At 48.3% G+C, this 57671-nt stretch carries 54 protein-coding genes and 1 riboswitch (2 of these 55 running past the window's edge); of the genes, 28 read left to right on the top strand and 26 right to left on the bottom strand.

Annotated elements, in window-relative coordinates:
- Both ptsG and ACYP03_RS16150 read left to right on the top strand, forming a co-directional pair.
- Window positions 1-792, top strand: partial view of a glucose-specific PTS transporter subunit IIBC gene (gene ptsG, locus ACYP03_RS16155; RefSeq protein ID WP_459780998.1) — the 3' portion only. 651 nt of this gene lie to the left of the window's left edge; 792 of the gene's 1443 nt are visible here — the last part of the coding sequence; the start codon falls outside the window, past its left edge; the stop codon is at window positions 790-792.
- 64 nt (window positions 793-856) lie between these two features.
- On the top strand, window positions 857-1774 hold the full coding sequence (locus ACYP03_RS16150) for a PIG-L family deacetylase (protein ID WP_248142066.1): 918 nt from the start codon (window positions 857-859) through the stop codon (window positions 1772-1774).
- 84 nt (window positions 1775-1858) lie between these two features.
- On the opposite strand, the gene ACYP03_RS16145 is transcribed toward ACYP03_RS16150, so the two are convergent.
- Window positions 1859-4174 carry an FdhF/YdeP family oxidoreductase gene (locus ACYP03_RS16145; RefSeq protein WP_459780995.1) on the bottom strand — a complete coding sequence of 772 codons (2316 nt, stop codon included), beginning with the start codon at window positions 4172-4174 and terminating at the stop codon, window positions 1859-1861.
- 461 nt (window positions 4175-4635) lie between these two features.
- Between ACYP03_RS16145 and ACYP03_RS16140 the strand changes: the two genes are divergently transcribed.
- From ACYP03_RS16140 to ACYP03_RS16125, 4 genes are all read left to right on the top strand, one after another.
- Window positions 4636-5373 (top strand): response regulator, encoded by a 738-nt coding sequence (locus ACYP03_RS16140; RefSeq protein WP_459780993.1) that lies wholly within the window; start codon window positions 4636-4638, stop codon window positions 5371-5373.
- A gap of 24 nt (window positions 5374-5397) precedes the next feature.
- Entirely contained in the window at window positions 5398-6837 is a 1440-nt protein-coding gene (locus ACYP03_RS16135; protein ID WP_330960371.1) for an ATP-binding protein, read from the top strand.
- Between the two features lie 123 nt (window positions 6838-6960).
- Window positions 6961-8196, top strand: coding sequence for an ABC transporter substrate-binding protein (locus tag ACYP03_RS16130; protein ID WP_459780991.1), 1236 nt, complete (start codon window positions 6961-6963; stop codon window positions 8194-8196).
- A gap of 81 nt (window positions 8197-8277) precedes the next feature.
- Entirely contained in the window at window positions 8278-8769 is a 492-nt protein-coding gene (locus ACYP03_RS16125; RefSeq protein WP_248142070.1) for a SixA phosphatase family protein, read from the top strand.
- Window positions 8770-8820: 51 nt separating this feature from the next.
- Here the strand turns inward: ACYP03_RS16125 and ACYP03_RS16120 are convergent, their stop codons facing one another.
- On the bottom strand, window positions 8821-10143 hold the full coding sequence (locus ACYP03_RS16120; RefSeq protein ID WP_305885161.1) for a methyl-accepting chemotaxis protein: 1323 nt from the start codon (window positions 10141-10143) through the stop codon (window positions 8821-8823).
- 320 nt (window positions 10144-10463) lie between these two features.
- On the opposite strand from ACYP03_RS16120, the gene ACYP03_RS16115 reads away from it, so the two are divergent.
- Complete coding sequence (locus ACYP03_RS16115) at window positions 10464-11615, top strand: histidine decarboxylase (protein WP_459780989.1); 1152 nt, start codon at window positions 10464-10466, stop codon at window positions 11613-11615.
- Window positions 11616-11742: 127 nt separating this feature from the next.
- Here ACYP03_RS16115 and ACYP03_RS16110 read toward each other — a convergent pair whose 3' ends face one another.
- The 5 genes from ACYP03_RS16110 to ACYP03_RS16090 form a co-directional block, all read right to left on the bottom strand.
- Window positions 11743-12894, bottom strand: coding sequence for a porin family protein (locus tag ACYP03_RS16110; protein WP_248142072.1), 1152 nt, complete (start codon window positions 12892-12894; stop codon window positions 11743-11745).
- A 20-nt stretch (window positions 12895-12914) separates the two neighbouring features.
- Entirely contained in the window at window positions 12915-13679 is a 765-nt protein-coding gene (locus ACYP03_RS16105; RefSeq protein ID WP_459781076.1) for an outer membrane lipoprotein-sorting protein, read from the bottom strand.
- Window positions 13680-13755: 76 nt separating this feature from the next.
- Window positions 13756-16110 carry an efflux RND transporter permease subunit gene (locus ACYP03_RS16100; RefSeq protein WP_459780987.1) on the bottom strand — a complete coding sequence of 785 codons (2355 nt, stop codon included), beginning with the start codon at window positions 16108-16110 and terminating at the stop codon, window positions 13756-13758.
- A gap of 219 nt (window positions 16111-16329) precedes the next feature.
- On the bottom strand, window positions 16330-17118 hold the full coding sequence (locus tag ACYP03_RS16095; protein WP_248142074.1) for a TetR/AcrR family transcriptional regulator: 789 nt from the start codon (window positions 17116-17118) through the stop codon (window positions 16330-16332).
- A 260-nt stretch (window positions 17119-17378) separates the two neighbouring features.
- On the bottom strand, window positions 17379-18530 hold the full coding sequence (locus ACYP03_RS16090; protein WP_459781074.1) for an iron-containing alcohol dehydrogenase: 1152 nt from the start codon (window positions 18528-18530) through the stop codon (window positions 17379-17381).
- A 169-nt stretch (window positions 18531-18699) separates the two neighbouring features.
- On the opposite strand from ACYP03_RS16090, the gene ACYP03_RS16085 reads away from it, so the two are divergent.
- The gene (locus ACYP03_RS16085) at window positions 18700-19602 is read left to right on the top strand and encodes an AraC family transcriptional regulator (RefSeq protein WP_459780985.1); all 903 of its coding nucleotides are present in this window, start codon (window positions 18700-18702) and stop codon (window positions 19600-19602) included.
- 89 nt (window positions 19603-19691) lie between these two features.
- Here ACYP03_RS16085 and murQ read toward each other — a convergent pair whose 3' ends face one another.
- Window positions 19692-20606: an N-acetylmuramic acid 6-phosphate etherase gene (gene murQ / locus ACYP03_RS16080; RefSeq protein ID WP_459780983.1), complete on the bottom strand. Its 915-nt coding sequence runs from the start codon at window positions 20604-20606 to the stop codon at window positions 19692-19694.
- A gap of 250 nt (window positions 20607-20856) precedes the next feature.
- Here murQ and ACYP03_RS16075 point away from each other — a divergent pair, with 250 nt between their 5' ends.
- The 7 genes from ACYP03_RS16075 to ACYP03_RS16045 all read left to right on the top strand — a co-directional run bounded on the left by ACYP03_RS16075 (window position 20857) and on the right by ACYP03_RS16045 (window position 27280).
- Window positions 20857-21210: a hypothetical protein gene (locus tag ACYP03_RS16075; protein WP_254589134.1), complete on the top strand. Its 354-nt coding sequence runs from the start codon at window positions 20857-20859 to the stop codon at window positions 21208-21210.
- Between the two features lie 88 nt (window positions 21211-21298).
- Window positions 21299-21958: a DsbA family oxidoreductase gene (locus tag ACYP03_RS16070; protein WP_330960214.1), complete on the top strand. Its 660-nt coding sequence runs from the start codon at window positions 21299-21301 to the stop codon at window positions 21956-21958.
- Between the two features lie 909 nt (window positions 21959-22867).
- On the top strand, window positions 22868-23131 hold the full coding sequence (locus tag ACYP03_RS16065) for a hypothetical protein (RefSeq protein ID WP_459780980.1): 264 nt from the start codon (window positions 22868-22870) through the stop codon (window positions 23129-23131).
- A gap of 216 nt (window positions 23132-23347) precedes the next feature.
- Window positions 23348-24181: a hypothetical protein gene (locus ACYP03_RS16060; RefSeq protein WP_459780978.1), complete on the top strand. Its 834-nt coding sequence runs from the start codon at window positions 23348-23350 to the stop codon at window positions 24179-24181.
- 517 nt (window positions 24182-24698) lie between these two features.
- Window positions 24699-25640 carry a hypothetical protein gene (locus ACYP03_RS16055; protein ID WP_459780976.1) on the top strand — a complete coding sequence of 314 codons (942 nt, stop codon included), beginning with the start codon at window positions 24699-24701 and terminating at the stop codon, window positions 25638-25640.
- A gap of 262 nt (window positions 25641-25902) precedes the next feature.
- Window positions 25903-26649 (top strand): metallophosphoesterase family protein, encoded by a 747-nt coding sequence (locus tag ACYP03_RS16050; protein WP_248142082.1) that lies wholly within the window; start codon window positions 25903-25905, stop codon window positions 26647-26649.
- 142 nt (window positions 26650-26791) lie between these two features.
- Entirely contained in the window at window positions 26792-27280 is a 489-nt protein-coding gene (locus tag ACYP03_RS16045) for a VOC family protein (RefSeq protein ID WP_248142083.1), read from the top strand.
- Window positions 27281-27345: 65 nt separating this feature from the next.
- Here the strand turns inward: ACYP03_RS16045 and ACYP03_RS16040 are convergent, their stop codons facing one another.
- Window positions 27346-28290, bottom strand: coding sequence for a DMT family transporter (locus ACYP03_RS16040; protein WP_459780973.1), 945 nt, complete (start codon window positions 28288-28290; stop codon window positions 27346-27348).
- Between the two features lie 125 nt (window positions 28291-28415).
- Between ACYP03_RS16040 and ACYP03_RS16035 the strand changes: the two genes are divergently transcribed.
- Window positions 28416-29336: a LysR substrate-binding domain-containing protein gene (locus ACYP03_RS16035; protein ID WP_330960208.1), complete on the top strand. Its 921-nt coding sequence runs from the start codon at window positions 28416-28418 to the stop codon at window positions 29334-29336.
- Here the strand turns inward: ACYP03_RS16035 and ACYP03_RS16030 are convergent.
- The 3 genes from ACYP03_RS16030 to ACYP03_RS16020 form a co-directional block, all read right to left on the bottom strand.
- Window positions 29327-30886 (bottom strand): cryptochrome/photolyase family protein, encoded by a 1560-nt coding sequence (locus ACYP03_RS16030; RefSeq protein WP_459780971.1) that lies wholly within the window; start codon window positions 30884-30886, stop codon window positions 29327-29329. The genes ACYP03_RS16035 and ACYP03_RS16030 overlap by 10 nt on opposite strands.
- Window positions 30873-32174, bottom strand: coding sequence for a DASH family cryptochrome (locus tag ACYP03_RS16025; protein WP_459780969.1), 1302 nt, complete (start codon window positions 32172-32174; stop codon window positions 30873-30875). Before ACYP03_RS16025 ends, ACYP03_RS16030 begins: the two co-directional genes overlap by 14 nt.
- Before the next feature lie 73 nt (window positions 32175-32247).
- Complete coding sequence (locus ACYP03_RS16020) at window positions 32248-33237, bottom strand: LysR family transcriptional regulator (protein ID WP_459780967.1); 990 nt, start codon at window positions 33235-33237, stop codon at window positions 32248-32250.
- A gap of 735 nt (window positions 33238-33972) precedes the next feature.
- Here ACYP03_RS16020 and cspE point away from each other — a divergent pair.
- Together cspE and ACYP03_RS16010 are read left to right on the top strand one after the other, a co-directional pair.
- Entirely contained in the window at window positions 33973-34185 is a 213-nt protein-coding gene (gene cspE / locus ACYP03_RS16015; protein ID WP_248142089.1) for a transcription antiterminator/RNA stability regulator CspE, read from the top strand.
- A gap of 340 nt (window positions 34186-34525) precedes the next feature.
- The gene (locus tag ACYP03_RS16010) at window positions 34526-34735 is read left to right on the top strand and encodes a hypothetical protein (RefSeq protein WP_248142090.1); all 210 of its coding nucleotides are present in this window, start codon (window positions 34526-34528) and stop codon (window positions 34733-34735) included.
- 55 nt (window positions 34736-34790) lie between these two features.
- Here ACYP03_RS16010 and ACYP03_RS16005 read toward each other — a convergent pair whose 3' ends face one another.
- Window positions 34791-35723: a hypothetical protein gene (locus ACYP03_RS16005; protein ID WP_459780964.1), complete on the bottom strand. Its 933-nt coding sequence runs from the start codon at window positions 35721-35723 to the stop codon at window positions 34791-34793.
- Between the two features lie 190 nt (window positions 35724-35913).
- On the opposite strand from ACYP03_RS16005, the gene ACYP03_RS16000 reads away from it, so the two are divergent.
- On the top strand, window positions 35914-36798 hold the full coding sequence (locus tag ACYP03_RS16000) for an alpha/beta hydrolase (protein WP_459780962.1): 885 nt from the start codon (window positions 35914-35916) through the stop codon (window positions 36796-36798).
- 56 nt (window positions 36799-36854) lie between these two features.
- On the opposite strand, the gene ACYP03_RS15995 is transcribed toward ACYP03_RS16000, so the two are convergent.
- Complete coding sequence (locus ACYP03_RS15995; RefSeq protein ID WP_459780960.1) at window positions 36855-38210, bottom strand: MATE family efflux transporter; 1356 nt, start codon at window positions 38208-38210, stop codon at window positions 36855-36857.
- A 140-nt stretch (window positions 38211-38350) separates the two neighbouring features.
- Here ACYP03_RS15995 and ACYP03_RS15990 point away from each other — a divergent pair, with 140 nt between their 5' ends.
- The 4 genes from ACYP03_RS15990 (at window position 38351) to ACYP03_RS15975 (ending at window position 41123) form a co-directional block, all read left to right on the top strand.
- Window positions 38351-39244: a LysR family transcriptional regulator gene (locus ACYP03_RS15990; protein WP_459780958.1), complete on the top strand. Its 894-nt coding sequence runs from the start codon at window positions 38351-38353 to the stop codon at window positions 39242-39244.
- A gap of 81 nt (window positions 39245-39325) precedes the next feature.
- Window positions 39326-39787: a carboxymuconolactone decarboxylase family protein gene (locus ACYP03_RS15985; RefSeq protein ID WP_459780956.1), complete on the top strand. Its 462-nt coding sequence runs from the start codon at window positions 39326-39328 to the stop codon at window positions 39785-39787.
- 15 nt (window positions 39788-39802) lie between these two features.
- Window positions 39803-40606: an AraC family transcriptional regulator gene (locus ACYP03_RS15980; RefSeq protein ID WP_459780954.1), complete on the top strand. Its 804-nt coding sequence runs from the start codon at window positions 39803-39805 to the stop codon at window positions 40604-40606.
- Window positions 40607-40850: 244 nt separating this feature from the next.
- Window positions 40851-41123, top strand: a complete 273-nt coding sequence (locus ACYP03_RS15975) for a hypothetical protein (protein WP_459780949.1) — start codon at window positions 40851-40853, stop codon at window positions 41121-41123.
- A 130-nt stretch (window positions 41124-41253) separates the two neighbouring features.
- Here the strand turns inward: ACYP03_RS15975 and ACYP03_RS15970 are convergent, their stop codons facing one another.
- On the bottom strand, window positions 41254-42471 hold the full coding sequence (locus tag ACYP03_RS15970; protein ID WP_459780948.1) for an MFS transporter: 1218 nt from the start codon (window positions 42469-42471) through the stop codon (window positions 41254-41256).
- Between the two features lie 107 nt (window positions 42472-42578).
- Between ACYP03_RS15970 and ACYP03_RS15965 the strand changes: the two genes are divergently transcribed.
- From ACYP03_RS15965 to ACYP03_RS15955, 3 genes are all read left to right on the top strand, one after another.
- Window positions 42579-43472 carry a LysR family transcriptional regulator gene (locus tag ACYP03_RS15965; protein WP_459781072.1) on the top strand — a complete coding sequence of 298 codons (894 nt, stop codon included), beginning with the start codon at window positions 42579-42581 and terminating at the stop codon, window positions 43470-43472.
- Window positions 43473-43635: 163 nt separating this feature from the next.
- A complete protein-coding gene (locus ACYP03_RS15960) occupies window positions 43636-44133 on the top strand; it encodes a GNAT family N-acetyltransferase (RefSeq protein WP_248142098.1) in 498 nt (165 codons plus the stop codon).
- Between the two features lie 34 nt (window positions 44134-44167).
- Window positions 44168-44267, top strand: a riboswitch (purine riboswitch).
- Between the two features lie 105 nt (window positions 44268-44372).
- The gene (locus tag ACYP03_RS15955; RefSeq protein ID WP_459780946.1) at window positions 44373-45386 is read left to right on the top strand and encodes an adenosine deaminase; all 1014 of its coding nucleotides are present in this window, start codon (window positions 44373-44375) and stop codon (window positions 45384-45386) included.
- A gap of 51 nt (window positions 45387-45437) precedes the next feature.
- Here the strand turns inward: ACYP03_RS15955 and ACYP03_RS15950 are convergent, their stop codons facing one another.
- The 5 genes from ACYP03_RS15950 to ACYP03_RS15930 form a co-directional block, all read right to left on the bottom strand.
- Window positions 45438-46517, bottom strand: a complete 1080-nt coding sequence (locus ACYP03_RS15950; RefSeq protein ID WP_248143298.1) for a threonine aldolase family protein — start codon at window positions 46515-46517, stop codon at window positions 45438-45440.
- Between the two features lie 131 nt (window positions 46518-46648).
- Window positions 46649-47356, bottom strand: coding sequence for a L,D-transpeptidase family protein (locus ACYP03_RS15945; RefSeq protein ID WP_248142100.1), 708 nt, complete (start codon window positions 47354-47356; stop codon window positions 46649-46651).
- Between the two features lie 239 nt (window positions 47357-47595).
- Complete coding sequence (locus tag ACYP03_RS15940) at window positions 47596-47958, bottom strand: hypothetical protein (RefSeq protein ID WP_459780945.1); 363 nt, start codon at window positions 47956-47958, stop codon at window positions 47596-47598.
- A 96-nt stretch (window positions 47959-48054) separates the two neighbouring features.
- Window positions 48055-48573, bottom strand: a complete 519-nt coding sequence (locus ACYP03_RS15935) for a hypothetical protein (protein WP_459780944.1) — start codon at window positions 48571-48573, stop codon at window positions 48055-48057.
- A 231-nt stretch (window positions 48574-48804) separates the two neighbouring features.
- Window positions 48805-49104: a putative quinol monooxygenase gene (locus ACYP03_RS15930; protein ID WP_248142103.1), complete on the bottom strand. Its 300-nt coding sequence runs from the start codon at window positions 49102-49104 to the stop codon at window positions 48805-48807.
- A 106-nt stretch (window positions 49105-49210) separates the two neighbouring features.
- Here ACYP03_RS15930 and ACYP03_RS15925 point away from each other — a divergent pair, with 106 nt between their 5' ends.
- Window positions 49211-49618 carry a VOC family protein gene (locus ACYP03_RS15925; protein ID WP_459780941.1) on the top strand — a complete coding sequence of 136 codons (408 nt, stop codon included), beginning with the start codon at window positions 49211-49213 and terminating at the stop codon, window positions 49616-49618.
- A 62-nt stretch (window positions 49619-49680) separates the two neighbouring features.
- Here ACYP03_RS15925 and ACYP03_RS15920 read toward each other — a convergent pair whose 3' ends face one another.
- The 6 genes from ACYP03_RS15920 to ACYP03_RS15895 form a co-directional block, all read right to left on the bottom strand.
- Window positions 49681-50124, bottom strand: coding sequence for a YtoQ family protein (locus ACYP03_RS15920; RefSeq protein ID WP_459780939.1), 444 nt, complete (start codon window positions 50122-50124; stop codon window positions 49681-49683).
- Window positions 50125-50442: 318 nt separating this feature from the next.
- A complete protein-coding gene (locus tag ACYP03_RS15915) occupies window positions 50443-50751 on the bottom strand; it encodes a hypothetical protein (RefSeq protein WP_248142106.1) in 309 nt (102 codons plus the stop codon).
- A 179-nt stretch (window positions 50752-50930) separates the two neighbouring features.
- Window positions 50931-52283 carry a molecular chaperone gene (gene yegD, locus ACYP03_RS15910; protein WP_330960190.1) on the bottom strand — a complete coding sequence of 451 codons (1353 nt, stop codon included), beginning with the start codon at window positions 52281-52283 and terminating at the stop codon, window positions 50931-50933.
- Window positions 52284-52374: 91 nt separating this feature from the next.
- A complete protein-coding gene (locus ACYP03_RS15905) occupies window positions 52375-52848 on the bottom strand; it encodes a hypothetical protein (RefSeq protein WP_248142108.1) in 474 nt (157 codons plus the stop codon).
- Window positions 52849-53336: 488 nt separating this feature from the next.
- Window positions 53337-54317 (bottom strand): HD domain-containing phosphohydrolase, encoded by a 981-nt coding sequence (locus ACYP03_RS15900; RefSeq protein WP_459780937.1) that lies wholly within the window; start codon window positions 54315-54317, stop codon window positions 53337-53339.
- Window positions 54310-57246, bottom strand: coding sequence for an MHYT domain-containing protein (locus ACYP03_RS15895; RefSeq protein ID WP_459780935.1), 2937 nt, complete (start codon window positions 57244-57246; stop codon window positions 54310-54312). The genes ACYP03_RS15900 and ACYP03_RS15895 overlap by 8 nt, the downstream gene beginning before the upstream one ends.
- A gap of 317 nt (window positions 57247-57563) precedes the next feature.
- On the opposite strand from ACYP03_RS15895, the gene ACYP03_RS15890 reads away from it, so the two are divergent.
- On the top strand, window positions 57564-57671 hold the 5' portion of the coding sequence (locus ACYP03_RS15890; protein ID WP_330960187.1) for an AzlC family ABC transporter permease. It continues 693 nt past the right edge of the window; 108 of the gene's 801 nt are visible here — the first part of the coding sequence; the start codon lies at window positions 57564-57566; its stop codon lies beyond the right edge, outside the window.

The following is a 57671-nucleotide window of genomic DNA, read 5'->3' as shown; positions in this document are numbered from 1 at the left end:
TTCTTTGAAGTGGGAGAGTATGTTGATCCGGCGACGGGTAAACTTATTAAAGGTGAAATTCAGCGATATCTGGCAGGTGACCCGACAGCGGGAAATCTGGCGGGTGGTTATCTGTACTCTATGTGGGCGCTGCCTGCTGTTGGTCTGGCAATCTATCATTCAGCCCGTCCTGAAAAGCGTGCCCTGATTGGCGGGATTATGGCTTCTGCAGCGCTGACTTCCTGGTTGACAGGGATCACGGAGCCGATGGAGTTTTCCTTTCTGTTCGCCGCGCCGGTTTTATATGTGATTCACTGTATCCTGACGGGGCTGGGGTTTGCATTGGTGACCGCGCTGGATATTCATCATAGTGTGACTTTTGCACATGGTGCGATCGACTTCCTGCTTTATTTCCCACTGTCGCAAAACGCCTGGTTGTTTATTGTGATTGGTCCTTTGTGGGCACTGATGTACTACACCATTTTCCGCGTACTGATAGCCAAACTCAATTTGATGACACCGGGACGTGAAAGTGAAGCTGATGAAGTCAGCAGCTTGTCTGAAATTGGCACTGAGCTTGCGCAGAATCTGATTCAGGCACTGGGCAGCAAAGAGAATATCAAGAATGTCGATGCCTGCATTACACGTCTGCGTGTGACGTTGCTGGATATCAAACAGGCTGATATTCCCAAAATTAAACAGTTGGGTGCCCGTGAAGTACTGGTGGTCGGAGATAATCTGCAGGCTATTTTCGGGACGCAATCAGACAATATTAAGACCGAAATGAAGGCGGTTCTCGTCGCTTCAAATTAATCCGGGACCGGGCGGTGAGAACCGTCCGGTTTCATTTGTGTTTATTGAAGAAAAGGAATGACTCATGCATTTTTCGAAGCGTTCAATGATGGCGGGCATTTTGGCTGCGGCTGTGTTTTCTCCGTCGTTGGTACAGGCTGCACCATTGGATGTGAATCAGGAAAAACTCTATTTTCTGAGTCCGCACCCGGACGATATTCTGCTGACCTTCGGCGGTCTGATCAATAAATTATCCAAAGAAGGAACACTGGATCAAAAAAACAATGTCACTGAAGTATTTTTCTCTCTGTCAAATTACACAACGAACCATCTGAATGAGCTGACCAATAAACGTGTATTTGATGTTTCAACGATGCGGAACAGTGAAGATTTCGGGGCCCACATAAAAATGTTCGGACAGTGGGATAACTTTCGGTACAAAACGGCTGGCTTCTATGATGCGCCATTGCGGAAATATGAAGGCTCTGTCACGGCTGGTGGGGGGCCGGCAGGAACATTTGCGGACTTCCGTCAGGATGAGATTGCCGTTTATGAGCGCATTGCCGCTGATGTCACACCAGTATTGAAGCAAGAGAACTGTGCCGCATTTGTTCTTTTGGCAAACGGCAGTCATATTGATCACTTCATTGTGCGTGAAGCCGTGATGAAAGCCGCGCATGATTTGGGGAATGAAGCAAAATGTCAGATCTATTTCGGTGAAGATCAGCCATACACGGGAGCGAATCCGGAAAATGCAATGGATGAAGTGAATAGTATCCAGGCCCGGCTGCCGGCGAATGCTCTGACCTCCATGACTTTCTGGATAGATAAACAGCATAAGATCGAGATGTTTAAGGAATATTATCTGAGTCAGTACGACACAGGCTATATCCCGCCACTCGAAAGCACAGATTATGAAACCATTTATAAATGGGATAAATCGACATACAGTGCACTACAGCCCCATGCGAAGTGTCAGGCTGCATTCTGTAATTTGCAGTAGCGGATCTGTTCATTTCCCCCGAACACATTCGTTTTCTCTGCGAACCGGGAAGTAAGATACTTCCCGGTTGATTCATTGTCCAGATTAATAAGGAGCCAGATCGATTCGTTCATCGTCAACCTGACTAGGCGTAAGCACGACAGGAATGGCTTTCGAAATCGGGGTATCACTCAAGTCGCCTTTACTGTCCAGTGCCACCAGCGGGTTAGTTTCCGGGAAATATGCGGCGATATTGCCAGCCGGGATGTCATAGCTGATAAGTTTGAACCCTTCGACCTGACGCTGGATGCCATCGGCAGACAACGAAGTCACGTCGACTCTGTCCCCCGGTTTTAAGCCTATTGCCTCGATGTCTGATGCATTCATCATCAGGATCTTACGTTCGCCTGAAATCCCGCGATACCTGTCTTCAAAACCATAAATTGTCGTGTTGTACTGGTCGTGAGAGCGAACGGTCTGAAGAACGAAAACCGGATCATCGCTGAGTTGACGTAAATTGGCCGGGAGCAGGTGGTCGGGGAGCGGATGCGTTCTGAACTCCGCTTTTTGGGAATCCGTGTGCCAGATTCGCTCTGCAGCACTGTTACCCAGATAAAAACCGCCGGGCTGTTTCAGTTTGAGGTTCATCTCACTGAATCCGGGAATGACGTCGGCAATCAGATCACGTATCCGGTCGTAGTCTTCGATCAGCCAGTCCCAGTCGACCGGGTGATTCCCCAGTGTGGCTTTGGCGATACCGGCAATGATTGCAGGCTCAGAGCGCATTTCAGCGATGTCACTTTCAACGACACCACCGGAGGCATGCACCATGCTGAAAGAATCTTCAACCGTGACCGATTGCGGCCTGTTTTCCTGAAGGTCAATATCCGTTCGGCCCAGGCAGGGCAGGATCAGACTGTCTTGACCGGTGATCAGGTGGGTACGGTTGAGTTTGGTGGCAATATTCACCGTGAGCGCGCAACTTGCCAGTGCCTGCTGGGTGAGACGGGTGTCTGGTGTCGCTGAAGCAAAGTTGCCTCCTAATCCGATAAAGACTTTACTTTCTCCGGCCAGCATTGCCTTGATGGCATGAACAGTATTGTGACCCTGTTCTGATGGGGGAGTGAAGCCGAACCGTTTTTCAAGCGCCTGGGTGAATGCCGGTGCCGGTTTTTCATGGATGCCCATGGTCCGGTCACCCTGTACGTTGCTGTGGCCGCGGACCGGGCAAAGTCCGGCCCCCGGTTTGCCTAACTGACCAAAGAGTAATTGCAGGTTGGTGATTTCCTGAATGGTTCTGACAGAGTGCTTGTGTTGTGTAATGCCCATCGCCCAGGTGATGATCACGCGTTGAGAGTGGCGATATAGTGTTGCAGCGTATTCAAGATCCTGTTGGTTCAGTCCCGCCTGTTCCGTAATGATAGACCAGTCTGTTGCTTCCACTTCGCTCAGGTAGCTGTCTAATCCTGTCGTATGCGCCCGGATAAAATCATGATCGAAAATAGAATCTTTTCCTGCAGCGGTCTCGGTTTTATCCATGGCAATGAGGGCTTTGACCATGCCCCTGACCACCGCCATGTCACCGCCCAGTTTTGGCGTAAAATAGTGACTGCTGATGGCGGTTGCGCCACCGGTCAGCATTTCAGCAGGAGATTGCGGGTTTGTGAATCGCTCAAGACCGCGCTCTTTGAGGGTATTGAAGGTCACAATTGCGGCGCCGCGTCGAGAGGCCTTACGCAGAGTATCCAGCATTCGGGGATGATTTGTGCCGGGATTCTGCCCAAAGACAAAGATAGCGTCAGCTTTATCAAAGTCTTCGATTTTTACTGTACCTTTGCCGATGCCGATACTTTGTTTCAGTGCGACGCCACTGGCTTCATGGCACATGTTTGAACAGTCCGGAAAGTTATTGGTGCCATAGGCCCGGACAAAAAGCTGGTAGAGAAATGCCGCTTCGTTGCTGGCTCGTCCTGAGGTGTAGAATTCGGCCTGATTTGGGTTATCCAGCGCATGTAAATGACTTGCGATTAGGGCGAAAGCTTCATCCCAACGGATCGCTTCATAGTGATCTGTCTTGGGGTTGTATCGTACGGGGTGGCTCAGGCGGCCCTGATATTCCAGAAAGTAATCGCTCTGTTGCTGCAACCAGCCGACCGGATACTGGGCAAAAAACTCCGGGGTGACCCGACGACTGGTTGCTTCCCAGTTCACGGCTTTGGCACCGTTTTCGCAGAATCTGAATCGTCCCTGTTCTTCGGTTTCCCCCCAGGCACAGCCCGGGCAGTCAAACCCATGTTCTTGGTTCGTTTTCAGTAAGTTGCGGATATTTTGGGTGATGTTCTCACTTTTCACCAGATGACGGGTTGTACTGGCAAGTGCCCCCCATCCACCGGCGGAGCTTTTGTATTTTTTTACGGTCATGGTGATTCATCATCCTTGTGTGTATCAGGCGTGTGTCTGGCAAGACGTTGATTGCCGGGATCGAGAAAAAACTTTGGCTTCCTGACGGCTGCAGACGCCGGTCAGGGGAAAGACAATCGGATTAGTGTGCAGTTATCCCCTGCAGGATGCCAGTTTTCTGTGCGCGCTTGCTGGTTTTTCAGGCGGCATGGTTTTACACGGCTCTCTATAGTATTACGGCAGGCGTGATAAAAATGTAATATTCCCCACAAAAAATGTGAGATTAGTAGCGCTGCGCACTTGCAAATTCAGTGGATGCAGGCGGGTAATTCATGTCTCAGTGTTCATCTGGCTGTTACGCGGGCGTTACACTGAACCTCAAGCGTTTTCAGCCTGAGTCTGGTATCTTACGGGTTTCACGATATTGATTAGAAAGGCTGGCCTTTGCCGAAAAGAAAGGGCTGGCAGAGAGGAAAAGCAGAATGATTGCGAACAAGCTGGTCCTGGTCGTTGATGATGATCAGGAGATTCGCGAGCTGTTGGACGAATATCTGACCAAGCAGGGTTTTCAGGTGGTCACTGCGGAAGATGGGATTGCCATGAAACGGGAAATGACCATCAGCGAGCCGGATCTGATTCTGCTGGATATTATGTTGCCGGGTGAGGATGGTTTTTCACTGTGCCAGCATGTCCGTAAAACCTCTGACGTACCCATTATTATGCTGACGGCAGTGTCTGATGAAATGGATCAGATTGTGGGCCTGGAACTGGGAGCGGATGACTATATCGCGAAGCCCTTCAGCCCGAGGCAGCTCATGGCGAGAATTAAAGCGCTGATGCGCCGGGTGAAACCGTCAGAGACCCAGCAGGAACCCAGTCAGCCATTACCGAAAGCTTTTCTCTTTGATCACTGGCGGCTTGAGACAGCTTCCCAAACTCTGGAAGACATCAATACCCAGCGCCGTTATGAGATGACCAACAGTGACTATGCTGTGTTGTTACTGTTCCTGAGTCGTCCGAACGAAGTGCTGGATCGCGATACCATCTTTTATGCCACCCGTGGGCGGGATGCGCAGCCATCAGAACGTGCGGTGGATGTGCAGCTCAGTCGTTTGCGACAGCGTCTTGGTGATAAAGGACGTCAGCAGCGTCTGATCAAAACGGTTCGCGGGAATGGGTATCTGTTTAACGCAGAAGTCAGCTACGAATCGAAGGACTGACCGGCTCGCGGGTGTTGAGGGATGATGAACTGGAAAAAATGGTGGCCAACGTCTTTGATGGCCCGAACACTGTGGTTTACGTTACTTGCTGTGTTTTTGGCGCAGATGATTGCGACTTTAATCTGGTACGGTCAATCGAAACGGCGCGATTTGGAAGGGCTTGAGTCTGCCGCGTCCAGTATGGCAACGATGTTTGCTTCGACGGTGACATTTTTTGAATCACTGCCTTTACAGTATCGTCATATCGTTCTGGATCAGATCCGGAATATGGGCGGTACCCGCTTTTTTGTTTCGTTTAATGAGGAAGAAATCCGCATTGATCCGATTCCCGCCTCCAGTATGAAACACACCGCGGTGAAAGCGATCCGGGAAGTGCTGCACGATAAACTTCCCCGGCTGGATGTGATCCGGGTGGAGTTCTCCCGTCCGGAAACGCTCCATGTGCTGAAGAACGATATTCTGCTGAGTGATTTGCCCCGATCCTGGGCGCATTACACGTTAAGTCTGGAGCCGCTCAATCCGCCGATCCTCGTGGTTCAGCTGGAACTGGCCCAGGGAGAATGGTTGTATATCGCAGCATTGCTGCCGCCGCCTTATACCTCACTCGAAGATGAAATCATCACTAAGCAGCAGGTGCTCTTTTTACTCTTTATCACCGCATTGTTGCTGTTTTTTACCTATACCATGGTGCGTCGACAGACCAAGCCGCTCAAGCGACTCGCGGATGCGGCGAATGCCCTCAGTATGGACATCTACCAGCCGGAACTGAAAGAGGAAGGTGCAAGTGAGCTGGTGACTGCAACACGTGCATTTAACCGGATGCAGCAACGGCTGCGGCGGTATATTGATGACCGTGAACACCTGTTTTCGGCTATTTCGCACGATCTGAAAACCCCGATTACTCGGTTAAGGTTAAGAGCTGAGCTGCTGGATGACGATGCCAAAATTGATAAGTTCAACAAAGATCTTGATGAACTGGAAATGATGGTGAAAGGCGCGCTGCAGACCGTCAGAGATACGGATTTACATGAAAACCTGATTCAGGTGGATGTATCTGAGCTGATGCGCAGTATCGCGGAAAGTCACAACGGGCAGCAGATACAGGTCCATCTGCCGGACGAGCACATTTCACCAGTCATCGGGAAGCCGCTGGCACTCAAACGTTGTCTGAGTAACCTGATTGAGAATGGTGTGAAATACGGCCGGGAAGTCTGGGTAGATGTGGAAGACAGTGAGGAATCACTGGTGATCCGTCTCTGGGATAAGGGGCCGGGAATTCCGGAGGAAAAGATGGATGCAGTGTTTGAGCCTTATGTCCGTCTGGCAAAAGATGATGAAGGTCACGGCCTGGGTATGGGGATTGCCCGCAATATCTTACATGCACATGGTGGCGATATGACGATTCGGAACCTGAAGCAGGGCGGGCTGGAAGTCACGCTGACTTTGCCTCGCTTCATCGTTTGATACCATGTTACAGGCCGGTTTTGATTGCGTGTTGATGCTCTGATTTGGAATTGAAAACAGATGATTAGAAAATGCTCCGCTGGCACAGTTCGCCGATTGACTTTGTCCTTAGCCGTAGCTCTGATGCCTTTTGTTTCACCCGCTGCGCTGAGTGCGGAACCGGATTCTGCGGGGGGAGAAGTGGAGGTGCTGCACTGGTGGACCGCAAAAGGTGAGATGAATGCCGCGGATGTGCTTCAGAACAGTCTGGAGCAGCAGGGCATTGGCTGGAAAAACTTTGCGATTGCCGGCGGTGGTGGTGAAAGCGCGATGACGGTTCTGAAAAGTCGCGCGGTTTCCGGGAATCCGCCTTCAGCAGCACAGCTGAAAGGGGATGATCTGCAAGAATGGGGCATGCTGGGTTTTCTGACGAATCTGGATAAAGTCGCTCAAGCAGAACACTGGGACCAGCTGTTGCCTCCGGTCATCAGCCAAATCATGAAATATCAGGGACATTATGTTGCTGTGCCGGTCAATATTCATCGGGTGAACTGGCTTTGGGTGAACCCGGCTCTGATGAAACAGGCGGGTGCAACGGTGCCGGATTCACTGGATGCGTTTTTTGATGCGGCGGAAAAACTGAAAGCAGCTGGAATTGTGCCTGTTGCTCTCGGAAGTGACCCCTGGCAGGAAGTGACTTTGTTCGAATCGATTGCTTTGGCCGTTCTTGGTCCGGCTGATTACCGGCGTGCGTTTGTCGATCTGGAGATGTCTCAGCTGGACAGCAAAAAAATGGTGGAAGTTTTCCGTCAGTTTAACGCGATGCGTCAGTATATTGATGTGAAAACCAAGGCAATGGAGTGGAGTGATGCCAGCGCGATGGTCGTCCATGGCGAGGCTGCGATGCAGTTTATGGGAGACTGGGCCAAAGGGGAACTCACCGCCATGGGGAAAGTTCCGGGCGAACATATTCTGTGTATTCCCGCGCCTGGCACACAAGGTTATTTCACTTACAATATCGACAGTTTCGCATTCTTTAAAAATAATGCTGCCAGACAATTGAAAGCACAGGAAATGATGGCGCATACCATTCTGACGCCTGATTTTCAGCGTCAGTTTAATCTGGCGAAAGGCTCGATTCCGGTTCGCAGCGATGTCTCGCTGGAAGGGTTTGATCAGTGTTCACGTGCATCTGCTGAGGCTTTCAGTGCAAGTGAAGCTCAGAACACGCTGGTTCCCAGTCTGTCTCAGGGGCTGGCAAATACCAGTTATGTGCAGGCGGCTATTTTTGATGTCGTCACCAATTTCTTCCACAGTAAAAATGCAGATCCGGAGCAGGCCGCGCACCGTTTGGCCAGAGCTGTAAAATCTGCCCGCTAATCAATGTGATTCAGGTATGAGTTAAGCCTGACAGATTGCGCTAGGCTTAGGACAAAAGAAAATGAGGGAGGAACCAAGAGTATGAAGCTGCTTTATATCGTCCGTCATGCAAAATCGTCCTGGGATGATCCGGATCTGGATGATCACGATCGCCCGCTCAACCAGCGTGGTCTGGATAATGCGGCAGATATGGCAAAACGTTTTGCGGCCTGGCAGGCATTACCTCAGCGAATCTTGTCCAGCACGGCAGAACGGGCTTTTCAGACTGCGCAGTATTTCGAACAGGCGTTGCATCCTCATCCGACTGAACTGGCTACAACAGTGGGACTGTATACGGACAATGCTCATGAAGTTGTTGAGATAATTCAGTCGGTTTCCGATGAAGTCGAACGTCTGATGGTTGTCTGCCACAACCCGGCAATTAATGATCTGGTGGCTCGTCTGGGGCTGAAAACAGAGAATGTTCCGACTTGCGGCGTAATTGTCTTTGCTGTTCATACCCGGGAATGGAAACAATTCGGGCCGGATAACTCTCAGCTTCTCTTTTTTGACTATCCAAAGCGTTTGTCATAATTCAATCAGGCCGCATTTGCGGCCTGATGTTTTTAGGATGCATCTTCCGGGTCAGCCTGTTTCAGACATTTTGCGGATCGCATTGACGACATCACTGATGCCGGCTTCAATGTTGTGGATGGCTGCGCTGGCTTCTTTGACTTTTTCCATGCTGCTGTGGGCATGGGTAATAATCTCAGACATTGAAGAGACCGCTCGCGTGGTTAACTGACTGTTTTGTTTCACAACATGATCGATTTTTTCTGTGGATTCGTTGGTCCGGAATGCAAGCTGACGAACTTCGTCTGCAACCACGGCGAAACCTCGGCCCTGATCGCCGGCCCGTGCAGCTTCGATGGCCGCATTTAAAGCCAGTAAATTTGTTTGATCTGCAATCCCGGAGATCGTGTCGACCATGCTGGTAATCGTTTTCGATTGCTCTTCCAGCTGGGTCATGACGCCTGAAGTGATGTTCAGGGCCTCGACCATCTGAGTCATCTGCTGAATCGCCATATTGCCTGCACTGCTTCCCTCTGCAGATAATTGGCTGGTATTGACCGACAATTCGTAAGCCAGCTGGCTGTTTTCCTGACCAATCAGGACACTCTGAGTGATGTCGGTTGCAAATTTGATGATTTTATAGAGTACCCCGTTGGCATCGAATATCGGATTGTAAGTGGCTTCAAGCCACAAGGTGTCCCCGGCTTTGTTGATCCGTTCGAACTTCCCGCCCAGATATTGCCCATGGACGAGCTGATCCCAAAAATTCTGATACTCACGGGATTTCGCATACTCAGGGGCAACAAAAATCCGGTGATGTTTGCCCTGAATTTCTGTCAGCGTGTAACCCACGGTCGACAGAAAATTATCATTGGCATTCAGAATATGGCCGTTCAGGTCGAATTCAATAATTGCCATCGAACGTGAGACAGCCTGCATCTGACTGGCAAGATCATGATGCTCGGCAACCCGTTCAGAAATATCAGATGCAATTTTAATGACTTTGTAAACGGAGCCGTCCGGATCAAATACAGGGCAATAACTGGCTTCCAGCCAGATTTCTTTTCCGCTTTTAGTTAATCTTTTAAATAAGCCGTTTGATTGCTGACCTTGCGCCAGCTGTTTCCAGAAAACCTGATATGCCTGACTTTGACGGGTTTCTTCAGTGCAGAACATGCGATGGTGTTTGCCTTGAATCTCGCTCAGGTTGTATCCCATGGCACGAAGGAAAGGCGGGTTGGCGGAGATGATTTCTCCCGTGGGTGTAAACTCAATGAACGCAAAAGCATTTTTAATCGCATTGAGTAAATGTTTTGCTTCGTTGTTTTCCCGTTGTACAAATTCATCATTTGTCAGTGATACAACATTTTTTCTGGATACCCCGAACCCGAACATGTCTCATTCCTTTATGACATATACCCACTCACGACTATAGAACACCAAAATTTATTTAAAAGTGTAAATGTGCTCGAAATTTCAAGTCTTTCAGGTAGATCACGTCTCTGAGTCAGAATAGCAGGATTGATTGCTATAACTGTTCCCTGGAGATTTTTATATTTTCTGTTTGAACTATCAGTGCCGGATACCTGTAAAAAATCTTGTACAAAGTCGAGATAAGAACATTTTTATCAATAAAAATATGCTTGTTGTTGCAACTAAAATTCGTTGTTAGTATCGCCGCGAATTAAAATAATATATGAAACGTGGTTATCTCAATGCAATTATCAGCCCAAGATCAAAAGATGCTTCAAGACTTTTTTCATACCTGTAAATCAAATCAATTTAATGTTATCGGCTATCCGGTTTCGGCAGACTTTAACTATCAGGAACTTGATAAATTCTGGCAGTTTTCATTTAATAATTGCGGTGACTGGGCCGTCGAATCAATTTACAGCCTCAATACTTTCCGTTTTGAAAAAGAAGTGATGCGCTATTTCGCAGAGAAATTCAGCATTCCTTTTGAAACATCCTGGGGATATGTGACTAATGGTGGCACCGAAGGAAATATGTATGGTTGCTATCTGGCCCGTGAAATCTTCCCGGATGGTATTCTGTATTTTTCGGAAAATACGCATTACTCCGTCGCTAAGATAGTGAAATTGCTCAGAATTGAACATCGTGTGGTCAGAAGTCTGCCGAATGGTGAAATCGATTATGAAGATCTCCAGAGACAGATTGCACTGAATGAAACTGAGCATCCGATTATATTCACAAATGTCGGCACAACGTTGCATGGTGCGACAGACAATCTGGATAAAATAAAAGCGATATTAAAACATGCAGGCATTCAGCGAGAAGATTACTACCTTCATGTTGATGCTGCATTTCACGGCATGATTCTTCCTTTTGTTGACGCACCGCAACCTTATTCATTTGCAGACGATATCGATTCTATTTCTGTCTCAGGTCATAAAATGATTGGTGCGCCGATACCCTGTGGCGTGGTGTTAACCAAGAAAGAATATGTAGAAAACATTAGTGTTGCCGTTGATTATATTGTTGCGAATGATAAGACAATCACAGGTTCAAGAAATGGTATAACACCACTGATGCTGTGGTATGCCATTAAGAGCAGCACCGAGCAGGAAAAAGAACTCCGGGTGAAGCGCTGTTTGCGTCTGGCTGAATATGCGACTGAGAAGATGAACGAGAAAGGCGTACCAGCCTGGAGGAACCCGAACTCAGTGATTGTTGTCTTTCCGACACCTTCTGAGGCGGTTTGGCGAAAATATGGTCTGGCGAATTCAGCGGAGTATGCTCACATCATTATCACAGGGCATATGATTGATAACATTCAATTTCTGGATCAGCTGATTGAAGATGTGGCACTGGATTTGAAGGAAGATGAAACCATGACGGTTGCCTAGTGTCGTTGTTGAGCTGCGAGAGGTAAGTGGCATGATGAGCCACTTCCTCTTCAGTTCATTCGGATTTGCCGGAGGACTGGAGTTTTTCCGGCATCAGCTTTTAAAAAATAGATGATCAGGACTGCACTTAAAAATAATATTCTAACGCCAGCTCAATGAAGTCATCTTTGCGCGCAAAATACAAAGGGCTGTCCAGTTTGTCAGCATTAAACCACCATGCATTCGCGCGCCATTTCCAGTTGTTATTGATGCGGGCAGAAGCTTCAACACGTCCGGTTGATTCCTGACGATGATCCAAATCCTGACTGATCCCTATCAGAACCTCTGTACCGTCGATATCATTCAGGGCAAACCGGGTTCCGAGGAATAAATCGTTCTGATTCAGGCTTTCTGAACGAGAGTCGTACTGGTATTCAGCAATCAGGCCGATATCCCAGTAAGTCTCAAATGCCCCAACGATGGTGTATTCAAAACCAGTCACTGCCGCAGAATGGTTTTCCAGACTGTCACGGTATAAGGCTTCAAGCTTGAGCAACCAGGTGCCGAAAATGCCCTGAATATCGACACTGGTTTGCTCCATTTGTGCGTAATAGGGCGTCAGGCTGGTCGAACCGGGCAGGAAATAAGGCTCCCGGTTGGTGCCTTTGAAATAGCTGGCACCTATATCCCAATCACCGAAGTAATGGCTGTAACGAAGTGATCCGTCAATGTGCTCCTGGCCCGCGGATGATTCATAACGGGCATCGTCATTAACCGGAAGTGGCGGTCGTAGTCGGCCATCTCTGCCAGCAAATGTCCGTTCCCGGAAGTAGGGCAGGACAAAGCCAGTCACGGTTCCCCAGTCTTTCACAGCGGTCAGGCTGAGCATCGGCTGACCTAGTTTTTGTTCACCGTCTACGGACTCAACGTTATCTGTCTGATTAATGACATCCACCAGATGGATGGACTCCGTTACCCCCCAGAAGACTTTTCCCACACCGATGCGTAGTTCGTAGTCATCAATTAACTGCAGGTACATGAATTCACGTAAGTCGGCATGGGTTCGCTCATTATCCAGGCTGTCGAGCCGCAGGAATGGCTGAATCGTGAGCCGGGCATCGCCGTCCTGCCATTCGGTGTACCATTCTGGTTCGATGACCAGTGAGCTCTGGCTTTTGTCCTGTCCTTCAAGTCCGTCATGGAGAAACTGGCGTTGTTCAAGGTTGATCTGGCCGCTGAAACCGGCTGCCTCAACAGAGGCAGCCAGAAACAGGGGCAATACAGCAAATCGGAATGTCATGATTGCTCCTGTTCTTGGATTTATTTCGCGCGCTTGAGGCTGGCTTTATTAAAGTCGCCTTCATCAAGCCCATTGTTAAAAGTCAGCTCATGAGTGGTCAGCACCGTTGTTTTTCCTGTCTGATGATTGGTCATCGTCATTTTATGCGCACGCCAGTACTTGTTCAGATACTGCGTGTATTCTTCAAAATTCAGCGTTTTCAGCAGGCTGTCTTTCCGATCGTAAAACTCAACTTTCAGCGGACGATATTGGTCTTGATCAATCCAGACCAGTTGCTTGGTATAACCGGAATATTCATCGGTCGGAATCTGCTGAACTTTGAATACGGACTGGCCATAGAGGGTTTCATTGCCCAGATAAGTAAAATCATATTTCTCAAGCTCGAACGAACTTAAGTCTTCGTAGGCAAATTCACTGCCCATAAACGGACCGGACTTGTTGCGGGAGGCAATGCGTTTGACACGCTTCAGGGCAGGAAGGTAAAGCCACTGATCATCCGGCTTTGTGGTATGGGCAAAATTGAGAAAGGCGGTGCCCTGAACATCACGCGGCTGATCGAAAATCGTCAGTCCTTTATCACCATCATCGGCGACTTCCAGGGTTTTGATGCGCATTTTACGGGTGCTGCTTTCACCCTGAGCATTGGACAACAGCATGGTCATGTCGGCAATACTGTCGCCCCAGCCAGTATCCCGTGCTTTACGTTCTTTTGCGATGTCGAGTCCCTGTTCGTTACCGGCATGGCAAACGGCCGGTATCACCGCTAAACCAAGGGCAACAATCATGCCGATTGGAGCCAGCCATTGGGTGATTCGCGCAGTTTGATTGGTCATCACGTTCTCCTTCGTCTCGAATCAATTTTTATTGGGTAATTGGATGATTTGTATTTGTTAACTTGTTGTCGGGTGAGGCAGTTTCGGCATCACCTTGCGATACGGGTTTGCGGTCAAACAGCATGAGCATGGTTGGCAGCATCAGGAAGTCCACAACAAGCGCAATAAAGATGATCAATGCGCTCAGCTGACCGAGGTCGCTGTTCAGACGGAAACTTGAACTGGCGAGCACCATGAAACCAGCCACCAGAACGACAGTCGTAATCCATAAAGCGCGGCCCACCGTATTGAAAGCGTAACGGACGGCTTCTTCTGCATTTCGGCCTTCTTTCCGGGCAATCTGGTACTTGCTGAGGAAATGTACGGCGTCGTCAACGACAATACCCAGCGTCATAGTGACCACCACAGACAGACCCAGATTGATTTCTCCGGACCACAACGACCAGATGCCGAAGCCAATCGCAGCAGGGGCAATGTTCGGGATCAGGCTGATCACGCCCAGTCGCAATGAACGGAGCGCAAAAATCATCAGCGCAGAAATCAGGACCAGGGTGACCGGGAGTGTCCCGAGCATACTGGCCATGTTGGTCTCACCAATGTGAGCGAACATCAGGTTCGGACTTGAAGCGGTGACCCGATAACCCGGCGCATTGCCGGCAAACCAGTCATAAATTCTGGCTTCCATCGCAACCAGTTCTTTACTGCCGATATTCTTGGTCGTCAGGGTCAGCTTGACGGAAGACTTGTCGACATTCAGCTGGTTGTTCAGGTCAAGTCCGTACGGCAGTGACATTTCATACAGCAGCAGATATTGGGCAGCCAGTGCTCTGTCTTCAGGCAGTCGGTACCAGTGACTGTCATCTCCGTGCATGTTCTTGTTGAGGCGCTTGAAGACATCACTCAGACTGGCAACATGATCGGTCTCCGGTTGGATGCGTAACCAGTCAGTAAAATCACGCAGAATTTTCAGAAATGAAGGATCGGCAATCCCCTGTGGTTGTCCGGAGTGAATTGCAATGCTGACGGAAGTCATCCCGCTGATGTTGTCTGCCATGAAGTCGGCAGCCTGACGGAATTCACTGTTGGTGCCAAAGTATTTCACTGGCTCGTCATTCACGACATTGCGGGGCAAAAGCAGCGATGAGCCGGCGAGGACGACGATCGACAGCGGCAGAATGATTTTACGGCGCTGAACAACCAGGTTTCCAAGTTTATCGGTCCAGCCGGACTGACCTTCAGGCTGGATCGCCGGTGCTCGCATTGGCAGAATCGTCAGTAAAGCAGGCAGCAGGCTGACGGAAAGGAAGCAGGCGATCATAATGCCCAGTGCTGACAGATTGCCCAAGTCACGCAGAATCGGCGAATCTGAAGCATTCATCATCAGAAAACCGATCGCGGTCGTCGCTGAAGTGATGAGAACCGGTATGGCGTTCAGCGTGATGCTGTAGTGAATCGCATCTTGTTTCCCCATGCCGCGCTGCATGCCCTGACGCATGGTTGCGATCACATGAACACAGTCGGCGACAGCCAGGGTGAGCACTAACGTCGGGACATTGACGGTGGCGGTACTGAGGAACATTCCCGCCCAGCCCGAGATACCGATGGTTGCGGTCACTGAGCCGATAATCACAATCAGTGTGGCCAGCACGGCAGTGAATGTTCGCAACATCAGGGTCAGGAAAACGAGGACGATCAGGACCATCGCAGGTACCAGTGTACTGCTGTCTTGTTGGGCCATGTCCATGAACGTCCGGTTCATGGCAACAATGCCAGCCTGGTAGAAATCGACATCCGGGTATTCGGCGCGATATTTATCCAGCAATGCCTGAGAGAAATTGGTGACTTTGGTAATTTCTGCCGTTTCGTCAACTTTTGGCATTTGCAAAGTCACATTTACGACTGCAACATCTCCTTTGGCGGAGATCAGTGCATCCCGCAGAAGAGGCTCTTGCAAGGCGATTGTTTTCACTTTATTCACCCGAGCCTGATCCAATGGATAGTCTTCGAGGAGCAGATCTTCTACCAGCAGGTCATCTTCAACGGCTTCTGTATGCTGGAAATTGGCCAGCGAATCTACGCGGCTTGAAAAAGGGATCTGCCAGCTGTCGTTTGTCAGATTTCTCAGCAGAATCAGGGTTTCCGGGGTAAAGATATGCCTGTCTCGCGGGGCTATGACAAAGCTGATATTGTCTGTTTTACTGAAGGTGTCCTGAATGGTATTGAATGCTTGTAGCTGAGGGTTATCACCATCAAAAAAGATGCTGTAATCACCACGGAAGTAAAGGTTTTTGGCCCCGATCGTTGCTGCAATCAGCAGGGCAATCACGGCCATCGTAACGAGGTAAGCTCGCTTGACTGGCAGTCTGGATATACTGTCTTTCATCACACGCTCCATAAGTGACGTTTCGTCAAAAGTTGGTGTTTAAAAACCAGTTCGAAAACTGGCTGACATCCTAATTCGCTCACAGACATTAAAAACTGTGTTTTATGTCAGGAACGTTTCACCCCAATTGATATGCATCTCAGGGAGTAAACTCTTTTTATGACTAATCGTCAACTATGGTGTGAAATTAACCCGCGTGATGCGGGTTAAACGGGTAACTCAACGACCAAGTTGTGACAGAAGTGAGATCTCATCAGCAAAAAAGGTCTGCTCAATGTGTTTCCACAATCGTTTGTAGTCCTTTTCACTGGATAAAGGTTTCCAGTCCATCCCATCAAGCAACATGTTTACGTTGTTGAGAACTGTGAAAGGATCCTGCAGACGGTGAATACAACGGCTGTTGGTTGCATTCATAATCAATGCATTGGAACCCAGAGCAAGTGACCAATTGGCAAAAACGACGGCATCGGTACTGACAGCGGCAGACATCATCAGGTTGCCTTCTTCCAGTGCGTGATTCACGATTGCATCCGCACTATCAATCATTTGCTCTTCGAGCTGGTTCAATATTTCCACGCGAGCGCCTGAGGCTTTATCTATTACCCAAGGGGTTTTAGCCGTGAGCAGGCAGGTCGACAAAACGGGTTCGAGCCGGGCAAAGATATGATAAGCCACATGCACAGCCATCAGTATTTCCCGGCTGCTGCCTTCCATACCCAAGACTCTGTTAAACAGCAACATCTCAGCTTTAATGGCGTGAGTACATAAGGCAACGATGACATCTTCTTTACTGCAGAAGTGGTTATACACCGTACCTTTAGAATAAGGGCTGATTGCTGCCAGCTTGTCCATCGTCAGGTTCGCAAAGCCTTCTTTGTTCACCAGATCTTTGGCAAGCATGATCAATTCCTGATCGCGATCAGCAATCGCCTGCTGTTTTTTGGTTTTTGGTACACGCTCTCCAGAGAAGAGGGCACATCTATCTTTATTACAGTTAAACCCGAACATAACTTCCGACTTTTTGCTTGTCAGTTGCGTGGATACATTGCAACTCCTGTCTCATAAGTTTAACACGATTCCCTGAAGGATAAATCACTTCAAAAAATGACGATTAGTCAAATCTGACTAATCGTCATAATAGCGGCTTATGCACAGAGATCAATACCTCAAGTGTGATCTTGAACGAAAACAGTTATGGTCGGAGCAGTCAGTAAGAAAAAAGCCGCTTGTGAAAGCGGCTTGGACAGGTGATACAACAGATTCAAAGCTTACAGCGCAGTACGCAGAATCGCTTCACTATCGGAAATACTGATTTTTCCGTGTTCGCCCAGGGCGGTCATACCATGTTTTTCAAGACTGTTGACCAGCACCAGAATGTCTTCTTCACCCAGATCGACATCGCTCAAGCGGGTTGGGACTTGCATGTCACGGAAGAAAGATTCCGTGTTGGCAATGGCTGTTTCAATGCGCTCATCAACACTGCCTTCAGTCAGCCCGAAGATACGCTCAGCATATTGCAGTAACTTCGCTTCTTTTTCCTGACGCTGTTCTTTCATGACTGCTGGCAGCACGATGCTCAGTGTCCGTGCGTGATCAATCCCATAGTTCCCGGTCAGCTCATGGCCAATCATATGAGTTGTCCAGTCCTGAGGAACACCAACACCAATCAGGCCGTTCAGTGCCTGAGTCGCTGACCACATGATATTGGCTCGTACTCTCATATCTTCTGGAGATGCCAGTGCTTTCGGGCCTTCTTCAATCAAAGTCAGCAGGAGACCTTCCGCAAATCTGTCCTGTACTTTTGCATCAACCGGGAAGGTCAGGTATTGCTCCATCACGTGGACGAAAGCATCGACGACGCCATTGCTGACCTGACGCGGAGACAGGCTCAATGTTGTAGCAGGATCCAGTACAGCAAAAGCCGGCTGGACTTTGGCGGTCATGAAGCTCAACTTATCCTTGCCGCGTGAAACCACGGCACCTTTATTACTTTCTGAGCCGGTTGCTGGCAGGGTCAGAATGCAGCCAATCGGCAGGGCATCTTTAACCGGGGCATACTTTGCCAGGATATCCCAGGGATCTGCGCCCTCAAAGCGAGCGGCTGCGGCAATAAACTTGGTACCGTCAATGACAGACCCACCGCCAACAGCCAGCAGATAATCAAAACCTTCAGTTTGAATTTTGTTTACGGCTGCCATCAGTGTGTCGTACTGCGGGTTTGGCTCTATACCGGCAAACTCATCCCACTGATAACCTTCAAGTGCCTGAGAAACCTGATCATAGACGCCGTTCTTTTTGATCGAGCCGCCACCGTACAGGACGAGGACCTTGCTGTCTTTCGGGATTTCTGTCCCGACTTTAGCAATCTGTCCTTCACCAAAATGAATACGTGTAGGATTGTGATAGCTGAATGGATTCATCATTGCGCTCCAGGTTAGCTTGAAGATTGAATGTGAGGGCAAGTGTAGGTGACATCCTTGTCATCAGTAATACACAATTCTGCTTAATTCTTGCCTGATCCTGCTTTACACTTTTCAAGGCTTGGTGATTCAGCCTGTCTGCGTCATCATGATGAAAAGAGGAAAGGTCATGAATACATCGCTGGAACTGGCGTCATCGCTGTGTGAGCAACTTGGTTTAAAATCTAAGCAAGGTAAGGTTGGTACAGCATTAAATGGCGTCAGCCTGTTTAAAATCACTCAATATCACCATGTGACACCACAGATGTACCAGCAAGGGGTTGTGGTGATCTTTCAGGGCAATAAGATCGGCCATCTGAACGACTATCGTTTTGAGTATGATACCCGGCATTGCCTGATTGTCTCAGCACCATATCCAATCGCCTGTGAGACTTTTGCCTCTGAGGAAGCACCGTTAATCGGCATTGATATCGGATTCGAGCACAGCGTGATTCGTCAACTGGTTGATGAGATGGAAGCCGAACTTGGGGCAGATTATTTTTCGTCAGATGTTCAGCACAAAGGTGTTGCCGCTTCTCCGATCACGCCTCAAATCGACAACTGTATGCAGCGTTTGCTGGGGATATTGCACAATCCGCTGGACGCACGGATGCTGGGTCCGCAATTGCTGCGGGAGTTCTTTTACCGGCTGTTACAGGGAGAGCAACGTGCACTTCTGGCGCAGTATGTGAAGCAGGACAGTGCACTGGCACGAGTTTCCGGGGTGATAGAACATGTGCAGTCGCACTATGCGGATAAACTGGCTATTGATGATCTTGCTGACATGGCGGGCATGAGCATTTCAGCTTTTCATCGTGCATTTAAGCAGGTGGTGACGGATCCGCCTTTGCAGTACATCAAAAAAATCCGGCTGAACAATGCGAAGCAGCTTATGGTGCAGGACGGTCTGACGGCCAGTGTCGCGGCCAGTCGTGTGGGATATGAAAGTCCGGCTCAGTTCAGCCGGGAATTTAAGCGTTATTTCGGGTTGCCGCCGAGTAAGATCGGACCCCAGGGGGAAGAAAGAGTCTGACCTTTGTCTGTGATGCTCTGAAAAAACGCACCAGATTGACAGGTGCGTTTGTTGTGAGTCCAAGCTGAGGCGGGTGATCAATAGCTGGTTTAGTTCTGTGAGGAAACCTGCTGAATGGCTTTCCTGGTAAAGCCCTGATTGTTATCGAGTAATTGACGGGCCTTATCGGCAGTTGAACCTGTCAGTAGCATCACGATTGCCGTTTTGCAGTGGCCGCCGCAAGCTGTCAGAGCGGCTTCAGCGTCTTCCCGGCTTGCGCCTGTTGCCGCGGTGACGATGTTTTTCTGGCGTTCGACCAGCTTGGCGTTGGTTGCTTCCACATCCACCATCAGATTTCCGTAAACTTTACCGGTCCGAATCATCGCGCCTGTGGTCAGCATATTCAAAATCAGTTTTTGCGCGGTTCCGGCCTTCATGCGGGAAGAGCCCGTCACAACTTCCGGTCCAACAATCGGTGTCATCGCGATATCGGCCAGTTGTGACATCGTGCTGTCAGGGTTACAGCTGATCGATCCAACGGTTGCACCAACAGATTTCGCATATGTCATTGCGCCAATGACATAAGGTGTGCGACCACTGGCAGCGATACCAATCAAAACGTCCTTGTCGCAAAAATTCAGGTTTTTCAGATCGTCTGCGCCCAGCGTCTGATTATCTTCGGCGTTTTCGACGGCACGGAAAACCGCTTCCTGTCCGCCGGCAATCAGACCGATAACCTGAGACGGATCACTGCCGTAAGTTGGGGGGCACTCACTGGCATCCAGAATCCCTAAGCGACCAGATGTGCCGGCACCCGCGTAAATCAACCGGCCGCCTTGCTGAAAGGCATGGGCAATGGCATCTACGGCTTCAGCGATCCGGGGCAAAGTCTGCTCGACGGCCAGTGTCACTTTCTTATCTTCATCGTTAATCACTTTCAGCATGCCGAGCGTTGAGAGGGTATCAATCGCCTGGCTGGCAGGATTGCGACTTTCAGTGATCATGGCGTTTAAATCAATTTTCATGGCAATGCCTTCACTTCGTTATCTGGTGCCATCATATGGGATCTCTGATTTCTGTTCACTGTTTTCAATCGTTTTTCGGGTGAACACACATGTCAGTTTCAGGCACTTTGAATTCAAACCTCACTCAGAGGTGAAGCCTTGCCAAGGCACAGGAAGCCGATATCGCCTGTAGCAGCATGAATGCCTGAGTATGGTGCTACACTCATATCAGTCACAACTTCGTGAAATCAGGCGGGTCGCGGAGGAAAAGATGTTCAGGCTGATTTCAGTTGCGTTTATCGCAGGGGTACTGATGATGCTGAGTGCTCAGGCTGATGCCGATATTATCGACGCACGTTGCGATATTTATCCGAAAGGAGCAAAACTGCCAGAGGGCCGATATCTTTGCGTACTGTCTCAATATCATGGCTATATCAGTATCAAAAGAAGCGATGGGGTGAATTATGACTTTCATCCAGCACATAATGCGCCTGGTTTATACAGAGATGGCTTTGACCAGCCTGTCCGGCAAAGGAATGATTTAGGACAGAAAGGGCTTATTTTTGAGTTAAATAACGAGTCAATTTATGTTTACTGGGATACATCGGCTTTGTCAGAACCTTAGCCGTCAGATCTCATTTTCGGGGATTTTGGGTTGATTTCTAACCTTTCGGTCATCACGATCAGCCCACCTACATAAAGGGACGACGCCCATGTCGACAAATACTACACTCACAATAGATATCGTATCCGATGTTGTTTGCCCCTGGTGCTATATTGGTTATCAGCGGCTGAAACAAGCACTTGATTCTTATCAGGATAAGGTAAATTGCACGTTACGCTGGCACCCGTTTGAGCTGAATCCGGGGATGCCCGCGGATGGACAGCTTCTCAGTGAGCATCTCGCGCAGAAATATCAGATTACCCCGGAAGAAAGTGAAGAGAACCGTGCGCGAATCATTGCTTTGGGTGAGGCGTGTGGTATTCGCTTTCATTTCACCCCGTTATCCCGCATTTATAATACGTTCAAAGCACATCAGCTTTTACACTGGTCAGCGACTTATGGTCGTCAGACTGAACTGAAGCTGGCGTTGTTTGAAGCGTATTTCACAGAACAGGAAAATCCGAACGCGCTGGATGTTTTACTGGAAGCAGTCGATAAAGCTGGGCTGGATCGTGATGAAGCTGAGTTGGTTCTGAAAAATAATCAATTCGCAGAAGCCGTGAGATCCGAAGAGCAGACGTGGGTTGAACAAGGTGTGTCTGCGGTACCTGCATTTGTCTTCAATGAAAAATATCTGGTTTCCGGTGCTCAGGAAACGGGGACCTTCAGACAAATCATTGATACTTTACTGAGCGAAGCGGCTGAATAATCCGGCTGGAACCGCCACGTGAAGTTTGGCCTCACTGTTGGTTTCCTATTTCCCCAAAATCAGGTATGAACATCGATTGGGTGTTGATGCCTTGTATTTTGTGACTGCGATCAAATATCAAAGAATAAGATAATCTGACAGGGTGTTCCGATAAATCGCCTATGAATTCAGTTAAATTTCGATGATGGTTTTAGGATAAAATCGTTTTTATACATTCGAATGGTCGTCGATGTTTTTGATTTTTCAGGAACATTTACATCGATTGTCTATTTGAGGAACGATGAAATGAGAAAAGAGTAGAATGATTAAGCTGACACTAAAACGGTATAATAGATAATATTCACTCAAAAATACCTTTTTGAAGTGTTTTACTGAAAAGCCATGAAATGATATCAAACAAATTTGTTGGTTATTCCATCAATGTCATAATGAGTGAATCCAGGTGGCATTGTATTTGACTGAGATTATTTGTCAGAGATTTGAGTGTAAATCATATGACTTGTACACAAAGTGAATATCACCAGATCAGAAAAGACATCATAGCTGATCGGAGCTATAAAAGTGATGATGAACGATTGACTACGTTTAAGGAAAAGTATCAAAATATTATTGCTTCTGAGGAAGCAGTAGCTGAATGGGATATAAAGTTTTACCCAAAATATTTAAAGTTTGAATCTGCCTTCTTTCTGTTTTTTTACATATTAATCAATGTATTTGTATATTTTTATGTCAGTGATATGATTATGACGAGCCTAACTTTGTTAGGATTCATGATTTTTTCTCCAATATTACTGATGTTTCATCCAATCTGTTACAAACATAAGTTCACGAAAAGTGGATTCTATGTTTTGAAATACAAAAAAGGCAAGAAGGCCAGAAAAGTAATCTTGGCCCTCTATTTGGTGCTTGGTGCTCGGTGCATTTGCTGTACTATATGCGATGATGACCATTGGATTTATGGCCTTTGCAGGTGCAGGAGCGGTCGCATTAGGATTTCTTTCATTTATCACAATTGTCGCGAAAGAAAATCGTGTATCTGAAGTGTACTTTCCATGGCATGGTTTGTTAATCGTAGTGGCAAAGAATAATAGTGGTTTTTGGGGCGATGATTACCGAATTGATTTAAATAATTACGAGGTAAGAACTAACAAGAATGACTATGAAAATATCTAAAAGTTAATTATTAAACATATTCGTGAAGATGCTTATTTTACGGACACAGGCTATGATTATAGGTCTGATGTATGTAAAAAAGCTAAAATCACTCTTGAAAAAGAGCATACCATTTTATATGCCTGAATATAATCATATTGATTTGTAGCTATTTATTCCTCTTGAACACTCATCCTTTTCTTGTGAATCGATGAGTGTTCCATTTAGAGAAAAATCATGAACAATAATGATCGGAATCTTCAACAATATCAAAAAATTCGTGACTCGATTGTAAATGATACAAAGTTTACAACAGATGCTGAACGTTTAGCTGCATTTATGAAGTCATACTGTAATATTATAAAGAATGAAAAACCATTACTCGAATGGAAGAAAGATAGATGGGAAAAAGGGTTAAGAGGTGGTTGTCTATTTTTCTTTTTAGTTTCTATTTCGATTTCTTCAGCGATTGAATTCCTGGGAGATGAATATTTAAAAGGAACTGGGCTAGTCGTGGGTGCAGTAATGTTATCCATACTTTTAATTTCAATGTTACTGGCTTGTTATCCAGAGAGATACCATCATCGAATAACAGAGACTGGAATTTATGTCCGTTCTTACCGAAGAGGTAAAAAAATTCGTCAAGGAACGCTCAGAGTGTTTCTTTTGCTCGCAATTCCGACTGTGATCGGATTATTTTTGATCATGGGGCCAATGGTTTTTGCTGGTGCTGGTGCTGGTGCTGGCGCTGGGGCATTAGGTGTTTTCTCACTGGCAGCTGTGTTCAAGGAGAAAGAGCCTATGGAAATGGCTTTGCCATGGGAGTCGATATTTTTCATTAGAGTGATCAATGAGAAGGGGGTATTCACGAATGAAAAAGCGTATAGAATACAGTTCAGATTTGATTTGATCTGTGATAATTCAAATTTTGAGAAAGTGAAAGAAATATTAGATTCTCAAAAAATTGATAATTTGATTTACATACGTAACTTTTTTCTAGATACACGAACCGAAGAATTCAATGAATTATTTGAATTTGGACGAAATGAAATACCATTCTTAGTGAAGTGAATTTTTTCAGAAATGTAATTATTTGACTAAAGCACTCTATAAGAGTGCTTTAAGTTTTTATCTCCCTCTAGTGCTGGAATTAAATGGTTACCTGTGGTTGAATGATTGTTTTAATTTTAATCGATCAGATTTATAAATCTATCCATGTTGTTCCGTGAGTATTTTTCATAAGCTGAGTTGTGGTTTTCTTTGATTTTATTCATTGAAAATTGTGAGTATCATGCCAGATAATAGCTTTTGGCATAATGACAAGCTGTAATGGTGTTTTGATTGTAAATTGTGTCAGTGTAAAATTTACGCTTACGGTAGAATAGATAAGCTTTTATTAAAAAATAAGACCGAAGCGACATTCTGGGTAATAAGTTTTGGAAAACTCAACTTAGTTTGCCGATTTCCTATTGTTCAAAAACATGAAGCAATAAACGACCGCCTGTTCAGGCTTTGTCATGATACAGTCTTTAGAATCATCCGAAAATTGAGAAATCAGTCTGTATTTAATACCTGAAGGATGATTCCCTTGAAGAAACTTACCTGGCCTGTAGCCATTGTAATCAGCATTGTCTCGTTGATTGGTTCGGCAACTGTGAGTGCAACTCCTGTGTCTGTTCATGTCCCCGGAACGTCTGTCACTATGAGTCCACCGGATGGATTTGTTGTTGCGAAGCAATTCTCAGGGTTTGTAGAACCGAAAACCAATTCCAGTATTCTGATTGCAGAATTGCCCAAAGCTGCATATGTCCAGCTCAGTCCTGTTTTTTCAAATCTGGAACTGGCGAAAAGAGCCCTGGCTGAACGGGGGATTGAAGTGACGCGCTTGTTGCAAGTGAAGCAGGGAAACGTGAGCCAGCCAGTTTTGGTTGGTGTTCAGAAGATACAAGGGACAGACGTTGGTAAATACCTGGCTTTGTTTCCAGGAGACTCCAGCGTGATGCTGACTTACAACATCATTCCGGCAGACAGTATCAGTGAAGACAAGCTTGGCGCTTCGATTGCTTCAGTATCTATCGGCAACGCCGTCACAGTCCGGGAAAAAGCAGAGCAGTTAGCATTTACACTGGATGCCGTACCGCCATTTCAACTGACCGATGTGCTGGCCGGTTCATCTGTGGTGCTGACCACTTTTGACGGTGTCGATAAAACCGGTAAAAAACCACTGATCACGATGGGGCACTCGCTGGTGGCTTCGTCTATTCGTTCACCGGATTTATTTTCAGAGCAATTGCTGAACAGTGTTGCCGGCTATGAGAAAGCCGTTGTGATTTCCACAAAGCATACGACCTTCGCCGGGCTCAAAGGTTACCGAATCGAGGCGGTGAATAACGACCGAACCATCATTCAATATACGGGGTTTGATCAGAGCGGGCAGTACTGGCGTTTGATTGCAACGGGCTCAACGGAAGCGCTGGCTAAAATATCGGATGAAATTCAGCGGGTTGCTTTATCAGTGAAACGACGTTAATTGTCGGGTGCCTCTCTGTTCGGGCAAGGTGAACCCGGTAAAATAATCTGATGCTTGGTGAAACGGAAAGGATATGAAAATGAAAGGATTCGCGCTGAAGTTTTTGATCACTCTTGTGATACTGGCTGCGCTTTTTGGCGGCGTTTTCTACTACGTTCAAAGTGGCATTCACTAAGCATCTTGTTTGAAGAGGCTGATGCCTGCTGGGTGAGTGACGCAATAGCTGAAACCGGAACATGAACTGAAATGTAAGGGGCGCGGCATGGAAAAATACGCGATATTGTCAGATATTCACAGCAACGTTTTTGCACTGGATGCGGTTGTTGAAGATGCTATCTGGAAGGGAGCAACACGTTTGGTCAATCTGGGAGATATTCTGTACGGCCCGATCGCACCTCGTGCGACTTATGAGCGCTTGCAGACCCTGAATGCGCTGACCATTTCCGGTAATCAGGACAGACAGATATATCAGTCAACCAAAGATGATGTCGCCTCAAACCCAACGCTGCAGTTTATTCTTGAAGACCTGGGTGACGTTCCCCTGCAATGGATGCGACAACTGCCTTCTGATGTGCTGATAACAGATGATATCTATGCCTGCCATGGTGCACCGGACAATGATTTAATGTATCTGCTGGAAGACATCAGTTCAGGGTATCCGCAGGTCAAAAGGGATGATGAGATTTTGGCATGTCTTGACGGGGTTCAGGCCCCGATCATTCTGTGCGGGCACACACATTTGCCCCGCAATGTACGTTTGTCCAGCGGGCAGACGGTTGTGAATCCCGGCAGCGTGGGTTTACAGGCTTATCAGGATGAATGGCCGCTACCGCATGCAATGCAGAATTACACGCCGCAGGCTTCATATGTGCTGATTGAAGAGGGGATTCAGGGGCAGTGGGATATCTCATTTCATCGGGTCGATTATGATGTGCAAAGTGCGGTTCAGGCCGCGAAATCTAATGGCCGTGAAGACTGGGCGCATTATCTGAAAACGGGCAGATGCTGAACGAAATACTAAAGTTCAGGACTGAGCCATAGCAGACACCTGGTGTCGGAAACGTCACTTTCGGATTGAATCCGCGATCTTCGACTACACTTGGCCTGTATCAAAAAATCACACAGGCATGTCTGAATTTCCGGAGGCGAAGATGGCAGCGCTATCAGTCAGCTCAGCGAAAATTGTTCCTCATCTCTGGTTTGATCAAGCGGCAATTGAAGCGGCAAAATTTTATACGCAAACATTTGAGAACTCGCGCGTTATTCATATCAGCCAGATTCATGACACACCTTCAGGTACGGTTGATATTGTGAATTTTGAGCTGTTCGGCCAGCCATTTATGGCAATCAGTGCCGGGCCAATGTTTACTTTCAATGAATCCATCTCTTTTGTTATTTCGTGTGATGATCAGGAAGAAGTGGACCGATATTGGTCTGCCTTATCAGCAGATGGTGGTGAAGCAGGGCAATGTGGCTGGCTGAAGGATAAGTTTGGTTTATCCTGGCAGGTGGTGCCAAAAGTGATGAACGAAATGATGCGCAGCGGGGATCCAGAAAAGCTGGCCCGTCTGACTCAGTGTTTTCTGACGATGACGAAGCTGGATGTAAAAGCTTTGGAACGCGCTTTTCATGGCGAGTGAAGATCGTATTGAAAAAAAGCGGCAAGGCCGACAGGAGTGACGACTTTGCCGCTGAACAAAGGGAATCAGGCTTTGGTTTCTTCGATGGTTTCTGTAACCAAGTCTTCAGATGCCATGCTTTCTGCAACCCTGGCATCTGTTTGAGTGCCAGCGGCCGCTTTTTTCTTCGCACGCTTTTCTTTCTGTGCCAGCCAGACCAGTGGCATGATGATCATCAGGGTTCCGAGAATCATGGGCATATCCGGCACTTCGTCAAACCACAGCATGCCGATAATCACAGCACCAATCAGGCCGCTGTATTCTGCGCTGGCAATTTTGTTCGATTCTGCAGAACGGTAGGCTAACACACAGGCACCGGCATAAATCATGATAAATGTGCTTGAACCGGCCGCGGTCAACAGCGGCGACCAATCCCATGGTTGACCTTCCCACAGTGCTAATGCCAGCGCAGCGGGCATACCAGCCAGATTGGTCAGCAGCAGAGTCTGCGCGACGGTCTGATGTTTCGGCAGCTTGCGAACCAGCAGGTTGTTCCAGGCCAGCGTGAAGGCCACAACCAGTGCTGCGATCGCAGCCCAGTTGATTTCGGTCGGACGGATAATCACGAGCACGCCGAGAAAACCGATTACCGCGACACCAATAGTGTATTTGGACAGTTTTTCCTGGAACAACATCATTGCCAAAGGCAGCATGATCAGCGGCGCAGCATAGAAGATGGCATTTGCCGTTGCTAAAGGCAGACTGGTAATCGAAATCACCATAAACACCATACCCAGCAGCCAGATATGACCGCGCAGGGCATGCCATTTAAAGCCTTCAAAGAAGTCCGCTTTTTTTGTACCGATACAAAACGGAGCCAGAATTGCAACTGAGGTCAGCTGACGAAAAAAGACGAACTGAAAAATGGCTGTGTCATCACCCAGGGATTTGATCATTGCATCGGAGCAGACCGCAATCAGGTTGCCGACAACCAGCAGAATCATGGCTAAGCCAACAGACATTTGAGGCATACGCTGCTCCTTTTTTGTTTTGAGAGTGAGTGTCGAAGCGACAGGAAACTGTGATCCAAAGCATAAACCAGCCCAAGTGATGAAGTATAATGATATAAATTATTTTGGTATGAGTTTTTTAGATAATGAAGTTGCCGCCCTTACGTGCTGTCCATTATTTTGAAGCGGTAGCCCGCCTGAACAGTTTCTCGCGGGCTGCTGAGTTTCTGAGCGTGACGCAGAGTGCGGTCAGTCATCAGGTGCGTTTACTGGAAGATTATCTGGGTGAGGAGTTGTTTCAGCGTCAGGGGCGGCAGTTATCTCTGACACCCGTGGGTGAACGTTACTATGAACAGATTAGTCATGCTTTGAGTGATATTGCAGAAGCCAGCCAGCAGATTCGGGAGGGTGAAAGCGGCAAAATCCGTCTGGCACTTTACAGCTCTCTGGCGGTGAAGTGGCTGATCCCGAGACTGGAAAATCTGCGTCAGTTGCATCCGGAAATTGAACTGACGCTCAATATGGTCAGTAATGATCCGAATTTCAGCGACGAACTGGCCGACTGCTTCATTACGGTATCTCCGCCAAAGCGCAGCAATTTTGTTTCTGAACTGCTGTATCACGAACAGTTGTATCCGGTCTGCAGCCACAAGCTGTGGCAACAAATGCGGGATAAGCCGTTGCCGGAGGCACTTTGGGATCATCCGTTACTGACAACTCGATCTATATTCAAAAATGCCAGACATGGTGAGGACTGGCATCGCTGGTGCAAGCTGGGGGGCTTTGAGCTGCCGGAGTCGGCCAGATTTCAGTTATTCAGCCATATGTTACTGGCGGCAGAAGCTGCCCGGTATGATCAGGGGATTACCTTCCTGAATGATTATCTGATGAATGATCTGGATCGCCAGCAGCTCTTTGTCCGGATTCCTATGCATGAACTGCCGACAGGCGACAGTTTCTATTTTGTTTATAAGAAATCAAGGGCGAAACAGAGCGCCATTGTGACTTTAGGACGCTGGCTGAAGCAGCAATGTGACGAACTGGACAGAAGGGGCAGTCAGAGCTGATCCAGATGAGTCAGGCAGTATTCGGCTCTGTCGAGCACTGCCTGGCGTGCAGCGTCAGTCTGATTATCCCAGCTTCGGTAAATCATCCCGATCCGTGGATGGACCGCCAGCGTGCGCTGATGTTTGTCCATAAAACGCCAGTAAAGACTGTTCAGCGGACAGGCATCGTCACCGGTTTTCTGTTTGACGTCATAACGACAGGACTGGCAGTAATCGCTCATCTTGTTGATGTAATTCCCGCTTGCCGCATAAGGTTTGGTTGCGATAATGCCGTCATCTGCAAACTGGGACATGCCTCTGGTGTTGGGCATTTCGACCCATTCGATTGCGTCAATATAGATGCCGAGGTACCAGGCATCCACCTGATCGGGATGCATCTCCGTCAGCAGACAGAAATTCCCGGTGACCATCAGGCGCTGAATGTGGTGAGCATATGCATATTTCAAGGACTGTTGAATCGCAGCTTTCAGGCAGGCCATGCCTGTCTCGCCGGTCCAGAAGAAATCCGGCAGTTCACGTTCGGCTGAGCGGGTATTCAGAGTGGCATAGTCAGGCATGTTCGCCCAGTAAATTCCCCGGACATATTCTCTCCACCCCAGGATCTGGCGAATAAACCCTTCGACCTGAGCCAGGGTAATGTCGCCTCTTGCCTCATCGTAGCGGTTCAGTGCGGCTTGAATGACCTGCATCGGGTGCAGCATTTTGGCGTTGAGTGCAAAGGACAGCCGGGAGTGGTAGAGGCTCCACTGGTGGGCTGACTGACAGGTCATGGCATCCTGAAACTGTCCGAAGTGAATCAGCTGGTGCTGACAGAAATAGTCCAGCAGCTGGCGGGCCTGGTTTCGGGTCACCGGCCAGAGCAGGGATTCTGTGGCCTGACCAAAATGTGGAATCTGATGGGTTTCAAGCCGTTTCAGGATATCGCCGACCGGATTCGTAAATATCAGCGGTTCAGGTATCGCTGAAAGATCTGTTTTTGACAGTTTCTGCCGGTTCTCTTTGTCATAATTCCACTTGCCGCCCTCGGGCTTGTTGCCATCCATCAGTATCGTGAAACGCTTTCGCATCATGCGGTAAAAGTGTTCCATCAGCACATGTTGACCTTTGGCGAAGTGCTGAAATATTTCATCAAACGGCAGCAGAAAGTGCTCAGTGTCGGCTTCGTAACAAGTCACGTTATCGGGTATCTGCAGGCTTCTGAGCTGAGTCAGGAGCCGGTATTCATCCGGTCGCTGGTATTCAAAACGTTCAATCCGGTGTTCTTTGATCAGCCGGATCAGTAAGTCCGGCAGGGAAGGATCGTTTTTTGTGTCATCCAGTGTCAGGTGGCAGACCTGAAAACCGGCTGTGCGCAGCGCGTCTGCGAAAGCGTTCATTGCTGAGAAAAAGGCACAAATTTTCTGCACATGATGTTTGGTGTAGGTCGCTTCCTGATGCAGTTCGGCGATCAGGTACAACGTACTCTGTTCTTTGGCATGAAACCACGAGTGTGCGGCATTCAGCTGGTCGCCCAGGATCAGCCGTAAAGTCTTGTATTCAGGTTTTTCCATTGTTCAGCCAGTGGCGGATGAATTTCCGTTCAGGATCATAGAGATCTGTCTGTTTTTGCAAGTCAAAATAGCGCCAGCCACGCGGGTCTGCACCCACACCGGCCAGGTACTGCCAGTTGCCCCAGTTTGACGCAACATCGTAATCAATCAACTGCTGCTCAAAGTAGGCGGCACCGTAACGCCAGTCGAGGGCGAGTTCATGGGCGAAGCAACTGGCGACCAGCTGGCGTCCGCGGTTTGACATATAGCCGGTATGATTCAGCTGGCGCATACAGGCATCGACAATGGGATAACCGGTTTCGCCTTTACACCATTGCTGAAAGCGGTTTTCGTGATGCCGGTTTTCCGGTCCTTTTTGCCGGATGCCGTGGTAATAGAACAGTTTCTGCTGGTAGGCATGGGCATACCATTGAAAATACTCCCGCCATAACAGCTCGAAAGCGATCCATTCGGTCGATTCATTTTGGATGACTGTCTGGTGGTATTCAGCCAGTGATCTCAGCACAGTCACCGAAGACAGACAGCCCAGCGCCAGCCAGGGAGAGAATTTCGTGGAGTTTTCCCAGCCGTCCAGGGCGTTTCGTGTGTCTTTGTAATGGGCCGGTAAATCGCCGGAAAAATACTGCTTCATATGTACCAGTGCAGCAGTTTCTCCGCCAATAAACTGGTGGCTGTCTGTATAGCTTGTGTACAAAGACGTTCGGGGAAGCGTCAGGTTGACCGGATGTAACGGTGCTCCTTCAGGTAAAGACGGTGGCGGTGGCAGGAGCAGTTCGGTATCGGCTTCAGGGCGACAGTCGCCATTTTCCACCATCAGACGAAACTGAGTGAAACTGGCCGGTAGTTCACTCAGGGGAAATGGCAGTAATTTCCGGGTGAACAGCGTGTGCGTTGGCTCTGTCAGAAAAGTAATATCCGGATATTGCGACTCAATGTAGGCCCAGCTGCGGTTTTCGTAGTAGCCGGCCTGTTCACTTCGACCGATGATGGTGATCGGATACTGGTCAATCAAATTGTCAATCGTGTCTTCTAAAGGCGTGTCACGAATCATCAAAAACTGATGCTGGTGCTGTTCAGCGAGCTGAGCATTGAGATCGGACAGCGACGCCAGCAGAAATTCCCGGCGATGCTCCCCCCACTGACTGATATGATCCGGAAAACTGTCCTTGGTCTGGCGGGGCAGACAGTAAAGGCACAGCAGGTTGTCCACCTGCTCGGAGATCCGTTGTAACGCCGGATTATCATGCAGGCGCAGATCGTAGCTGAATACAAAAAGTCCCGTGGTCATGACTGGCCTTTACCAATAAGCATGTATCACAAGTGTAGGCCGGGATTCAGGTAAACCAAGATCACCCGGTGAATTACTCTGCGAAAGGATGTGGCTCAATGACTGGCAGATCATGGGTTTGCTGCATCAGTGTCTGAGTGTCAACATGGCCGTTCAGATAGTAATCTGACGGCAGGCTTGTCTCGTAAAGTGACTGCCTGAGCTGGTCAGCAAGATCTACGATCAATTCGACCATGCCAGGCTGACTGGCCCTTTTCTTGTGGCACATAATGTACAGCGATTCGCTGAGACGCATGGCATCGTGGCGTAAAACAGGGATGAGTTCAGTGGCTGCGGCACAGAGATAACTGGGCAACACCGCAATCCCCATTCCTCGCTGTGCGGCGTGGAGTTTCGTCAGGTTGTTATCGAAGTACTGGCTTCGCTCCGGCAACTGAAATTTACTTTGCTGAGCAAAGATATTCGGCCAGTCCATTTTCCCCTGTGATTGGATCAGCAAGCGGTGATGTGCCAGATCGGCCAGTGAGTTTGGTGTGCCGTATCGTGCCAGATAGCCCCAGCTGGCAACAATCATCTTCTCAATATCGGCCACACGCAGGGAATAGCAGGCCGGATCCGGCCGGTCAAAAATCAGGGCAATATCCAGCTCATCATCAATGAACGCCTTGTCCCGGCTGGGTTCAACCAGATTGATGACCAGTCGCGGGTAGGTTTCCATCAGTTGGTCTATCACCGGCAGGACGACCTGATGACCTAATGCGGCAGAGCAGGCCAGATAAACCGGGCCGGAAAGGTTTTCCGTCTGGCTCAGCGATATCATACCGTTGCGAAGTCCGTTCAGACGGGTCTGGCACTCTGCCAGCAGCTTGACACCTTCCCGGCTGAGCCGGAAATGGTGTTTGTTTTCATGGATAAACAGCGGACAGCCCAGCTGATTTTCCAGCAGTTTTACTTGGGCGCGGAGAGTCGACTGAGCTAGATTCAGCTTGTTGGCAGCCCGTGAAAAACTGTTGTACTCGGCAACAGCCTGAAAGTAATGCAGCAGCGCAAATGACTTATCCATGCTCGTCGCTATTTATCTGTCAATCAATCCGTTTTTATGAATTATTTTTGACGCCTGGCTCAATTGGTACAGGCTTTACTGACATAACTATAGGTAATTTCAGTGAATCTTGGTACCCGTTCTGCGTTGCACAGGGTTCCGCATATCATCATTGCCAGTCATGTGTTTTGTCTCGTTCTGTGATGGCTGGTGGCGTACTTTCGTGTCTGGGCGGTGAGTGTGACAGGTGAGTACGTCAGGAAAATGTGCCAGAAAATTGTGACAGATAAGCGCACTGGCCGTTTACAGGCAGCGTTTGTTTGTATATTTGGTATTCAGTGATTGAGAAAAAACAGGGTGCTTGCGATGAAAAGCCAGTGAAGAAGCGATGGTTGAACCGTACGTGTTCAAGGAAGATGGGCCAGTGCATTCTCGTGTATATGATTGATAATTATCATTTATATGAAATAAGTGGACCATGATTTATATTCTGAATTGTATTTTTGCTGGTTATTTTCAGTGGTGTCTAAAATAAAGCTTTACAAAGGGGGCCACTCGCGTATGATTCGTCTTGCTCTGTCGCTCAAATTTAGTAATGCAACTTCAAGTCAAAGTTAAACCTCAGTATTTCTTCGTTACCGTTGTTAATCTTAGTGTTTCCCTTAGCTTCATTGTGACATTCAATAATTCAGATCTTCAGCGCATCGCATCATTGCGATCCATATTTTGAATTCATTTAATTAAAGGGGACATAACATGTCTAACAAATCAACTGGTCTGGTAAAGTGGTTTAACGAAGAGAAAGGTTTCGGTTTCATTACTCAGGACAACGGCGGTGCAGACGTATTCGTTCACTTCCGTGCAATCGTTTCTGAAGGCTTCAAGACTCTGGCTGAAGGTCAAAAAGTATCTTTTGACGTAGAGCAAGGTCAGAAAGGCCCTCAAGCTGCGAACGTAGTCGCGCTGTAATTTTGCTGTCGGCGCAAAGGGTTATCTTTTGCGCCGATACTCAACCGCTTAATTTACTCCCACGCCTTTCAGCCCGACAACACCCTGTACGCCTTTCGTTCCCGTTTTTACATACTTCGCTCTGATCTGCTTTGTGTCATTCGCTTCCAATATATTTATTCACAATTGATTCAGCGCTCAAAATACACCCGAACTTTATTACGCCGTATTTTTTGCCGCCATTAAAGAAAAGATAAGGAGATATGATGTCTCGTTCATCAGGCCGACACCGTTTCTGGTTTCAGCAAACTCGTTCAAAACATGATTCAAATAAACTTTCAAACAAGAGGACCTCAATTCAGTGATTGTTAATTTTATGCTTTATGAAGACGCCGTGTCCTGGAATTCACACCTTCATCAGCTGACCGGTGATGCGCTGCGCCGCCATGTGCAGGTGAAAGGGAAGATGGCACACCGGGAGCTGGATTTTTCTTACTGTGAAAATTCGAATACCGGAAATATTCTGAACAGCGAGAATGAGATCATCGGGCGCTTTAGTGTCTGCGTCTGATGGTCAACAGACCCGGAATACAGGACGTCTGTAGATCTGAGTCAAAAGAGCTGCGTCAAAACGGAAAACCAAAGTTCAAGCGTATACCGTGAAAGTTCTGGTTCGTCTGGTAACTCAAACCGATACGAAAGTCATCAAGAAAGTCCCTCACATAGGGCAGATTGCCTGAAGCAGTACTCCCCAGAGAAACACCGAGTTCCATGATCTGTTGCACGCTTAAATTTCCCCGTCCCGGGCGTGTAAACTTCAGGCTCGGCGTGAAGTTGTGATAAATGACGAAAACGCCTGCATTCAGCGGAATGTTGCCAAGATGCGCACGGATCGGATGACGGACTTCTGCGCCAGTGTAAAGGGTCCCATAGGCTTCAGATTGATTGCGATTCCCGTTCCCCAAATTGCCATTCCCAGCCCAGATAAACGCCATACCGTAAAGCAACTCATAACCGCCTGAATGATGACGGAATAAGCCAGAAACGCCGAGCTGATAGGTATAAAACCATGCCTCATTCAGATCGACAGCGTATTTTTCACCATCCACAATGATTTGACCATCAGCCCCGAAGTTTTTGCCCGGCCCCCAGGCAATCAGCGGCGAAATCTGGAAGGTTTCACTCAGCGGAATTTTCAGCATCAGCATGGGTTGTACTGCCAGACTTTCGCTGTCTGCACTGGCCGAGACCAAGTTGCCCTGAAAGTCACCGTTGATTCTGAACCGGTAGTGTCCGTAGATGACGGGGATGAACAAGTCTAACGTGGCGCTCTGAAAGACATCATCAAAGGAAAACGTCAGTGGCAGTGAGTAAACTTCCGCATCCAGCCCGCCGATAGAATACTGCCCGAATCCGAATTGGGTGGTGTAAACGTAATTGACCTGCACGTTAATCTTCGGTGGTGCTGCTTTGGCATGACCAGCGATGGTGATGCCAAGCAATATGAGAACAGCCAGACTGAAATGATATTTCCGTCGATCGTGATAGTCTTTTTTCACTCGGCTTGCCCTGAATATAGATTGAATCATCTGGTGTGGAAGTCCGGACCCATGTCAATCGAATACAAAGGATTGGAGTAAGCATAGCACCCGCATTTCAGTGCGTTTCGGTCATGATGGCCGGGCAACGCTTGTCAGGGATTGAATGACATCTACACTTTCAGATAACACTCTATGAAAGGTAGTGCCCATGAAAAAATTGATCACTGTACTTTTCTGTGTGCTCGTGATGATGGGCATTGCTGGCTGTGAAAGCTTATTTTTCTGGCCTTCAAGGCAATTCGTTCCTTCCCCGGAAGTGCTGAAATTTACAAAAGAAGATCGGTTTTTCACCGCAGAAGACGGCACCTTAATCCATGCCTGGCGGCTCCCGGTGAAGGGCAAAAAAAGAGGGATAATTTATTTCCTCCACGGGAATGCGCAGAACCTGAGCTATCACGTTGCCAATGTGTTCTGGCTGGTCGACAAAGGCTGGGAAGTGGTAATCATTGATTACCGCGGTTATGGACGAACTGCAGGTGATCCTGATTTTGCGTCGGTTCAGCAGGATGCGCTGGCGGGTTATCAGGCGTTACTGAATGAACATCAGGACAACAGTCCTGTCATTGTATGGGGGCAGAGTCTTGGTGCATCCATTGCCGTCAATATGGTCGCCGACCTGCCAGAGGATAAACGTCCTCAGGGGCTGATTATTGACAGTGCTTTCAGTTCTCATCAGAAAATTGTGCGGGAAAAACTGGGCAGTTTCTGGCTGACCTATCTGTTTCAATATCCGCTGAGCTGGTTTATTACGGACACCTATGCCCCGGAGCGTTCAATGGCACGTATCCAGCATGTACCTGTGTTAATTGTGCACAGTGAAAACGATCCGGTGATCAGTGCCAGTCATGCCAAAACCCTGTATCAAATGGCGCATGAACCGAAACAACTCTGGTTATCTCAGGAGCAGGGGCATATTGCAGTATGGGATGATGAAGTCTGGCGGGCTCATCTGGTGTGTCTGCTGGATCACTGGCCGAAGCTCAGTGCTCAGGCGCAGGCTTGCGAGCCTGACACACTGGCTTCAGTTCAGTAGACGACAATTTCCGGAAATCGAACGGGCAAGCTGAAAGTTGCCCGAAACCATAGGTATCAGGGGATGGCGGACGCAAGATGCTGCTGATCTGAGGCGCGGGACAGTGATTTCCACATTGCACCCAGTGCAAAAACGGCCAGAACAATATTGGACAGCGGCATCGCCAGCCAGACACCTTCCAGACCCAGCCATTTGGGTAACAGCCAGAGAAACGGCAACTGTACCAGCATATTTCCGAGCGAAATCGCGAAAGCCATCCCGCCGCGGCCAACCGACATAAAATACACGGTGCTGATGACGATCAGACCATCCAGAAACAGGCTGAACAGGTGTAACCGGATCCCCTTGTGTGCTTCACTGATCAGCGATGTATTGTTCCCGTTGAACCAGCCAATCACGGCTTGCGGATACAGGTTCAGCAACGCGATCCAGCTGATACCAATGACTGTTGTGACTTTGCAGGCCAGCCAAACCGTCTGACGAACTTTATGATGTGCTCTTTCGCCATGAAAGTAACTGACCGGTGGCTGCATGCCTTCAGAGATCCCCTCTGCCAGCAGGTAGTACAGTGTCATCAGGTAGCCGACAATGGCATATGCGGCCACACTGGTCGCAGAACCATATTCCATGAACAGCCGGTTATGCAGGGCCACCATCATCCCGGTATAGAGATACATCACCAGACAGGATGAACCCAGCGTCAAAATCTCAAGAAGTTTGCGCCGGTTTATCTGAAATGCTCTGAAAGACAATCCCAGCTCCGAATACCGGCTCAGGAAATAGCTCAAGGCCAGCAGTGCCACTGTTCCCTGTGCCATGACCGTTGCGACAGCCGCGCCTCTCAGTCCCCAGCCCAGTTTACCGATGAAAACATAGTCCAGCACCGTATTCATGAGGGCTCCGAAGACCATGAGGCTGGTGGCAAACTTCGGCGAATCATCATTTCTGACCAGAAAAGGAGCGGCGCTGGCACCCACGGCCAAGACTGAGCATCCGATGAACACTTGTAAGTAGCTGGTGGCGAATTCGCCTGCCTGGTCAGCCGCACCCTGCAGTACCAGTAATTGCGAGCCAACGACTTGAAGCAGTGCGGATACCGCCAGTCCGGTCAGGACCACAAGCAATATCGCATTTCCCAGTGCCGCTCTTGCTTGTGTTGTGTCACGCATTCCCCGGTAATTTGAAATCAGACTGCCGGCTCCCATTCCGATCATGAGGCCGGTACCGATAAAAATGCTGATCACCGGCCAGGCGGTGTTTATTGCGGTCAGGCCATCCTGCCCCAGGTAATGTCCGACAAATATTCCGTCCACAATCTGGTAAAGGCCGTTGACAAGCATCGCCATGATTGCCGGAATAGTGAACCGGCAGAAAATCCTGCCGATGGACTCGGTTTGTTTCATAGCTTCCATTGTATTCTCTCTGCGAAGCATCTTGGTGTTACCGTGCATTCTCTGTCAGAATCAGGATGGAACGAAGTTGGATACTATCCGTTTTTCGGATGGATAATCAGTGTGAGAGAGAATGATAAATGGATGACGCAAGAGGGCTTATGTCACGTATTACCTGGAATCTGGACCAGCTGGAAGCCTTTGTGACCGCAGCCCGATGCGGATCATTTACAGCCACGGCACGACAGCTGGGCAAAGCGCAGTCACGGGTCAGTACCGCAATTGCAAATCTGGAAGCTGATCTGGGTTTCTTGCTCTTCGACCGTTCCGGTAAATTTCCCGTGCTCACTGAAGATGGCCGGGAAGTCCTGAATGATGCCGTTTCGGTGTTAACTCAGTGCCAGCGCCTTCAGTCGCGGGCTTTATCGGTTGCATCGGCCAACCCTGTGCAACTTGCCATTGCCATGGATGAAGCCGTGCCGATTGAAAACTTTGAGATGCTGTATGCCCGGTTGGCAGACAGGTTTCCGCACCTGAGTGTCACCTTGCTGAACGGTTCACAGGAAGATATCGCCAGTTGGATCGATGAGGAAAAAGCGGACATTGGTTTTGTTCTGCAGGACCACGTTCTGCCCGATTCCCTGGAACGCTATGCGATTGCCCGCACCGGACAGGCGCTGATTGTGTCTGAGAATCTCCCGCTGGCAGCTGTTCCGGCTCCGACGGAAAGCCAGCTGATTGAATATCGCCAGCTCGTGATCCGTGACCGGCTGGGGCAGGCACTTGGCAAACCGATCTCGCCCAGTTACTGGCATGTTGACAGTTTCTACCTGATATCGTCTCTGGTTATGCAGGGGATTGGCTGGGCTTTTGTGCCGGAGCATGTTGCGACAGCTGAATGGTATGAAGTGAAAACGCTGTCGACGGAAAATCTGCCCTACCAGCAGGATTTCATCTTGTCTGCGATTAAGCGGCGAGATACGGCATGGAACGCTGTACTGGAATGGTTACTGGCAGAATCACAGCAACTGTTTACTGAGGAAAAAGAAGCTTGAATGGCTGGTGTCGGAAATATTCAATAAAACCCGTTTCATAGTGGTTATCTTCAGACTGCAAGTTCATTAAGGAGATATCACATGACAAACCGACTGAGTTACTTCAACGCTGCGCCTCAGGCAATGGAAATCCTGTTACAACAGGAAAGCTATTTTCATCAGCAATTTCGCGAGTCTTCCACGATGTCCATGACCATCTGGGAGCTGGTGAAACTGCGTGTATCACAGATCAATCAGTGTGCTTATTGTATCGATATGCACAGTAAAGATGCGTTAAAACTCGGGGAAAAACCTGAAAGAATTTATGGCTTAAGTGCCTGGTGGGATATGCCTCTGTATACCGCACAGGAAAAAGTCGCACTGGCGTTTGCAGAACAACTGACCGCCTGCCAGCCGGTGTCTGATGAACTTTATCATCAGGTACTGGACACTTTCGGTGATTTGGCTATGGTAGATTTAACCGTGGCAATTAATGCCATTAATAGCTGGAACAGAATGGTAAAAGCCTTCAAACCGAAAGTCGGCATTTACCAGCCGAAATAGGATACATACTGTTTGATGGATTTCAGAATCTTCAAACCTCAGGGCTTACTGACAGACCATGTTCAGGGAATATGGTCTGTTTCCGTACCATCCGATCAGCCTGCAGTGGTCGAAAAACTGCTGTTCAGCGATGCCGGCAGCGGCATCCTGTTTAATCTGGGGTGCGAGGTCAGCTTCGGCGGCCATTGGCACCCGGCCGGAGTTGTGTTGCTACCCGTCAGTAAGGAAGCACAGCAGGTCACGATGCCACCCGGAGCGGTGTTGGCCGGAATCCGTTTTCATCCCGCCATGGGTTACAGCTTGCTGGGCAAACGTTTTGATACGCCAGTCACGATCGAACAAGGCTCAGATGATTTTCTTGTATTGCAGGTCTTACAACAACAATTGAGCCAGTGCAGCAACCACTCTGCCCGGATTGCCACCGTGTATCGCTGGATCAAGCGAACCTTTGAATTTGAGAAACTCACCCATCAGACCACGCTCGATATCGTCAGTGCCGTACAATCCAGCGGCACAGGTCAGCCTCTGCCCGTGGGAACACGCCAGATAGAGCGCCATTTTCAGAAGTGGATGGGCATAACTCCAAAACATTATCAGCGCATCATGCGAGTGAAAGAAGCGCTCGAACAAATCAAATCTGCGCCAGACATGCCCTTAGCTGATCTTGCCTTTGAGCAGGGCTTTGCTGATCAGGCACATATGACCCGTGAGTTTTCGAAAATCGCAAAAATTACCCCCAAAAAATATAGTTTGCGTGTCAAGCAGACTCTCCGTGAAAGACCTGGAAGATATCGGCGTGATATGCATCAGAATAGATAGCATCATTATTTTAAATTGAAAGTCCTGTTTTAATGTTTTGAAATAAAAGCATTAACTTTGGTGTGACTTTTATTCCCCTTTAAAATTAATAAATTACATTGTAGCCTCGTTAATATGTTAACGAAGCATGATTAAGTCGGATTTTTTAAGCGATTGTCATTTTTTTTGTGGATAAAAATAAAATGGTAAACTATTTTCGTAATGCTGTATCAAGTTTATTTGATCACATATGAGGAATAACCCGATGGCAGCTGACACCATTAAAATCGTGAACGACTCAGATACCCGTGTGCTGTTTAGTAATTTTAATGCCGGCGATAATTTTATTCCGTTTGATACGCTGTGGCTCGAACCTGGGAAAAGTGGTGAGTTGAAAACAGGCAATTTCAACGCTCTCAGTATTGTTGCTCAGGTTCAGGAGGGCGGTCGCTGGGTCGGAGGTGATCCAAAAAATAAGCCTTACGCGACGCCGGGTGATACCGTCACGTTTACGATTTCCAAAGATATATCTGGTTAATTGTTGCGAAAGATAAAGGCAGCCTGGCTGCCTTATTCGATTTTAAAAATATATTTCAAGTGATTTCTTGAATATCAGGTCAGTGATACAGACAAGAGGTTCATGTTCATGTTCATGTTCATGTTCATGTTCATGTTTCTGTTTTATAAATCGATTTTATATTTTTGAGTTTCCAACAAAACGGCACCATACAAGTCATTAAAGTAAATACCAGTAGCAGACTTGAAAAATTTAATTGATCGGGTTGATTGGAATGAATGAAGAGGCTACTGACTGCTCCGCCTAAACCGACCGCAATATGTTGAATCGCATTTTGAATTCCTGCCATTGTTGAACGCAATCCGGGGACTAAATTTGTGAAAATTGATGTCATGACGATCAGTGTTCTCGCTGAACTGACAATCATGAAACACGCAAATGACGCGAGTGCCAGCATCATCTGATGTGTGAGAAAACCTGTCAGCGCTGTGACCACCATGAGTGCTGACAATCTGTTGATCAGCCGGAAATCGGACAGGCGGTCATGACTCCTGCCATACCATTGAATCACCAGAAAAGATCCGGCACCCCCGAAGACATAGCTCAGACTGAGCAGGTTATCGGGAAGCTGCTGATTGATCACCAGCATGACTGGAAATTGCGTCGATATAGTGAATGTACTGAATACAGTCAGAAAGATGATGAAACCGAGGCGCATGATCAGTGAACGGTCTGCTGAGAAGCGGGGAATGAGATCTGCGGGACGGGGTGGTGCAGTATCTGGTTGGCTGACCCGGTTCGGGTTTGTGAGCAGAACAAGCAGTGCACACAGGCTGAAAGCACCCCCAAGAAGGTAAAAGCTGAGTGGCCAGTTTTCTTCCCCGGATACCCACAGTAAGCCCGGGACACCCAGGGTTAGTGCCAGCGGGAAGGTACTCATCAGCATGGCAATTGACCGTTTGCGCTGTTCGGCGGGTGTGGTCAGGCTTAAGTAATTCAGGTTGATCACAGCCAGCGCCCCGCCAAAGATTCCTGCAATGGCTCTTGCTGCCAGGATGGCATGGAAATGCGCTAACAAGGGCAGGCAGAAAGTCGCGATGGCCAGACCGGTCAGACAAATGAGAAGCCGATTTTTTTCCCGGAGCTGATGTTGGGTTCCCCGTATGCACAGACTCGTCAGGGTTGCTGCAATCGCATAGCTGGCAGACAGGTATCCTGCCTGTGCGGCAGAGACATGGCTGGCGGCAGTGATATAAGCGCTGAAGGGTACAATGATGAGTAAATCCAGTGCCATGAAAAAATGAATCAAGTAAGCAAGGAATATTTCCCGGCTTGAAGTGTGGTTTGGGGCTTGATGTTGAATGGTCATCGTCTCGCTCTGTATTCATTCAGTGTCAAAAATGAACATTGTATAAATTACATTTGCGGGATAAATTGGGTTTTATTGGTTTAATCATCCCAAAATTTGCTTTAATTGTGATTGAAGAGATTGAGATTCAGTGGTTGCGAAGCTTTCATGCGGTTTACACCTGCAACAGCTTTAAACAGGCAGCAGAAATGCTCGGCCTTCCGACATCCAATGTGAGCCGTCATGTGGTTCAGCTCGAGGAGAAAATGGGTACCCGTTTACTGCAGCGAACCACCCGGCGTATGAGTCCGACAGAAGCGGGTCATCAGCTGTTTGCCTCGACGTCACCACTGATGACTGCTTTGAATGATGCGCTGGAAGATATCAGCCAGCATTCGCAAAGGGTCGCCGGGCAGTTGAAGATCCTGATGCCCGACTTGCCAGAACTGGCAGAGGTTCTTGTCACCTTCAGCCAGGCCTATCCGCAAGTCAGTATTTGCTGCGAAACCAGCTTAAATCCGAAAGAAGATTTGCTGGATGGCTTCGATCTGGTGCTGAGTTTTCACCGGGGGGCACTGGATGACAGCGGCTGGGTGGCGAAAGAGGTATCGCGCTGGGCGAGTTGCATTGTGGGCTCCCCGGATTTGATTGCACGCTGTGGAGTGCCTGCCACGGTAAATGAATTGCGTCAGATGCCCTGTATTACCAGTCTGACGGCGTTAAACGGTATGCCCTGGATATTTAAGGGGAGCAAAGGCCGTTCTCAGACGATTCCGGTAACTTCTTCGTTTAAAGCCAACAGCGGCAACATCGCCACAAAAGCTGCGTTAGCAGGGTTAGGCTTCGCCATTCTGGCTGAGGTGGGTTGTCGCGGTGCTCTTGAGGCCGGGCTGCTTGAGAAAATCACGCTGGAAGCGGAGCCCGAGGATCTGGTGCTGTATGCTTTTTACGCCGGGAGAAAGCATCTGCCCCACAAAATTCATGCATTTCTGACGCACCTCGACTCGTATCTGAAGTTGTGAATCTTCATCCGTGCACAGTCTTCGTTGTGCTGTTGGTTTTTGCGATTCCTTGGCACAACTCAACAAATCCCCTGCTTGTCAGTAGCCCTGGCCGGGGGGCTATGGTAGAACAATGACCTCAGAAAAATTATCTTGATATGAATGACTTAGTCAGGAGTTCGGTATGGCAATCACAATCCGCCATATGGAAGAAAAAGATATGGATAGCCTGTGTGATATCTATTCTTTTTCAACGGTGCTGGAAAATACTTCTCAGTTCATGCATTTGGGCAGTAAAAGAGTTCAGGCGATATTTGCGTCTCCTGAACTGATCACTCTGGTTGCTGATTTAGATGGCCGGGCTGTGGGGCACGTGACTTTGGTGACCCGGAACAAGCCGAAAGAAAAGCACATTGCCGGTATCGTGATCGCGGTTCATCCGGAGTTTCACGGCAAAGGGGTGGGATCAATGCTCATGGCCGAAGCAATCGATCTTTCTGATAACTGGCTGAATATTCTGCGGCTGGAACTGGACGTGAATACTGACAACGCCCCTGCCATTGCATTGCACCGGAAATTTGGGTTTGCGCTGGAAGGGGAAAAGAAGCTGGCGACTTTCAAATCAGGCAATTACGCCGATTTGTATATGATGGCCCGGCTTGCAAGCTGGCACAAGGTATGAGAAAGTTGTGCGCGTTGTGGTGACGGACCTGCCTGCAAGCGGAAGTCACCAGCTTCGTATAACCCCGCTAATAGGGTGTGGGGGTCTCTACCAGAATCCGTAAAATTCTGATTACGAAGAGTAAAGCCGATGAATCGCTTTTCTCTTTGTCGTGATCAGAGCCTCTCTTATCTCCATCAATTCAGAAAAGCTGTTCATCATCCTAATCAACGTATTGAGAACCCGATGAAGAGCACCTTATGAATCAATTTATTGCCGGACTGCCAAAAGTCGAACTGCACCTGCACATTGAAGGTTCACTGGAACCAGAACTGATGTTTGAGCTGGCTGCACGGAATCAGATCGCGATTCCTTTCCGCTCTCCGGAGGAAGTCCGGGCTGCGTACCAGTTCCATAACCTGCAATCGTTTTTGGATATCTACTATCAGGGCGCCAATGTTCTGATCCATGAGCAGGATTTTTATGATCTGACCTGGGCGTATTTGTTGCGCTGTCAAGCAGACAACGTTGTCCACACGGAAATTTTCTTTGATCCGCAAACACATACCGATCGCGGTATTGCTTTTGAAACTGTTGTGAACGGGATTCACCGTGCGCTGGAAAAGGGCAGGGAAGCACTGGGCATTTCCAGTTTGCTGATCATGTGCTTTCTGCGTCATCTGGATCAGGCATCTGCCTTTGAGACCCTGGAACAGGCGATGGCTCATCGAGACAAGATTATCGGCGTTGGGCTGGACTCTTCTGAACAGGGGAATCCGCCGGAAAAATTCAAAGATGTTTTTCAGCGTGCTTTACAGGCCGGTTTTCTGACGGTAGCGCATGCCGGGGAAGAAGGTCCCTCTGAAAATATCACTAAAACGCTGGATTTGCTGGGAGTAACCCGGATCGATCATGGGGTGCGCTGTACCGAAGACCCGGAACTCATGAAACGGTTGATTCTGGAGCAGGTGCCATTAACTGTTTGTCCGCTCTCTAATCTGAAGCTGAAAGTCTTCGAGGAGATGGACGCTCACAATATCGTTGATTTGTTGCGAAAAGAGATGTGCGTCACGATTAACTCGGATGATCCGGCTTATTTTGGTGGCTACATGACGGATAACTTTCATGCTGTCGCAGAAGCGCACCCGATGAACTGTGAAGAAATTGCTCAGTTCACGCTGAACGCCATTATGGCGAGTTTTATCAGTGACGCAGAAAAACAACGGCTGACACAGCTGACATTAGATTATCTGGCGCGTTTTCAGATGTCTTAACGAAATGACAAAAGAGCCGCGGTATCTGCGGCTCTTTCATCAGCAAGGTTGTTAAGCACAAACCAGATTTGCCAGTTTTGTCAGAATTGCTCTCAGGCGGTTGTCATCCAAATTCAGCAGGTTATCGCCGATATACCATTCGATGTATGACTGATCAGGCAGGGCTGCTTGCTGTGGGTTACCCAGCCAGACTTTGTCTTCCTGTGCGAAATTGTCACGAATGAGGGTCGCTTTTTCGGCACTGACCGGAAGATAAAGATGCAGCATATTGGCCTGTGGTGCGGCAGGATTCGGGGTGAATTGCCGATATTCACTCAAGATGCGGTAGAGCTGCTGAGTGCGTTCAAACAGTGCCGGCATTTGTGCCAGCCGCTGGTCAAACTGCATCGCGGCTGACACGGCGTAAGGCGTTCGATGGACAACATTTCCGCCCTGACGTTGTGTCCAAACTCTGGCTTTCTCAATGAAGTCCTTGCTGCCGAGCAGCATGGCTCCGCCTAAACCGGCAACGCCTTTGTAGAGCGAGACATAAGCTGAATCAAACCCGGCAGTGATTTCCTGATAATCACGGCCATAGCCGGCTTTCGTCTCCCAGAGCCGCGCACCATCCAGATGCAGATGAATTCCTTTTTCACGGCAGTGCGATTTGATGTCGTTCAGCGCTTCCCATGAAGGCAGCTGGCCGCCAATCTCGCGCATCGGAAGTTCATACAGCACAGCTGCAATGTCATCCGGCCAGGCGGTCAGATCGTCGAGTGTCCAGGGCTGATAAGGGTGACCGACAGGCAGGATGCTGAACCAGTCTTGAAGCTGATAATTCTGGCCTTCGTGCAGGTAAATATGGCTGGACGGATGCATCGCAACCACAGGATTTCTTTTTGCAGTACAGGCTATCCGCAGTGCTGTCGGCTGTGTCATCGTGCCGGTCACAACGAAGAGGCCAGCTTCAAACCCAAGCAAAGATGCGATTTTGGTTTCAAAGCTTTGTAAAAATTCACCCTGACCATAGATATCGTGATCAATGTGATGCTCTTTGCACCAGTCTGCCATGTTCTGAAACATCTCTGCTGGTGAAACCGTGCGATTGCCCGGGATGAAGACCGTGCATTGTGAGCGTAAATCCATGCCCAGAAACTCCTTGAAAGATAGGTTTTATTCCCTTGATTGAGCTGGAAATATTATGGTTATCTTCCAAGGCTGGCAAAATTATGGATTAAATTTTTGAGCTGAAGCCGCTTATTTACCTGATTGAGGAACAAAAGTTAGTACACGAATCGGGAAAACTCACTCTCAATGGATGCATAGAGCTCTGATATCCACACCGGAGAATGGTTCGAAACAGGACGAATCGGTGCTTTTCTCGGGTCATGTGGCGCGATGACGACTTCGGCATTTTGATGGCCGATTTTACCAACCAGGGTAAAGAGTTCTTCAATCGCGCTGTCACCAATGGCGAGGCATCCGATCGATGCAGCCTTACCATGAATGAAAATATTGTTGCCCGGGCGGGTACGGCCTTCAAGATCTGCGTATTTTCTGTCGAAATCATTCGGATAGTTGAGTTTCATGGACAGGTGAAAACGACTGTTCGGATTCAGGCCGATAATCTTATAAATGCCTTCCGGGACCTGGCGGTCACCTTCTTTCAGTTTCGGGCCTGCTTTACCGCTTGCTGCCGTGACAGGGTAACTGTATACAAAGTGATGGTTGCCCTGCTTATCTATGGCCCAAAGCTCGAGTTTTTTTTCTTCTTTCAGACCAAGAAGAGCGATTTTTTCAGGTGGATAGGCGACATTTGCTTTTTTAAACCGGTATTTCAGTCGTTGCTCTGAAAGATGGCCGTACACTGCTAAAACATCATCAACGGTGCGCTGTCCATTTGTTGTCGAAACAAATTGGCTGTGAGCACAAAAAGTTGTAAATACTGTGAGTAAAGGTATGAATTGTTTTAAGTATTTTAAAATAAACATATCAGTATTGCATATTATATCCCTGTAAAGTAATTACATAATAAGATTTAGATGTCATCGTTGTCTTCTGCGCTTTGTTAATTTTTGCCACAGATCGACAAATTATATGATCCGGATATGCACTTTTTTGATGTGATTACAGAGACCTGATGACGTTCCCTGAATATTGTCATCAGGTCTTTCAATTGAATATATTCTGTGAACTGGTTGATAAACCAATAAAAATTATTCAGCGTGACTTACAGGGAAACATCCTTAGCGCAAAAGACCTGGCTCATGTCGGTAGTGCCGTAGCAGGTCAGATTCTCTTTCAGGATATCGTAGGGAATTTTTAAGCCAAGTTTTCCATTGATTGTAATTGTGTCTTTCTCTTCGCTCGAAGTGTGTGACAGGGTAGAACCATCGCTGACAGACCAGTTGCTGATATACTCAATGGCATTCGCGCAGACAGTAATAGAGCAGGATGCCGGGGCTGTTGACTCACTGCTGATGATCAGGCATTGAGCTTCTATTTCACCGCAGCCGGCAAAAGCTGAAGCATTCATGAACAGCACGGAGGTCAGCGCAAAAGAGAGATTTCTCAGAGGTTTCATGTACGGCATTGACTGTCCTTATGTATGGGAATCAAGACAAATTGTTTGAACATTTTATAAGGCGGTTGATTTCAAGCTGTTGTTAATTGTCATGAGATGAATTTTTTATATCCAGGTCTTCATCTGACTCTGAGTTAATTTGTTTTTTAACGCCTGAATAAAAAGTTCATCGCCCTTATTTTTTGTTGATAAGACGATATTAAACCAAACACCCGCTTCGATCGCACTGACCCGATAAATTCGGGCATTCCGGATATTTTTATACTGTATTGGTTTGACAGAGGCTATCTCATCAAAGGGCATTTCAATGACAGATAATTTCTGATTTTCAGATTGATTGTAATGTATCAGTAGATGATCTGTCAGAATCGTACCACCCTCTAAGACAGACCTTGTTCCGTAAGAGTAAAAGTATTCAATCTGATCTTCACCGGAAATAATATAGTGGCTGATTAATGTATTCAGTGTGCTTTGTGAGAGTTGTTCGCCCGTCTGTACTGTGGATTCCGGTACAGATCGGAGCATAATGAACTGGACGGCAGCCATCAAAAGCAGAAAGACAATGATGACGGGCGCGATGGCCTTCAAAATGCCGCGATACTTAGTGTTGTGATTTGAGTTCACCGGTTTTCCATCGTTGTGCAATATCAATGTCCCTTTCGCTGTGCTTGCCTGGCAAAAAAACAAAGGCAGCACATCGTGGCAGAAGCTATCTATTCTACGTGAATTTGACCATTTGTATATTGACCGGATGGATGTATGTAAAACATTGTACTGAATGGTCGTCGCGTCATTTGGAGAAAGCAAAGGGCAGAGAGGTGAATGTCTGTCTGCCCGATTTTCAATATTAAAATGTTATTGAGGATTTCGTTGAACGACATCACAGCGAAGTACAGACTGATCTTTAATCAGGTCGGCTAAGTGTTTTCGGCTTTCCAGATAATGTGAAGTTTGTTTGTGGACTGCCAGCGCAGCCTCGCTGGTATAGATCTCATAAAGATAAAAACAATGATCGTTCTCTTGAGAGACCATTACATCAAACACCAGGCAGCCTTCTTCATTCTCTACCGATGCTGTCGCATTTTCTTTCATGATGGAGAGGTATTGCTCGCTGTAGCCTGCCTTCACAACATTCTTCACGACGATACAAAACATAATAACTGTCTTCCTTTTCAGTGAATCATTTTTCAGCCAGGGATTGAGCTGAATTGCGATGTATTGTATACAATAGTTGTCTTTTTTGCACGCGGAGTAATCTTGTATGGCTCGGCGTCCCAAACCATTGAACGGACTCAGACATTTAGCGCTGGCAGTACACCCGTTTGAGGAATGTGTTCGGTTTTATACAGAAATAATGGGTATGGAAGTACTCAGAAAAGCCAATGAACACCTAATTTACCTGAGTTGCGGAAATGACAATCTGTCATTGAGCAGAGCACATGAAAACCAGGACAACCAAAATCAGTCGCTGGATCATTTTGGCTTCATTGTGGACAGCAAAGAAGAGCTGCAAGCGTGGTATGAATTTCTGAAATCACAAGGCGTACCATTACTTGACCGTCCGCATGATCACAGCGATGGGGCACGCAGTTTCCATTGTACCGATCCTGCCGGGAATGTGGTGCAACCCTTGTATCACCCGGCTGTTTCCGGACAACGCTTGCGTTAAACAGTGTCTGAGTTGAGCAACGCATGTGGTACTGCGCGCGTTGCTCAGCTGGTTTCAGTCGTTTACTTCTGAGTCAGCAGGTAGTCCAGGATCTCAACCACTTGTGCCGGAGAGGTCGCCCAGGCATTGGCACTGGCATCGACTTCTTTCAGCGGGTGAACAATATCTTCACTGTGAAGCGTAATGTAAGGTTTATTCAGCGCAGCACAGAAACCTGCATCAAAGGCTGCATTCCACTGCTTGTATTGCTCACCAAAACGAATGATGGCGAGATCGCACTGTTTGATCAGATTCTGAATTCGGATTGCATTCACCTTTGCCGACTGATGATCACGCCAGAATCCGTTGTTTTCTTTGCCCAGAACATCGCCCGCCGCATCACTGCTGTCGTGATCGGTCACAGCTGAAGTAAACACAATTTTCAGGTCTCTGGCCTGACAGCCCTGAATAATTTGTTCACGCCAGTCGGTATGAATTTCACCTGAGAGATAGACATTCCACGTCATGACATCACCTTCCATTTATTGTCTTTGTTGATAATTTCATGGTTTATTGTACACAACTTTTGAATTTTCGCACGCGGGCTTGTCGGAAGCAATGCAGCCTCAGGTGTCTGTGCCTGTCAATACGTCAGGACCGGAGATGCCGGATTCATGAAATGGCCGGGCCGGATCAATTTGAGCCAGATATTTCGGGTTCATGGATGAGAGTTGAAGCATTGTCCCGACGGGCATGAAAATGGGGCTGGTGTTTTGAAGTGTTATATAAACTTGCGAATTTCCCGGGCAAAGAAGAAAAGTCGCAAGTTTCATCCGATCGGTTGATCAGTCCACCAGGGTGATCACAGTCAGTTTAGGAGCTTTATAATTCCAGAATTCGTGGCAGCCGTTGACCCAGCCAGTAATCGATTTTCCGGAAGCCTTTGCGGTTAATGCGAGCGAAAACATCTCTTTTTCATAGGGAGATTCTTTGTTAATGACTAAGAGTCTTTCTCTGTCTTTGTCGCACTGTTCAGTATGTCGTTTTACGCCATCAGGTGCGATTTTCACAATGATCATATTTGAGTCATGAACAGTGACACTTTCCACTTTGACAGGGCCAAAGTCGCTGTTTGCAGACACAAATGGTGTCATCAGTAAGGCTGCCGCACAGACAATCTTTTGATTTATCTTTTTTATCATGACGATATTTCCTTAATAAAAGTGAGTTCGAATCAAATTCAAGGCAGGGATTGTACAGAAACACATTGCACATGAGAAACAGTTGTAATGCGTTTCTGTGATTATTTTGTGGTGCTTGATTCAAATCTCTTTTATCTGAAACAACGTTCGGCCCATCGGGTCAGGCCTGCGGTGACTGAGCCAAAGTAATCGCCGACAACAATCGGCACTCCGGGTAAGCGCTGCTCGATTAATTGGCGTAAGATCGGTGAACGGGCACTACCGCCTGTCATGAAAATCACTTCCGGGGCACATTGTGCCTGAATGAGCGCTTCATGAATCAGTAAACTGATTTTCTCTGCATTGCTGCTGACGGCTTCTGCCAGCTCAGTGTCCGTACAGTGAAGCGGGAGTGTCTCCTGACCAATTTTCAGCTGCGCACCGGCGCTTGCGCGATCGGACAGCGCTATCTTCATCAGTTCCGCTTCGCGGACCAACTGATGGCCGAGGGAATGGTGATACACCTGCAATAAACGTTTCAGTACGTCCGGTTCAGCAGAGTCTCTGACCAATTGCTGCAAAACTGCCAGGTTGCTGCTGGCATAAAAGTCACTTTGTGCGGCGACATTGTTAATGGCAACAGGATTCCAGAACTGGCTGACTGGTGCCGCGAGGCCTCGCTGACTAACCGTGTTTTTGCCCAGCTGCGGCATGATGTGCTCAAAGGCGAGGGCAATGTCCAGATCGTTTCCGCCGACGCGGCTGCCACTGTGCGCCAGTAGTCCGGCTGAACGGTCAGTTTTGCTCAGCCAGCCCGGGCCCATCTGCAGAACGGAGCAGTCTGTTGTCCCGCCGCCGATATCAACCACGAGCACTGTGGTGTCTTTTTCCAGCTGGCTTTCATATTCTAATCCGGCAGCAACCGGCTCAAACTGAAACTCGATCTCTTTGAAACCCGCACGGGTAGCTGCGCGTTTCAGAATATTCTCGGCCTGTTCGTTGGCTTTTTCGCCACCGGTCCCCTGGAAGTTAATCGGACGACCAATCACGGCCTGAGTGATCGGGGCCTGAATCTGCATTTCACTCTGGCGCTTGATGTTCGCCATCATGGCGCAGACTAAATCTTCGAACAGGCTGAGCTGGATATCGACCAGACCGGAAGCGCCAAGGAAAGACTTCGGGGATTTGACGTAATAGACTTCGTCCGGATCAGCAAGATAACTGTCCAGTGCCTGCTGGCCAAATTGTAATGCCTGTGCATCTACGACAATGTCGTCTTCTTTATTTGCAGCAATGGCTCGACGAAGTAACTGTTCACCGGTCTGGCTGGCTGGTTTGATGTCATAATGACGAAACAACGCTTCGCTGACCGCATCACGTGTCGGTGCTGCGAGGGTCGAAGGGATGTAAAAGCGGTTGCCTTCCAAAGGAAGTAGCTGGGGCTGACCATTCTCCATGATGGCAACAGCGCAGTTTGCTGTGCCGTAGTCAAATCCGATATACATAACTCCCTCCTGACAATTGAAAAGCCGGACAGTCTACGTGATTTACCGGCGGTGACAAGCAAAAGGGAGCGCAGCAAGGCGCAGTATGAACTCAGCGATACAGTTTTTTGAAGAACTTTGAAGTGAGCGTATAGTCGTAGCGGAGCTGGACCAGGGAGTAGATCAGAGTCGAGCCTGCAACTGTTCCCCACGGGTAAAAGAAAAACAGGATGATCCCGAACAGCATCGTGGCTTTTTCTGCCCAGCGATGAAGCACCAGCAGGCTGTAACCAGCACACAAATGGAGGATAGTCATCATCACGGCCAGCAGGACCTTATACAGATTGTCGGTCTCAATGTTCATGATGCCGTCAATTGCGGCCTGAAAACCAGAGACGATCCCGACGATCAGCCAGATGAGGGCATAAAGTGCGTGAAATGCAACCGCCAGTCTGTATTTGAGAGAGTATTTTGAACGCAGAGAATTTGACTGAGATTGCTCTCCTTCACTGCACTTTCGACACATTTCTGCTGGTGTGCCATCGGGCCTGTCCAGCGTTCTGACACCACATTTTACGCAGTACATGATTGGCACACCACAGTTCTGATTTCCCCTGAATCTTTATCCTGAACTCAGCTTCGTGCTGAGGGGCCTGTTTGTTAACAACAAACCCATTAATTATGATTCCATATATTTCAGTGTTATTTAATATGTGTTTGTTGTTTTTTTGCTGTGAAATCGATTGTAATCACGAAAATTGCTGTGGGCATCTCATTTTAATGAACGAAAAAACCTATTGCATAAGCTGATGAAAATTAAGAATTAAATTGATTAGAATATTCTGATTTACGGTTATGGGTAAAATTGATATGAAATGCATCTGAACTCAGCAGGAAGGAGATTTTGTCGATTGTCAGTGCATGAAAAGTCAACGGTGCTTTCGCTTTATTTCTGTAAAATAAAAGCATTCACTGCTTTTTCACTCATTTTAAGGCGTTTTTATTCACTTTAGTCTCTCTGAAAGCTGACTCAGCGAATGCTTAAATTCATCCGCAAAGAGCTTGGTCAGACACTCATTCATGCCATTTATCTTTCGTGTGAAGCAGATCCGGCAAACAGCTGAAAAAAGCATCAACCAGCTGCGGGTCAAAATGGATCCCGCTGTTCTCGCGGATATAATCTGAGGCATCTTCGACAGACCAGGCGGTTTTATAGGGACGTTCGCTGGTCAGGGCATCAAACACATCCGCGATGGCTGTGATTCTGGCTTCAACGGGAATGGCTTCTCCTTTTAACCCGTGCGGATAACCGGAACCGTCCCACTTTTCGTGATGATAAATCGCAATATTACGGGCAATCTGCATCAGCTCGGAGCCGTCATCTTCCAGGATTTCTGCGCCTATCACGGTATGGTCTTTCATCACAGCCCATTCTTCCTGTGTGAGCTTGCCTGGTTTGTTCAGAATGTGCTCAGGAATACCAATTTTGCCGATATCGTGCATGGGGGCAGCATGTAGCAGTGTTTCCGACCAGGAAGCGCTGAATCCGGCGGCAAGCGCAATCGAATGGACGTAATGACTCATACGGATGACATGATGCCCGGTCTCATTATCTTTGTACTCCGCAGCTTTGCCGAGCATCTGAACTACGGACAAACGTGTTGATTTCAGTTCTTCCACCCGAACCAGTGAAAGATGGTTTTTGACCCGTGCACGCACAATCGGAGGGCTGACTGGCTTGGCAATGAAATCTACGGCGCCTAATTCAAAGCCTTGAGCTTCATTTTGTGCATCGGACAGGGCCGTGACAAAAATTACGGGAATATTCCGGGTCTCGATAACCGTCTTTAGTTGCTGGATGACTTCAAAACCGGACAGGCCGGGCATCATGACATCCAGTAAGATTAAATCGGGCTTCTCTGCACATGCCAGCGCCAGTGCCCGGCTGCCATCTTTGGCAAAGATCAGACGATACTCTGAAGAAAGAATATTTTTCAGCACCTGAAGATTCGCGGGTTCGTCGTCCACCAGAAGCAGTGTCTTTCGTTTAAGCATGTTCGATCTCCGTGTGCTGAAGACTGTCCAGATAGTCATTGAGTAAAAGTGCGGCTTGTTCCAGCTCGAAGTTATTCATGGCAGATTCGACCGATTCTGCCAGCGCTTCCGGTAACTGAGTTTTCACTGCCATAAATGTGCTTTCCGGGTTTTCACCCTGCGACAGCTGCCGGGCAATGTTTCGAATGTCCTGTTGTCTCAGCGCCGGCCGCGGCGGGTTGTCAGCTTCACCGGATGTGATCGAACCGGCTGAACTGAGCCGATCATGAATGGCGTTAAAGCGGTCTCGGTACTGGCTGAACAGCGGTACGGTGTTTTGTTCCCGTTGCAACGCCTGCTCCAGTTGCATCATGCAGTGATGGATGGCCGGCAGGCAGAGGTTACCTGCGATGCCTTTTAACCGGTGTATATGGGAAAGGGCTTTCGTCTGACGGCCGCTCAGCAGGCGCGCCAGGTAGTCCGGGTGGTGATGCGTCTGATTGATAAACTTTTGGATCGCAGCGAGCTGGGACTGTTCCGAGCCCCAAAGCTGACGGCCTTTTTCAAGATCAATATGCATCTCAGCGTTGGAAGACTGAGGTCTGGCTTGCGGATCCACATCGACAGCAATACCCATCAGATGGGCGATTTCAGATTTCAGGTCATGAATGTCGATCGGTTTGACAGCAAAGCCGCTCATTCCGGCGGCTAATGCATCACGCCGGTCTTTTTCCAGAACGCTGGCGGTCAGTGCAATGACGGGAACAGGCTGAAGTCCTTCAGAACGTTCATAGGCCCGGATAGCTTTGCAGGCTTCGAGGCCATTCATTTCCGGCATCTGAACATCCATCAGGATAATATCAACCGGTGTGTTCTGAACGATAGTCAGTGCTTCCTGACCTGTTCTGGCTGTCAGCAGATGGTGGTGGTCTCTTTTTAGCAGCCCGGTCATGAGCTCCAGATTCTGCTCGACATCATCAGCGATCAGGATAGTCATTGGCGGGATGTGTATCTGGTGAGTCAGATGCTCTTCCGCTTTCGACGGTTCGCCTCTCTGCAGGGGCAGATCCACTTTGAATGTTGACCCCTCACCCAGCTGGCTGTTGACACTGATATGGCCTCCCATCAGTTCTGCCAGCTGCTTGGCGATGGTGGTCCCCAGTCCCGTGCCGCCAAAACGGCGTGACATGGTTGAGTCTGCCTGAGAGAAGGGAGCAAAGATGGTATGGAGCCGGTCTGCCGCAATGCCGATGCCAGTGTCTTTTACTTGAATGGTGATGCCTTGGGCCCGGCTGGGCGTGAGATTCAGTGTCACAGAACCTCGTTCGGTAAACTTCACCGCGTTGCTGAGCAGATTCAGAATAATTTGCTGGATACGCAGGGGATCCCCCTGGTAAAACTCACTCATCTGCACATCGTAATGCAGGTTCAGTTCGATTCCCTTTTGGTTGGCAATCAGCGATTGAGTCGCGATCAGTTGCTCGCATATCTGGCGCAGGGAAAAATGTCGTGTTGTAAGTTGTGTTGTGCCGCTTTCCAGCTTGGCGGAGTCCAGTACATCATTCAACAGGTTGAGCAGCGTCTGGGCGGAGTTGCGGATTATCCCTAAATGTCTTTGTTGCTCCGGATGCATCTCGCCGTCAAGCATCAGTTCCGAAAAACCGATGATGGCATTCATCGGCGTTCTCAGCTCATGGCTCATATTCGCCAGAAATGTACTTTTCGCCTGGGCTGCAATTTCTGCTTCTTCTTTTGAACGCCTGAGTTCGGCTTCCATTTTTTTCTGCTGGCTGATATCCGTGATGACCCCGACAAAGGTGCTGACACCATGGAGTTTCGATTCACCTAAAGACAGACGGATCGGCTTCATTAATCCATTCTTCTGCAGGGCAGTCACTTCCCGGCCAACCCCGATGATGCGTGCCTGACCGGTTTTCAGGTAGCTGTCCAGATAAGAATCATGTGCGCTTCTATAGGGCTCCGGCATCAGCATGCTGATATTTTTGCCCAGAACTTCGCTCTCATGATAGCCAAGGATGCGCTCAGCCGATGCGTTAAAAGAAAGAATGGTGCCGCGGTGCGAAATTTTGATAATGCCGTCAACCGCGGTGTGAATGGTGGCTTTCAGTTCGGCGGCCGTTTCTTCACTGCGCTGGAACAGCGCGCGATATCTGGCCAGAGCATTCGTGGTGGTAATCAGTAAGCTGAGTGCGACAGTCACGACAGTAATTGTGATGGCCAGCAGGTAATGATGCTGATTGTCGGAGGCAAATTCTGGGTCCGGCTGACCCACAAACCGCGTTGCTTCCATCGCGGTATAGTGCATACCGGCAATCGCTAATCCCATGACGACACTGGCGATGAGCTGAGGGAGGTAACCGGTCAGGTTCAGACGTTTTCTCAGACCAAAGCTGATCCACAATGCCAGTGTGGCCAGGGAAGCAGCAACCACAATCGAAAGCATGAACAGCACAGGATCATACTTCAGGGCAGGTCCAAGAACCATTGCTGCCATACCAATGTAATGCATGGCGCCGATCCCCAGTCCGACCGTTATCCCGCAAAGCAGCAGCCGGGCATTGCTGACGGTCTGCTTGGTCAGCAGATGCAGCGTTACCCAGGAGGCCAGAAAACTGGGTAGAACTGACAGCAGGGTAATGTTGATTTGGTAATTCACCGTCGTACAGAGTTCAAAAGCCAGCATGCCAATGAAATGCATGGCCCAGACACCGACTCCCAGGGATGCTGCGCCTGTCAGAATGTGAATGCGCCGCATGACTTGGGTTGGACTTTGCTTCGCTAATTCAGCCAGAGACAGAGCGAGCAAAGATGCACCGACAGAAATCAACAGGGAGATAGCCACCAGCGTTAAATCATATTCGCCGGAAAACAGCAGGCTGGGGTCTGTGTTGCTGGTGATGAAATAGCGGGAGAATAAATCTGAAATCATTGCTCAGTGATAACCGGCAGCAAACAGGCCCGCAAATACAGAAAGGACAATTGGTGACTTGACGATTCCTGCACCTGACATCACGCTGCATATCGGTGTCGGCGGATAAGTGAATGTTCGGCGCAACATTATCTTTTCAGTCCGGAAGAGTAAACCTTCGTACCGTGAGCTCGTGCCAATAATCAGCGAATGTTCAATCATCTGCTTCTTTTCGGGGCAGTGGGTGATTCAACAAAAGGCAAGAATGTACAAGATGCGTGCTGACTTTTATCGTATCGTGTCTGCGGCGTCGTTGGATGTAAAGTGAGTCAGAGACCATGAAAAATGAACATGTGCCCGAAGTATCGACATCAGCAGAACCTGATGGGCGTGGGTTGTTACTGAACAGGCAGGAAAAGTGGCGGTTATTCAGACAAGGGGCGCTG

The organism is Photobacterium sp. R1 (assembly GCF_054600795.1).
The sequence above is the reverse complement of the archived record's forward strand: the minus strand, read 5'-3'. Positions and strand labels throughout refer to the sequence as shown.

Coding starts and splice junctions, on each gene's coding strand:
- ACYP03_RS16150 (WP_248142066.1), top strand. CDS start 857: ATGCATTTTTCGAAGCGTTCAATGATGGCGGGCATTTTGGCTGCGGCT.
- ACYP03_RS16145 (WP_459780995.1), bottom strand. CDS start 4,174: ATGACCGTAAAAAAATACAAAAGCTCCGCCGGTGGATGGGGGGCACTT.
- ACYP03_RS16140 (WP_459780993.1), top strand. CDS start 4,636: ATGATTGCGAACAAGCTGGTCCTGGTCGTTGATGATGATCAGGAGATT.
- ACYP03_RS16135 (WP_330960371.1), top strand. CDS start 5,398: ATGAACTGGAAAAAATGGTGGCCAACGTCTTTGATGGCCCGAACACTG.
- ACYP03_RS16130 (WP_459780991.1), top strand. CDS start 6,961: ATGCCTTTTGTTTCACCCGCTGCGCTGAGTGCGGAACCGGATTCTGCG.
- ACYP03_RS16125 (WP_248142070.1), top strand. CDS start 8,278: ATGAAGCTGCTTTATATCGTCCGTCATGCAAAATCGTCCTGGGATGAT.
- ACYP03_RS16120 (WP_305885161.1), bottom strand. CDS start 10,143: ATGTTCGGGTTCGGGGTATCCAGAAAAAATGTTGTATCACTGACAAAT.
- ACYP03_RS16115 (WP_459780989.1), top strand. CDS start 10,464: ATGCAATTATCAGCCCAAGATCAAAAGATGCTTCAAGACTTTTTTCAT.
- ACYP03_RS16110 (WP_248142072.1), bottom strand. CDS start 12,894: ATGACATTCCGATTTGCTGTATTGCCCCTGTTTCTGGCTGCCTCTGTT.
- ACYP03_RS16105 (WP_459781076.1), bottom strand. CDS start 13,679: ATGATTGTTGCCCTTGGTTTAGCGGTGATACCGGCCGTTTGCCATGCC.
- ACYP03_RS16100 (WP_459780987.1), bottom strand. CDS start 16,110: ATGAAAGACAGTATATCCAGACTGCCAGTCAAGCGAGCTTACCTCGTT.
- ACYP03_RS16095 (WP_248142074.1), bottom strand. CDS start 17,118: ATGTTCGGGTTTAACTGTAATAAAGATAGATGTGCCCTCTTCTCTGGA.
- ACYP03_RS16090 (WP_459781074.1), bottom strand. CDS start 18,530: ATGAATCCATTCAGCTATCACAATCCTACACGTATTCATTTTGGTGAA.
- ACYP03_RS16085 (WP_459780985.1), top strand. CDS start 18,700: ATGAATACATCGCTGGAACTGGCGTCATCGCTGTGTGAGCAACTTGGT.
- murQ (WP_459780983.1), bottom strand. CDS start 20,606: ATGAAAATTGATTTAAACGCCATGATCACTGAAAGTCGCAATCCTGCC.
- ACYP03_RS16075 (WP_254589134.1), top strand. CDS start 20,857: ATGTTCAGGCTGATTTCAGTTGCGTTTATCGCAGGGGTACTGATGATG.
- ACYP03_RS16070 (WP_330960214.1), top strand. CDS start 21,299: ATGTCGACAAATACTACACTCACAATAGATATCGTATCCGATGTTGTT.
- ACYP03_RS16060 (WP_459780978.1), top strand. CDS start 23,348: ATGAACAATAATGATCGGAATCTTCAACAATATCAAAAAATTCGTGAC.
- ACYP03_RS16050 (WP_248142082.1), top strand. CDS start 25,903: ATGGAAAAATACGCGATATTGTCAGATATTCACAGCAACGTTTTTGCA.
- ACYP03_RS16045 (WP_248142083.1), top strand. CDS start 26,792: ATGGCAGCGCTATCAGTCAGCTCAGCGAAAATTGTTCCTCATCTCTGG.
- ACYP03_RS16040 (WP_459780973.1), bottom strand. CDS start 28,290: ATGCCTCAAATGTCTGTTGGCTTAGCCATGATTCTGCTGGTTGTCGGC.
- ACYP03_RS16035 (WP_330960208.1), top strand. CDS start 28,416: ATGAAGTTGCCGCCCTTACGTGCTGTCCATTATTTTGAAGCGGTAGCC.
- ACYP03_RS16030 (WP_459780971.1), bottom strand. CDS start 30,886: ATGGAAAAACCTGAATACAAGACTTTACGGCTGATCCTGGGCGACCAG.
- ACYP03_RS16025 (WP_459780969.1), bottom strand. CDS start 32,174: ATGACCACGGGACTTTTTGTATTCAGCTACGATCTGCGCCTGCATGAT.
- ACYP03_RS16020 (WP_459780967.1), bottom strand. CDS start 33,237: ATGGATAAGTCATTTGCGCTGCTGCATTACTTTCAGGCTGTTGCCGAG.
- cspE (WP_248142089.1), top strand. CDS start 33,973: ATGTCTAACAAATCAACTGGTCTGGTAAAGTGGTTTAACGAAGAGAAA.
- ACYP03_RS16000 (WP_459780962.1), top strand. CDS start 35,914: ATGAAAAAATTGATCACTGTACTTTTCTGTGTGCTCGTGATGATGGGC.
- ACYP03_RS15995 (WP_459780960.1), bottom strand. CDS start 38,210: ATGGAAGCTATGAAACAAACCGAGTCCATCGGCAGGATTTTCTGCCGG.
- ACYP03_RS15990 (WP_459780958.1), top strand. CDS start 38,351: ATGTCACGTATTACCTGGAATCTGGACCAGCTGGAAGCCTTTGTGACC.
- ACYP03_RS15985 (WP_459780956.1), top strand. CDS start 39,326: ATGACAAACCGACTGAGTTACTTCAACGCTGCGCCTCAGGCAATGGAA.
- ACYP03_RS15980 (WP_459780954.1), top strand. CDS start 39,803: ATGGATTTCAGAATCTTCAAACCTCAGGGCTTACTGACAGACCATGTT.
- ACYP03_RS15975 (WP_459780949.1), top strand. CDS start 40,851: ATGGCAGCTGACACCATTAAAATCGTGAACGACTCAGATACCCGTGTG.
- ACYP03_RS15970 (WP_459780948.1), bottom strand. CDS start 42,471: ATGACCATTCAACATCAAGCCCCAAACCACACTTCAAGCCGGGAAATA.
- ACYP03_RS15960 (WP_248142098.1), top strand. CDS start 43,636: ATGGCAATCACAATCCGCCATATGGAAGAAAAAGATATGGATAGCCTG.
- ACYP03_RS15955 (WP_459780946.1), top strand. CDS start 44,373: ATGAATCAATTTATTGCCGGACTGCCAAAAGTCGAACTGCACCTGCAC.
- ACYP03_RS15945 (WP_248142100.1), bottom strand. CDS start 47,356: ATGTTTATTTTAAAATACTTAAAACAATTCATACCTTTACTCACAGTA.
- ACYP03_RS15940 (WP_459780945.1), bottom strand. CDS start 47,958: ATGCCGTACATGAAACCTCTGAGAAATCTCTCTTTTGCGCTGACCTCC.
- ACYP03_RS15930 (WP_248142103.1), bottom strand. CDS start 49,104: ATGTTTTGTATCGTCGTGAAGAATGTTGTGAAGGCAGGCTACAGCGAG.
- ACYP03_RS15925 (WP_459780941.1), top strand. CDS start 49,211: ATGGCTCGGCGTCCCAAACCATTGAACGGACTCAGACATTTAGCGCTG.
- ACYP03_RS15920 (WP_459780939.1), bottom strand. CDS start 50,124: ATGACGTGGAATGTCTATCTCTCAGGTGAAATTCATACCGACTGGCGT.
- ACYP03_RS15915 (WP_248142106.1), bottom strand. CDS start 50,751: ATGACACCATTTGTGTCTGCAAACAGCGACTTTGGCCCTGTCAAAGTG.
- yegD (WP_330960190.1), bottom strand. CDS start 52,283: ATGTATATCGGATTTGACTACGGCACAGCAAACTGCGCTGTTGCCATC.
- ACYP03_RS15905 (WP_248142108.1), bottom strand. CDS start 52,848: ATGTACTGCGTAAAATGTGGTGTCAGAACGCTGGACAGGCCCGATGGC.
- ACYP03_RS15900 (WP_459780937.1), bottom strand. CDS start 54,317: ATGCTTAAACGAAAGACACTGCTTCTGGTGGACGACGAACCCGCGAAT.
- ACYP03_RS15895 (WP_459780935.1), bottom strand. CDS start 57,246: ATGATTTCAGATTTATTCTCCCGCTATTTCATCACCAGCAACACAGAC.